The organism is Streptomyces mexicanus (genome assembly GCF_902506575.1).
Lineage (GTDB): Bacteria > Actinomycetota > Actinomycetes > Streptomycetales > Streptomycetaceae > Streptomyces > Streptomyces mexicanus.
Genome location: NZ_LR732544.1, coordinates 2,617,862 through 2,675,532, shown reverse-complemented (window position 1 = coordinate 2,675,532; position 57,671 = coordinate 2,617,862). Strand labels below are relative to the sequence as shown.

The 57,671-nt window shown below is 72.9% G+C and carries 47 protein-coding genes and 3 tRNA genes (1 of these 50 cut by a window edge); 26 read left to right on the top strand and 24 right to left on the bottom strand.

Annotated features, from left to right (window positions below; all coding sequences use genetic code 11):
- Positions 1-594 carry the 5' portion of a helix-turn-helix domain-containing protein gene (locus GV126_RS12020; RefSeq protein ID WP_159665483.1) on the bottom strand. 240 nt of this gene lie to the left of the window's left edge, so only the first 594 of its 834 coding nucleotides appear in the window; the start codon lies at positions 592-594; the stop codon falls past the left edge of the window.
- Between the two features lie 119 nt (positions 595-713).
- On the opposite strand from GV126_RS12020, the gene GV126_RS12015 reads away from it, so the two are divergent.
- From GV126_RS12015 to GV126_RS12000, 4 genes are read left to right on the top strand one after another with little or no spacing between them, the layout of a single operon-like run.
- Positions 714-929, top strand: coding sequence for a hypothetical protein (locus GV126_RS12015; RefSeq protein ID WP_159665481.1), 216 nt, complete (start codon positions 714-716; stop codon positions 927-929).
- Entirely contained in the window at positions 926-1,180 is a 255-nt protein-coding gene (locus GV126_RS12010) for a hypothetical protein (protein WP_159665478.1), read from the top strand. The genes GV126_RS12015 and GV126_RS12010 overlap by 4 nt, the downstream gene beginning before the upstream one ends.
- A 51-nt stretch (positions 1,181-1,231) precedes the next feature.
- On the top strand, positions 1,232-1,978 hold the full coding sequence (recO, locus tag GV126_RS12005) for a DNA repair protein RecO (protein WP_159665476.1): 747 nt from the start codon (positions 1,232-1,234) through the stop codon (positions 1,976-1,978).
- Positions 1,979-2,007: 29 nt separating this feature from the next.
- On the top strand, positions 2,008-2,847 hold the full coding sequence (locus GV126_RS12000) for an isoprenyl transferase (protein WP_159665474.1): 840 nt from the start codon (positions 2,008-2,010) through the stop codon (positions 2,845-2,847).
- 70 nt (positions 2,848-2,917) lie between these two features.
- On the opposite strand, the gene GV126_RS11995 is transcribed toward GV126_RS12000, so the two are convergent.
- The 4 genes from GV126_RS11995 to GV126_RS11980 form a co-directional block, all read right to left on the bottom strand.
- A complete protein-coding gene (locus tag GV126_RS11995) occupies positions 2,918-3,340 on the bottom strand; it encodes a Fur family transcriptional regulator (RefSeq protein WP_159665472.1) in 423 nt (140 codons plus the stop codon).
- Positions 3,341-3,441: 101 nt separating this feature from the next.
- Entirely contained in the window at positions 3,442-4,344 is a 903-nt protein-coding gene (locus GV126_RS11990; RefSeq protein WP_159665470.1) for a metal ABC transporter permease, read from the bottom strand.
- Positions 4,344-5,120, bottom strand: a complete 777-nt coding sequence (locus GV126_RS11985) for a metal ABC transporter ATP-binding protein (protein WP_201299931.1) — start codon at positions 5,118-5,120, stop codon at positions 4,344-4,346. The genes GV126_RS11990 and GV126_RS11985 overlap by 1 nt, the downstream gene beginning before the upstream one ends.
- Before the next feature lie 41 nt (positions 5,121-5,161).
- Entirely contained in the window at positions 5,162-6,121 is a 960-nt protein-coding gene (locus tag GV126_RS11980; protein WP_159665468.1) for a metal ABC transporter substrate-binding protein, read from the bottom strand.
- 194 nt (positions 6,122-6,315) lie between these two features.
- On the opposite strand from GV126_RS11980, the gene GV126_RS11975 reads away from it, so the two are divergent.
- The 3 genes from GV126_RS11975 to GV126_RS11965 all read left to right on the top strand — a co-directional run bounded on the left by GV126_RS11975 (position 6,316) and on the right by GV126_RS11965 (position 9,515).
- Positions 6,316-7,698 (top strand): glycine--tRNA ligase, encoded by a 1,383-nt coding sequence (locus GV126_RS11975; RefSeq protein ID WP_028422211.1) that lies wholly within the window; start codon positions 6,316-6,318, stop codon positions 7,696-7,698.
- A gap of 166 nt (positions 7,699-7,864) precedes the next feature.
- Positions 7,865-8,875, top strand: a complete 1,011-nt coding sequence (locus tag GV126_RS11970) for an aldo/keto reductase (RefSeq protein WP_159665466.1) — start codon at positions 7,865-7,867, stop codon at positions 8,873-8,875.
- A gap of 37 nt (positions 8,876-8,912) precedes the next feature.
- Positions 8,913-9,515: a TetR/AcrR family transcriptional regulator gene (locus tag GV126_RS11965; protein WP_159665464.1), complete on the top strand. Its 603-nt coding sequence runs from the start codon at positions 8,913-8,915 to the stop codon at positions 9,513-9,515.
- 5 nt (positions 9,516-9,520) lie between these two features.
- Here GV126_RS11965 and GV126_RS11960 read toward each other — a convergent pair whose 3' ends face one another.
- Positions 9,521-9,946, bottom strand: coding sequence for a hypothetical protein (locus GV126_RS11960; RefSeq protein ID WP_159665462.1), 426 nt, complete (start codon positions 9,944-9,946; stop codon positions 9,521-9,523).
- 375 nt (positions 9,947-10,321) lie between these two features.
- On the bottom strand, positions 10,322-11,770 hold the full coding sequence (locus tag GV126_RS11955) for an MFS transporter (protein ID WP_159665460.1): 1,449 nt from the start codon (positions 11,768-11,770) through the stop codon (positions 10,322-10,324).
- Between the two features lie 81 nt (positions 11,771-11,851).
- Here GV126_RS11955 and dusB point away from each other — a divergent pair, with 81 nt between their 5' ends.
- Positions 11,852-12,991 carry a tRNA dihydrouridine synthase DusB gene (dusB, locus tag GV126_RS11950; RefSeq protein WP_159665458.1) on the top strand — a complete coding sequence of 380 codons (1,140 nt, stop codon included), beginning with the start codon at positions 11,852-11,854 and terminating at the stop codon, positions 12,989-12,991.
- A 120-nt stretch (positions 12,992-13,111) separates the two neighbouring features.
- On the opposite strand, the gene GV126_RS11945 is transcribed toward dusB, so the two are convergent.
- Positions 13,112-14,884, bottom strand: a complete 1,773-nt coding sequence (locus tag GV126_RS11945) for an alkaline phosphatase family protein (protein ID WP_419796067.1) — start codon at positions 14,882-14,884, stop codon at positions 13,112-13,114.
- 663 nt (positions 14,885-15,547) lie between these two features.
- Between GV126_RS11945 and ppdK the strand changes: the two genes are divergently transcribed.
- From ppdK to GV126_RS11925, 4 genes are all read left to right on the top strand, one after another.
- On the top strand, positions 15,548-18,295 hold the full coding sequence (gene ppdK / locus GV126_RS11940; protein WP_438947838.1) for a pyruvate, phosphate dikinase: 2,748 nt from the start codon (positions 15,548-15,550) through the stop codon (positions 18,293-18,295).
- Positions 18,296-18,669: 374 nt separating this feature from the next.
- A complete protein-coding gene (locus tag GV126_RS11935) occupies positions 18,670-19,929 on the top strand; it encodes an ABC transporter substrate-binding protein (RefSeq protein WP_185947948.1) in 1,260 nt (419 codons plus the stop codon).
- A 77-nt stretch (positions 19,930-20,006) separates the two neighbouring features.
- The gene (locus GV126_RS11930) at positions 20,007-20,909 is read left to right on the top strand and encodes a carbohydrate ABC transporter permease (RefSeq protein ID WP_159673579.1); all 903 of its coding nucleotides are present in this window, start codon (positions 20,007-20,009) and stop codon (positions 20,907-20,909) included.
- On the top strand, positions 20,902-21,735 hold the full coding sequence (locus GV126_RS11925; RefSeq protein ID WP_159665455.1) for a carbohydrate ABC transporter permease: 834 nt from the start codon (positions 20,902-20,904) through the stop codon (positions 21,733-21,735). Before GV126_RS11930 ends, GV126_RS11925 begins: the two co-directional genes overlap by 8 nt.
- Positions 21,736-21,834: 99 nt before the next feature.
- On the opposite strand, the gene nirD is transcribed toward GV126_RS11925, so the two are convergent.
- The 4 genes from nirD to GV126_RS11905 form a co-directional block, all read right to left on the bottom strand.
- Entirely contained in the window at positions 21,835-22,185 is a 351-nt protein-coding gene (gene nirD, locus GV126_RS11920) for a nitrite reductase small subunit NirD (protein ID WP_159665453.1), read from the bottom strand.
- Positions 22,182-24,839, bottom strand: coding sequence for a nitrite reductase large subunit NirB (nirB, locus tag GV126_RS11915; RefSeq protein ID WP_159665451.1), 2,658 nt, complete (start codon positions 24,837-24,839; stop codon positions 22,182-22,184). Before nirB ends, nirD begins: the two co-directional genes overlap by 4 nt.
- Complete coding sequence (locus GV126_RS11910) at positions 24,839-26,059, bottom strand: NAD(P)/FAD-dependent oxidoreductase (RefSeq protein WP_159665448.1); 1,221 nt, start codon at positions 26,057-26,059, stop codon at positions 24,839-24,841. Before GV126_RS11910 ends, nirB begins: the two co-directional genes overlap by 1 nt.
- A 532-nt stretch (positions 26,060-26,591) precedes the next feature.
- Complete coding sequence (locus GV126_RS11905) at positions 26,592-27,176, bottom strand: GVDTG sorting domain-containing protein (RefSeq protein WP_159665445.1); 585 nt, start codon at positions 27,174-27,176, stop codon at positions 26,592-26,594.
- 348 nt (positions 27,177-27,524) lie between these two features.
- Here GV126_RS11905 and GV126_RS11900 point away from each other — a divergent pair, with 348 nt between their 5' ends.
- Entirely contained in the window at positions 27,525-28,148 is a 624-nt protein-coding gene (locus tag GV126_RS11900; protein ID WP_159665442.1) for an NADPH-dependent FMN reductase, read from the top strand.
- Here GV126_RS11900 and GV126_RS11895 read toward each other — a convergent pair.
- Positions 28,145-28,606: an ATP-binding protein gene (locus GV126_RS11895; RefSeq protein WP_159665439.1), complete on the bottom strand. Its 462-nt coding sequence runs from the start codon at positions 28,604-28,606 to the stop codon at positions 28,145-28,147. The genes GV126_RS11900 and GV126_RS11895 overlap by 4 nt on opposite strands.
- A gap of 83 nt (positions 28,607-28,689) precedes the next feature.
- On the opposite strand from GV126_RS11895, the gene GV126_RS11890 reads away from it, so the two are divergent.
- Both GV126_RS11890 and GV126_RS11885 read left to right on the top strand, forming a co-directional pair.
- Positions 28,690-29,538 carry a helix-turn-helix domain-containing protein gene (locus tag GV126_RS11890; RefSeq protein ID WP_159665436.1) on the top strand — a complete coding sequence of 283 codons (849 nt, stop codon included), beginning with the start codon at positions 28,690-28,692 and terminating at the stop codon, positions 29,536-29,538.
- Positions 29,498-29,695, top strand: a complete 198-nt coding sequence (locus GV126_RS11885) for a DUF397 domain-containing protein (protein WP_159665433.1) — start codon at positions 29,498-29,500, stop codon at positions 29,693-29,695. Before GV126_RS11890 ends, GV126_RS11885 begins: the two co-directional genes overlap by 41 nt.
- Before the next feature lie 23 nt (positions 29,696-29,718).
- Here the strand turns inward: GV126_RS11885 and GV126_RS11880 are convergent, their stop codons facing one another.
- Positions 29,719-31,368: a M4 family metallopeptidase gene (locus GV126_RS11880; RefSeq protein ID WP_159665430.1), complete on the bottom strand. Its 1,650-nt coding sequence runs from the start codon at positions 31,366-31,368 to the stop codon at positions 29,719-29,721.
- Between the two features lie 152 nt (positions 31,369-31,520).
- On the opposite strand from GV126_RS11880, the gene GV126_RS11875 reads away from it, so the two are divergent.
- Entirely contained in the window at positions 31,521-31,964 is a 444-nt protein-coding gene (locus GV126_RS11875; RefSeq protein ID WP_236569964.1) for a gamma-glutamylcyclotransferase family protein, read from the top strand.
- Between the two features lie 90 nt (positions 31,965-32,054).
- Here the strand turns inward: GV126_RS11875 and GV126_RS11870 are convergent, their stop codons facing one another.
- Positions 32,055-34,247 (bottom strand): molybdopterin oxidoreductase family protein, encoded by a 2,193-nt coding sequence (locus tag GV126_RS11870; protein ID WP_159665424.1) that lies wholly within the window; start codon positions 34,245-34,247, stop codon positions 32,055-32,057.
- Between the two features lie 113 nt (positions 34,248-34,360).
- Positions 34,361-35,047 (bottom strand): SanA/YdcF family protein, encoded by a 687-nt coding sequence (locus GV126_RS11865; RefSeq protein ID WP_159665421.1) that lies wholly within the window; start codon positions 35,045-35,047, stop codon positions 34,361-34,363.
- A gap of 162 nt (positions 35,048-35,209) precedes the next feature.
- Here GV126_RS11865 and GV126_RS11860 point away from each other — a divergent pair, with 162 nt between their 5' ends.
- The 5 genes from GV126_RS11860 to GV126_RS11840 all read left to right on the top strand — a co-directional run bounded on the left by GV126_RS11860 (position 35,210) and on the right by GV126_RS11840 (position 42,582).
- A complete protein-coding gene (locus tag GV126_RS11860) occupies positions 35,210-36,124 on the top strand; it encodes a sirohydrochlorin chelatase (protein ID WP_159665418.1) in 915 nt (304 codons plus the stop codon).
- Positions 36,125-36,211: 87 nt separating this feature from the next.
- Positions 36,212-37,555 (top strand): deoxyguanosinetriphosphate triphosphohydrolase, encoded by a 1,344-nt coding sequence (locus GV126_RS11855; RefSeq protein WP_159665415.1) that lies wholly within the window; start codon positions 36,212-36,214, stop codon positions 37,553-37,555.
- Positions 37,556-37,772: 217 nt separating this feature from the next.
- Positions 37,773-39,038 (top strand): NAD(P)/FAD-dependent oxidoreductase, encoded by a 1,266-nt coding sequence (locus GV126_RS11850; protein WP_159665412.1) that lies wholly within the window; start codon positions 37,773-37,775, stop codon positions 39,036-39,038.
- A gap of 203 nt (positions 39,039-39,241) precedes the next feature.
- Positions 39,242-41,152 (top strand): DNA primase, encoded by a 1,911-nt coding sequence (gene dnaG / locus GV126_RS11845; protein ID WP_159665409.1) that lies wholly within the window; start codon positions 39,242-39,244, stop codon positions 41,150-41,152.
- 113 nt (positions 41,153-41,265) lie between these two features.
- A complete protein-coding gene (locus GV126_RS11840; protein ID WP_159665406.1) occupies positions 41,266-42,582 on the top strand; it encodes an RNA polymerase sigma factor in 1,317 nt (438 codons plus the stop codon).
- A 40-nt stretch (positions 42,583-42,622) separates the two neighbouring features.
- Here GV126_RS11840 and GV126_RS11835 read toward each other — a convergent pair whose 3' ends face one another.
- The 4 genes from GV126_RS11835 to GV126_RS11820 form a co-directional block, all read right to left on the bottom strand.
- Positions 42,623-44,551 (bottom strand): ABC transporter ATP-binding protein, encoded by a 1,929-nt coding sequence (locus GV126_RS11835; RefSeq protein WP_159665400.1) that lies wholly within the window; start codon positions 44,549-44,551, stop codon positions 42,623-42,625.
- Complete coding sequence (locus tag GV126_RS11830) at positions 44,551-46,284, bottom strand: ABC transporter ATP-binding protein (protein WP_159665397.1); 1,734 nt, start codon at positions 46,282-46,284, stop codon at positions 44,551-44,553. Before GV126_RS11830 ends, GV126_RS11835 begins: the two co-directional genes overlap by 1 nt.
- 171 nt (positions 46,285-46,455) lie before the next feature.
- A complete protein-coding gene (locus tag GV126_RS11825; RefSeq protein ID WP_159665394.1) occupies positions 46,456-47,910 on the bottom strand; it encodes a xylulokinase in 1,455 nt (484 codons plus the stop codon).
- Positions 47,911-48,009: 99 nt separating this feature from the next.
- Positions 48,010-48,309, bottom strand: a complete 300-nt coding sequence (locus GV126_RS11820; RefSeq protein WP_159665391.1) for a YtxH domain-containing protein — start codon at positions 48,307-48,309, stop codon at positions 48,010-48,012.
- 146 nt (positions 48,310-48,455) lie between these two features.
- Between GV126_RS11820 and GV126_RS11815 the strand changes: the two genes are divergently transcribed.
- The 3 genes from GV126_RS11815 (at position 48,456) to GV126_RS11805 (ending at position 48,992) form a co-directional block, all read left to right on the top strand.
- A tRNA-Asn gene (locus tag GV126_RS11815) sits at positions 48,456-48,528 on the top strand.
- Positions 48,529-48,534: 6 nt separating this feature from the next.
- A tRNA-Asn gene (locus GV126_RS11810) sits at positions 48,535-48,607 on the top strand.
- A gap of 311 nt (positions 48,608-48,918) precedes the next feature.
- A tRNA-Ile gene (locus GV126_RS11805) sits at positions 48,919-48,992 on the top strand.
- 97 nt (positions 48,993-49,089) lie between these two features.
- Here the strand turns inward: GV126_RS11805 and GV126_RS11800 are convergent.
- Together GV126_RS11800 and GV126_RS11795 are read right to left on the bottom strand one after the other, a co-directional pair.
- Positions 49,090-49,272 (bottom strand): hypothetical protein, encoded by a 183-nt coding sequence (locus tag GV126_RS11800; RefSeq protein WP_159665388.1) that lies wholly within the window; start codon positions 49,270-49,272, stop codon positions 49,090-49,092.
- 120 nt (positions 49,273-49,392) lie between these two features.
- Positions 49,393-50,187, bottom strand: a complete 795-nt coding sequence (locus GV126_RS11795; RefSeq protein WP_159665385.1) for an ANTAR domain-containing protein — start codon at positions 50,185-50,187, stop codon at positions 49,393-49,395.
- 294 nt (positions 50,188-50,481) lie between these two features.
- Here GV126_RS11795 and GV126_RS11790 point away from each other — a divergent pair, with 294 nt between their 5' ends.
- Both GV126_RS11790 and GV126_RS11785 read left to right on the top strand, forming a co-directional pair.
- Entirely contained in the window at positions 50,482-50,853 is a 372-nt protein-coding gene (locus GV126_RS11790; RefSeq protein WP_328707336.1) for an STAS domain-containing protein, read from the top strand.
- Positions 50,850-51,785 (top strand): anti-sigma factor RsbA family regulatory protein, encoded by a 936-nt coding sequence (locus GV126_RS11785; RefSeq protein ID WP_159665382.1) that lies wholly within the window; start codon positions 50,850-50,852, stop codon positions 51,783-51,785. Before GV126_RS11790 ends, GV126_RS11785 begins: the two co-directional genes overlap by 4 nt.
- A 45-nt stretch (positions 51,786-51,830) precedes the next feature.
- On the opposite strand, the gene GV126_RS11780 is transcribed toward GV126_RS11785, so the two are convergent.
- Both GV126_RS11780 and GV126_RS11775 read right to left on the bottom strand, forming a co-directional pair.
- Entirely contained in the window at positions 51,831-52,871 is a 1,041-nt protein-coding gene (locus GV126_RS11780) for a rod shape-determining protein (protein WP_159665379.1), read from the bottom strand.
- Positions 52,872-53,303: 432 nt separating this feature from the next.
- Complete coding sequence (locus GV126_RS11775; RefSeq protein WP_159665376.1) at positions 53,304-57,548, bottom strand: SAV_2336 N-terminal domain-related protein; 4,245 nt, start codon at positions 57,546-57,548, stop codon at positions 53,304-53,306.
- Positions 57,549-57,671 lie beyond the last annotated feature (123 nt).

Genomic DNA, 57,671 nt, shown 5'->3' with positions numbered 1-57,671 from the left:
GTACGGCAACACCTGGAGCAGGATCGTCCGCGCCCGTGCCAGCCGCAGGATGTGCCCCAACTGCTCGGCCATCACCCTGGGACCACCGACCGGGACACGAAGCACGTTCTCGTGCAGGACCACCCAATACACCGGGCGTGTTGCGTCTTCCAGGATGCGCTGGCGCTCCAGACGCCCAGACACCTTGTCCTCGATGTATTCGTCAGATGCGAACGGGTTCATCGCGATGGTGACGGCGCGTACGTACCCAGCCGTCTGCAACAAGCCCGGCACCGCGGTCGGCGCGAACTCGCAGATCTTCGTGGCCAGTCGCTCCAGCTCCACCACGTGGGCGAAGTAATCCGCATACCGCGGATCATCGATCAGCTTCCTGCACAGCCGCTCGAAAATACCGTCGGTTTGCAGCACCTCGTCGATCCGCTGGGCCACGTCCAACTGCGGCTTTCTGATGGCCTGTTCGAACTGGCCGATATAGCCGCCCGAGACGAAGACCCGCGCCCCCAGCTCCACCTGGGTGAGCCCGGCCTCCTCGCGGCGGCGTTTGAGTTCCGCGCCGAAGAACTCCCACACCGCCTGGCGTGAACCGTTGGCCATGACCGACCCCCTCGCACTGCGCGCCCGTTGTAGGGCTCGAACCGCTTCCGACCTTAGTCGCGCAGCGTCACCTTGGGTATGCAAGCAGTGAAGTGAGGCGCGAGGGAGAAGGGGTGCACGTGGCAGCACAGAAGTCGGCTCATGCGGCGTTCTGCGTGAAGGAGGCGGAGGAAACGCTCGCGGCATTGCGGGCCGCGCTGGAGAAGGCGGGGATCACTCTGCCCTCGCTGGGGCTGGATCCCGTCGGGCTGGCCCGGGAGGCGCCGTGTCCGCTGATCGAGCTGGGACGCTGCTCGGTGGAGACGGCCGCGCGGCTGGCCGCGGTGCTGCGGTGAGCGGGGCGGGGCACCAGGCCGTCCCGCCGGTCCCGGCCGTCCCGCCGGTCGGGTCGTACGCGCTGGACGTGCACACGGGGCGGGTCGGCGTGGTGATGGGCCGCGAGGGGCCGTACGTGCAGCTGCGGCCGCTGGGCGGCGGCCGGGAGTGGGACTGCGCGCCGGAGCAGGTGCGGGCCGCGACCCCGGCCGAGCGGCTCCGCGCGGCGACGGCGTACGCGAACGCGCGCAGCCGGGGAGAGGTGCCGTGAGCCGGTGGACCCGCGCCCGGCGGGGGGCGGCCGTGGGGGAGAATGGAGCCCATGAGTCTGTTCCGCGACGACGGCATCGTGCTGCGCACCCAGAAGCTGGGTGAGGCGGACCGGATCATCACGCTGCTGACCCGGGGGCACGGGCGGGTGCGGGCCGTGGCGCGGGGCGTGCGGCGGACCAAGTCGAAGTTCGGGGCGCGCCTGGAGCCCTTCTCGCACGTGGACGTGCAGTTCTTCGCGCGGGGCAGTGAGCTGGTGGGCCGGGGTCTGCCGCTGTGCACGCAGAGCGAGACCATCGCGCCGTACGGCGGCGGGATCGTGACGGACTACGCCCGCTACACCGCCGGGACGGCCATGCTGGAGACGGCCGAGCGGTTCACCGACCACGAGGGCGAGCCGGCCGTCCAGCAGTACCTGCTGCTGGTGGGGGGCCTGCGGACGCTGGCCCGGGGCGAGCACGCGCCGCATCTGGTGCTCGACGCGTTCCTGCTGCGCTCGCTGGCCGTCAACGGCTACGCGCCCAGCTTCGGCGACTGCGCCCGGTGCGGCCTGCCCGGCCCGAACCGGTTCTTTTCGGTCGCCTCGGGCGGTTCCGTCTGCGCCGACTGCCGGGTGCCCGGCAGTGTCGTACCCTCGCCGCAGGCGCTCACGCTCCTCGGCGCGCTGCTCACGGGGGACTGGGCGACCGCGGACGCGTGCGAGCCGCGGTACGTGCGGGAGGGCAGCGGGCTGGTGTCCGCGTATCTGCACTGGCACCTGGAGCGCGGACTGCGCTCACTGAGGTACGTCGAGAAGTAACACCGCCACAGCGAGGGAGACGAGAGCACATGGCCGTACGCGGGATCCTGGGGAGCCGGCGGCGCGAGTACCAGGCACCTCAGCCGCACCCGTCGGGCGCCCGCGCGCCGAAGCTCCCGGGCGAGCTGGTCCCGGAGCACGTGGCGATCGTCATGGACGGCAACGGCCGGTGGGCCAAGCAGCGCGGGCTGCCGCGCACCGAGGGGCACAAGGTCGGCGCCGAGCGGGTGCTGGACGTGCTGCAGGGCGCCATCGAGATCGGCGTCGGCAACATCTCCCTGTACGCCTTCTCCACGGAGAACTGGAAGCGCTCGCCGGAGGAGGTGCGCTTCCTGATGAACTTCAACCGGGACTTCATCCGCAAGTCCCGGGACCAGCTGGACGCGCTCGGGGTCCGGGTGCGCTGGGTGGGCCGGATGCCCCGGCTGTGGAAGTCGGTCGCCAAGGAGCTGCAGATCGCGCAGGAGCAGACGAAGGACAACGACCTGCTCACGCTGTACTTCTGCATGAACTACGGCGGCCGGGCGGAGCTGACGGACGCCGCGAAGGCGATGGCGGAGGACGTGAAGGCGGGCCGGCTGGACCCGTCCAAGATCACCGAGAAGACCGTCCAGAAGTACCTGTACTACCCGGACATGCCGGACGTGGACCTGTTCCTGCGGCCCAGCGGCGAGCAGCGCACCTCGAACTACCTGCTGTGGCAGAGCGCGTACGCCGAGATGGTCTTCCAGGACGTGCTGTGGCCCGACTTCGACCGCCGGGACCTGTGGCGGGCCTGCCTGGAGTTCGCCTCCCGCGACCGCCGCTTCGGCGGGGCGGTGCCCAACGAGGTGCTGCTGGCCATGGAGGGCCGGAGCGAGGGCGGCTGACCGGCCGGGGCGGCCCGCGCCCCTTCGGGGGCGCGGCGCGCCACGGGTCCGCTGTCGGGGGCGCGGGGTCTCAGGTGTCCGCGCGGGCCGCGGAGCACTCCGCGCAGGTGCCGAAGATCTCCACCGTGTGGGCGACGTTGACGAAGCCGTGCTCCGCCGCGATCGTCTCCGCCCACTGCTCGACGGCCGGGCCCTCGACCTCGACGGCCTTGCCGCACACGCGGCAGACCAGGTGGTGGTGGTGTTCGCCGGTGGAGCAGCGGCGGTAGACGGACTCGCCGTCGGAGGTGCGCAGGACGTCCACCTCGCCGGCGTCGGCGAGGGACTGCAGGGTGCGGTAGACCGTGGTCAGGCCGACCGAGTCGCCCTTGTGCTTGAGCATGTCGTGGAGTTCCTGCGCGCTGCGGAACTCGTCGACCTCGTCGAGGGCCGCCGCGACAGCGGCGCGCTGCCGGGTGGCGCGGCCCTTCACGGGCGGTCCTGCGGTCGTCACCGGTTGCCTCCTGAAACGTCCTGGGTCCGAGACGTCCTGAAACGTCTCGCGCAACGTCTCGCGTCTGCCCGGGCCATTGTGCCAGCCCGGGCACCTCGCGGTCAGACGCCGACCTCGTCGGCGGAGGCCCGACTGGCCGGAATGGCGCACTCGGCGGGGTCCGCGGCGGGCCGTGCCGCGGCCAGCGCCCGGGCGCGGCGCCGGGCCAGCGGGGTGGCCAGGGCGGTCAGGACGATGAACGCGGCGATGGTCAGCAGCACGATCGTCGCGCCGGGCGGCACGTCCTGGTAGTAGGACGTGACGGTGCCGCCGAGGGTGACGCTCACACCGATGGCCACGGCGATCGCGAAGGTCGCCGCGAAGCTGCGGGTCAGCTGCTGGGCGGCGGCCACCGGGACCACCATCAGCGCGCTGACCAGCAGCAGGCCGACCACGCGCATCGCGACGGTCACGGTCACCGCGGCCGTCACGGCCGTCAGCAGGTTCAGGGCGCGCACCGGCAGGCCCGTCACCCGGGCGAACTCCTCGTCCTGGCTGACCGCGAACAGCTGCCGGCGCAGCCCCAGGGTGACCAGCACGACGAAGGCGGCCAGCAGGCAGATCGCCAGCACGTCCGACTGCGACACCGTCGACAGCGAGCCGAACAGGTACGAGGTCAGGTTGGCGTTGGAGCCGCCGGGGGCGAGGTTGATGAACATGACGCCGCCGGCCATGCCGCCGTAGAACAGCATCGCCAGGGCGATGTCGCCGCGGGTGCGGCCGTACCAGCGGATCAGCTCCATCAGGATCGCGCCGAGGACGGAGACGGCCGTGGCCATCCACACCGGCGAGGCGGACAGCAGGAAGCCGAGGCCGACGCCGGTCATGGCGACGTGGCCGATGCCGTCGCCCATCAGGGCCTGGCGGCGCTGGACCAGGTAGATGCCGACGGCGGGCGCGGTGATGCCGACCAGGACGGAGGCGAGCAGCGCCCGCTGCATGAAGGCGTAGTTCAGGAAGTCCATCACAGTGGCAGTCCCGTGCGGATCGGATCGGCGCCGGCGGCGTCGTGCGGGGCGTGGGGGTGGACGTGGTCGTGGCCGGGCCGGGCGTGGTGGCCCACGGCCTTCGGGGGCGGGCCGTCGTGCACGACGCGGCCGTCGCTCAGGACGACCGCCCGGTCGATCAGCGGCTCCAGGGGGCCGAGTTCGTGCAGCACCAGCAGCACCGTCGTACCGGCCGCGACCTGCTCCTTCAGCGTGCGCGCCAGGACCTCCTGGCTGGCCAGGTCCACCCCCGCCATCGGCTCGTCCATGATCAGCAGCTCGGGGCGGGCGACCAGCGCGCGGGCGATCAGCACCCGCTGGTGCTGGCCGCCGGACAGGGCGCCGACCGCGTCCTTCGCCCGGTCCGCCATGCCGACCAGCTCCAGGGCCTCGCGCACGGCCTCCCGGTCGGCCCGGCGGAAGACGCCGAAGCGGGTCCGGGACAGGCGGCCCGCGGAGACGATCTCGGTGACCGTCGCCGGGACACCGCCCGCGGCCGGGGTGCGCTGCGGCACGTAGCCGACGCGCGCCCAGTCGCGGAAGGCGCGGCGCGGGGTGCCGAACAGCTCGATCTCGCCGGAGACGACCGGCACCTGGCCGATGACGGCACGCACGGTGGTGGACTTGCCGGAGCCGTTGGCGCCGAGCAGCGCGACCACCTCGCCGCGGTGCACGGTCAGGTCGATGCCGCGCAGCACGGGGCGCGCGCCCAGCTCGGCGCTCACCCGGCGCAGGGATATGACGGGTTCGCCCATGATCGCCTCCTTGGCGTCGGCGGTGGCTTCGGTGGTGTCGGTCACCGGGCGCCCAGGGCCTGCCGGAGGGCCTTGAGGTTGGCCCGCTGGACGGAGAAGTAGTCGGTGCCCCGGGAGTTCTTCGTGATCCCTTCGAGCGGGTCGAGGACGTCCGTGGTCAGGTGCGCGTCGCGCGCGACGGTCTTCGCGGTCTTGTCGCTGACCAGGGTCTCGTAGAACACGGTGGTCACCCCGTCGGCCCGCGCCGTCTTCTCCAGGTCCTTGACCCGGGCGGCGCTGGGCTCGGACTCCGGGTCCAGGCCGTTGATGGCCTCCTCGGTCAGGCCGTAGCGCTCGGCGAGGTAGCCGAAGGCGGCGTGCGTGGTGAGGAAGACCTTGGTCCTGGTATGCGCGAGGCCCTGCCGGAACTCGGTGTTCAGCCCGTCGAGCTGCTCGACCAGGGCGGCGGTGTTCTTGCGGTAGTCCGCCGCGTGGTCCGGGTCGCCCTTCTCGAACGCCGTGCCGACGCCCTGGGCGATCTGCGCGTAGCGCACCGGGTCGAGCCAGACGTGCGGGTCCTTGCCGCCGGACTCCTCGCCCTGGTGGGTGTCGTGGGCGGCGGCGTGCCCGCCGACCTCGTTGCCGTGCTCCTCCAGGGTGGTCAGGGAGGCGGCGTCGATCTTCGTCTTCACCTCCGACTGGGCGACGGCGTCGTCCACGGAGGGCTGCAGGCCCTTGAGGTAGAGGACCGCGTCGGACTCCTGCAGCTGCGCGGTCTGCTGGGCGCTGATCTCCAGGTCGTGCGGCTCCTGGCCGGGCTGCGTGAGACTGGTGACGTGGACGTGGTCGCCGCCGATCCGCTCGGCGAGGAAGGCCATCGGATAGAACGACGCGACGACGTCGAACTTGTCCGTGCTGCCCGCCGCCTCGCTGGAGGAGCAGGCGGAGAGGGCTCCCAGGGCGAGGACGGCGGCCGTCGCTGCCGCGAGGCCGGATATGAGGGGACGTCGTCGAGCGTTCATGACAGTCATTTTCATCAAAAATGGAAACCGTTGTCAACAAGCGCTCCGGACGCCTCCGCGCGGGGTCGTCCGGGGTCGAGCGGGGTCCTTGTCCGGCACCGATTTGATTGAGGGGCAGGCCCCGCCGGTACGCTGAAGCATTCGCTGTGAAGCGTCCTCGCTTCGTCGCCCGTCGTCGTAATGAAGAGAGCACCGTGGCCGCCGACAAGATCGACACCATCGTCAGCCTGAGCAAGCGCCGTGGCTTCGTTTTCCCCTGCAGTGAGATCTACGGCGGTCAGCGCGCCGCCTGGGACTACGGTCCCCTGGGTGTCGAGCTGAAGGAGAACCTCAAGCGCCAGTGGTGGCGCTACATGGTGACGTCGCGCGAGGACGTCGTCGGTATCGACTCGTCCGTGATCCTCGCCCCCGAGGTCTGGGTCGCCTCCGGCCACGTCGCCACCTTCACCGACCCGCTCACCGAGTGCACCTCCTGCCACAAGCGGTTCCGCGCGGACCACCTGGAGGAGGCCTACGAGGAGAAGAAGGGCCGCGCCCCCGAGAACGGCCTGGCGGACATCAACTGCCCCAACTGCGGCACCAAGGGCCAGTTCACCGAGCCCAAGCAGTTCTCCGGCCTGCTGTCCACCCACCTCGGCCCCACCCAGGACTCCGGCTCCATCGCCTACCTGCGGCCCGAGACCGCCCAGGGCATCTTCACCAACTTCGCCCTGGTGCAGACCACCTCCCGCCGCAAGCCGCCATTCGGCATCGCCCAGATGGGCAAGTCGTTCCGCAACGAGATCACGCCGGGCAACTTCATCTTCCGCACCCGCGAGTTCGAGCAGATGGAGATGGAGTTCTTCGTCAAGCCGGGCGAGGACGAGAAGTGGCACGAGTACTGGATGGAGCAGCGCTGGAACTGGTACACCGGCCTGGGTCTCCGTGAGGAGAACATGCGCTGGTACGAGCACCCCAAGGAGAAGCTCTCCCACTACTCCAAGCGCACCGCCGACATCGAGTACCGCTTCCAGTTCGGCGGCAGCGAGTGGGGCGAGCTGGAGGGCGTGGCCAACCGCACCGACTACGACCTCTCCTCCCACGCCAAGGCCTCCGGCCAGGACCTGGCGTACTTCGACCAGGAGGCCGGCGAGCGCTGGACGCCGTACGTCATCGAGCCCGCGGCCGGTGTCGGCCGGGCGATGCTCGCCTTCCTGCTCGACGCCTACGTCGAGGACGAGGCGCCCAACGCCAAGGGCAAGATGGAGAAGCGCACCGTGCTGCGCCTGGACCACCGCCTGGCCCCGGTGAAGGTCGCGGTGCTGCCGCTGTCCCGCAACGCGGAGCTGTCCCCGAAGGCCAAGGGCCTGGCCCAGACCCTGCGCCAGCACTGGAACATCGAGTTCGACGACGCGGGCGCCATCGGCCGCCGCTACCGCCGCCAGGACGAGATCGGCACGCCGTACTGCGTGACCGTCGACTTCGACACCCTGGAGGACAACGCGGTCACCGTCCGCGAGCGCGACTCGATGAAGCAGGAGCGCGTGTCCCTGGACCAGATCGAGGGCTACCTGGCCGCCCGCCTGCTGGGCTGCTGACCCACCCGCGGGACCCCACCGAACGCCGTACGGCCGCCGGATCACCCGGCGGCCGTACGGCTTTTCTGCGTCCCGCGCCCCCCCGCCCCGCCTCTCCCGTACCACCCCGACGAAATGACAGCTGACAGATATTGAAATCTGTCAGCTGTCATGTGATGCTGGGGGCATGACGATGAACACCCGATCCCTCGGAACCACCGGCCCCCAGGTCTCCGCCCTCGGCCTCGGCTGCATGGGCATGTCCGCGCTGTACGGCGAGGCGGACCGGGCCGAGTCCATTGCCACGATCCACGCCGCCCTGGAGGCGGGCGTGACCCTGCTGGACACCGGCGACTTCTACGCCATGGGCCACAACGAGATGCTGATCGGCGAGGCCCTGCGCGCCGCCCCCGCCGCCCGCCGCGGGCAGGCGCTGCTCAGCGTGAAGTTCGGCGCCCTGCGCGACGCCGACGGCAACTGGAACGGCTACGACGGCCGCCCCGCCGCCGTGAAGAACTTCGCCGCGTACTCCCTGCAGCGCCTCGGCGTGGACCACATCGACGTCTACCGGATCGCCCGCGTCGACCCCGACGTGCCCATCGAGGAGACGGTCGGCGCGATCGCCGAGCTGGTCGAGAAGGGGTACGTGCGGCACATCGGCCTCAGCGAGGCCGGCGCCGACACCATCCGCCGGGCCGCCGCCACCGCGCCCATCTCCGACCTGCAGATCGAGTACTCGCTCATCTCCCGCGGCATCGAGGAGCGGATCCTGCCCACCACCCGGGAGCTGGGCATCGCCGTCACGGCGTACGGGGTCCTCTCGCGCGGCCTGATCTCCGGGCACTTCCGCGCCGACCGGCAGCTTTCCCCCACCGACTTCCGCGCCCACTCGCCCCGCTTCCAGGGCGAGAACCTCCAGCACAACCTGGCCCTGGTCGAGGCGCTGCGGAAGATCGCCGAGGGCAAGGGCGTGAGCGTCGCGCAGATCGCGATCGCCTGGGTGCTCTCGCGCGGCGAGGACATCGTGCCGCTGATCGGCGCCCGCACCCGGGAGCGGCTGGCGGAGGCGCTGGGCGCGCTGGAGGTGACGCTGGATCCGGCCGACCTCGCCGCGATCGAGGAGGCCGTCCCGGCCGACGCGGCCGCCGGTGAGCGCTACCCCGAGGCGCAGATGGCACACCTCGACAGCGAACGCTGAGGACGGCGCCGCGAGAGCGCCGGGTACGGTCTATGACATGTCACCCACCACCGAGACCCTGACGGCCGAGCGCATCCTGGAGGCGACCGAGGAGGTGCTGCGCCGCCACGGGCCGGCGAAGGCCACGGTGGTGGACGTGGCCCGCGCGCTCGGCGTCAGCCACGGCAGTGTCTACCGGCACTTCCGCACCAAGGCGGCGCTGCGCGGGGCGGTGACCAAGCGGTGGCTGGACCGGACCTCCGACGCCCTCGCCGGCATCGCGGGCGCCGAGGACCGCGACCCGCGGCAGCGGCTGCGCGACTGGTTCCAGGGGCTGTTCGACGCCAAGCGCCGCAAGGCGGGCGACGACCCCGAGCTGTTCGCCACGTACTCCGTCCTCACCGAAGAGAACGGCGAGGTGGTCGGCGAGCACATAGCCGAGCTGACCGCCCAGCTGACCCGGATCGTCGAAGCGGGCGTGGCGAGCGGCGCCTTCACGGCCGGCGACCCGAAGGCCGTGGCCCGCGCCCTGTTCCACGCCACCGGCCGCTTCCACGACCCGTGCCATGCGCGGGAGTGGAAGCGGCCGGACGTCCAGGACGAGTTCGACGCGGTCCTGGATCTGCTGTTGCGGGGCCTGGAGGCCCAGCGCCCGTCGTAGGGGCGTCAGGCGACCTTGACCGTCACCGTGGAGGAGTGGGCCTTGCCGTCGGACGTGGCCACGCGCAGGTGCTCGGTGCCCTTGGCGGTGAAGGTGTGCGGCAGGGAGTAGCTGCCGTTCTTCTTGACCATGGTGCTGGAGCGCAGCGTGGTCCACTTGCCGTTGTGCAGGTGCTGCAGGACCAGCTTGGTGCCCGTCTTGACGCCCTTGACGTGCCCGGTCAGGGTCACGGCGTGCCCGGTCTTGACCGACATGCGGTCGGCCTTGGCGGTGACCGACATCTTCGTCATGGGCATCGTGCTGTGCGTGGGGCTCGGCTTCGGCGCGGTGTCCGCGGCGAAGGCTCCGGTGCCTCCGGCCGACACCAGCGCGGCGGACAGGGCGCCGGCGGCGAGGGCGCGGGCACAGCGGCGGCGAGCGGTGGCATGCATGGTGGTCTCCCGTTCGGTCGACGGATCCCCCTGCGGCCGATGTCCCCCGTCCGGGGGTGGTCGGCGCCTCTCCAGGTTTGCCCGAGAGTCACCGTTCGGCCACTCGGCGTAGTGCGAAAGACCCTGTGAACCCTCTCCGGATCGATAAGAAACCGCAGGTCACAAGGGGTGGCCCGGTTTACTTCTTTCTTACCTTCGCGCGCGCTGCGTCACCCCCTGTGTGCGGCGTCACCGCGTCCGCGGGGCGGTGTCACTCTTCGCGCCCGCAGGCGCCCTGCCCGCTCGCACCCTGCCGGTCCGCCCTCGCCCTGCCGGTCCGCCCGCCTGCCCGTCAGGGCGCCCCGTCCGGCCGGCCGCCCGGTCCGTCCGCACGGTTCAGGCGCCGACGCCGGCGGCCTCGCGCACCTCGTTCTCCTGCAGGCGGTCCGCCGTGGCCCGGGCCGTCCGCCTGGCCCAGCGGCCGGAGGTGACCGCGCCCAGCACCAGCACCAGCGCGCCGCAGGCCACCAGCACCCACCAGCCCGGCCGCGCGGCCGCCAGGAACGTGTCCTTGGTGTACCCGGACGAGCCGACCCCGGAGGCCAGGACGGCGCCGACCACCGCGACGCCCAGCGTCTGGCCGAGCTGCCGGCTGGTGGAGGCGACGGCCGCGGCGACCCCGGCCTGGGCGCGCGGCATGCCGGAGACGGCGGTGTTGGTGATGGGGGCGTTGACGAAGCCGAAGCCGATGCCGAACAGCACGTACCCGACGGTGAGCGTGGCGTTCGACGTCTCGGCCTCGAAGGCGGCGAACAGCACCGCGCTGAGCGTGATCGCGCATCCGGCGATCAGCAGCGGAAGCCGCGGCCCCCGGCTGCCCACCAGCCGCCCGGACAGCGGCGCGCACAGGATGGTCGGCGCGGCCATCGGCAGCATCCACAGGCCGGCGTGCAGGGCGTCCAGGCCGCGCACGTTCTGCAGGTAGAGCGTGGACAGGAACAGGAAGCCGCCCAGGGCGGCGAAGCCGCACACCGCGATCACGGTGGCGCCGCTGAACGGGGCGGAGCGGAAGAACCGCAGGTCGATCAGCGGCTCGGCGCGGCGCGGCTCGTACCAGGCCAGGCCCAGCAGGGCGGCGAGCGCGACGGCGGCGAACGGCAGGACCTCGCCGAGGCTCGCGTCCGGCGCCTCGATGATCGCGTAGGTCAGGGCGCCGAACAGGGCGATGACCAGCACCTGGCCGACCGGGTCGGGGCGGCGGGCCCGGGGCGCACGGGACTCCGGGACGAAGCGGAGGGTGAGCAGGACCGCGGCGAGGGCGACGGGCAGGTTGATCCAGAAGATCGAGCGCCAGCCGACCGACTCCACCAGCACCCCGCCGACCAGCGGGCCGGCGGCCATCGATATGCCGACCACGGCGCCCCACACGCCGATCGCGCGGGCGCGCTCGCGCGGGTCGGTGAAGGTGTTGGTGATGATGGACATGGCGACCGGGTTGAGCATCGAGCCGCCGACGGCCTGCACCATGCGGAAGACGACCAGCAGCTCCAGGCTGGGCGCCAGCGAGCACAGCAGCGAGCCGAGGCCGAAGACCACCAGGCCCGTCATGAAGACCCGCTTGCGGCCGATCCGGTCGGCCGTGGAGCCGGAGAGCATCAGCAGCGCCGCCAGCACCAGCGTGTAGGCGTCGATGGTCCACTGCAGACCGGACGTGCTCGCGTGCAGGTCGCGCTGGAGGGAGGGCAGGGCGACGTTCAGAACGGTGTTGTCCAGACTCACGATCAGCAGGCTCATGCAGCAGATCGCGAGCACCAGCAGACGCCGTCGGTGGCTCAGCTCGGGCATGCGTTCCAGCGTAGCCGATTTCGATAGTGCGGTTAACTAATGACTGTTACAGCAGCCGTGCGCGTGCGCGACAATGGGGGAATGCCCATGCCCGAGTCACCCCTGCAGATCGGTCCGCACACCGTCCAGCCGCCCGTCGTCCTGGCGCCCATGGCCGGGATCACGAACGCGCCCTTCCGCACGCTGTGCCGGGAGTTCACCGGCGGCAAGGGGCTGTTCGTCAGCGAGATGATCACCACCCGGGCCCTGGTCGAGCGCAACGACAAGACCATGCAGCTGATCACGTTCGACCCGAGCGAGAAGCCGCGCTCGATCCAGCTGTACGGCGTCGACCCGGCGACCGTCGGCAAGGCCGTCCGCATGATCGCGGAGGAGGACCTGGCCGACCACATCGACCTGAACTTCGGCTGCCCGGTGCCCAAGGTGACCCGCAAGGGCGGCGGCTCCGCCCTGCCCTACAAGCGGAACCTGCTGCGCGCCATCCTGCGCGAGGCGGTCGCCGGCGCGGGCGACCTGCCGGTGACGATGAAGATGCGCAAGGGCATCGACGACGACCACCTCACCTACCTCGACGCCGGCCGGATCGCCGTCGAGGAGGGCGTGACGGCCATCGCGCTGCACGGCCGCACCACCGCCCAGCACTACGGCGGCACCGCCGACTGGGACGCCATCGCCCGCCTGAAGGAGCACGTCCCGGAGATCCCGGTGCTCGGCAACGGCGACATCTGGTCCGCCGAGGACGCGCTGCGCATGGTGCGCGAGACCGGCTGCGACGGCGTGGTCGTCGGCCGCGGCTGCCTGGGCCGGCCGTGGCTGTTCGCCGACCTGGTGGCCGCCTTCGAGGGCCGCGAGGACCGGGTGCGGCCCACCCTGCGGGAGGTCGCCGACGTCATGGTCCGGCACGCCACGCTGCTCGGCGAGTGGATCGGCGACGAGACCCGCGGCGTCGTCGACTTCCGCAAGCACGTCGCCTGGTACCTGAAGGGCTTCGCGGTCGGCTCCGAGATGCGCAAGCGGCTCGCGGTCACCTCCTCGCTGGAGGAGCTGCGCGCCGGCCTGGACGAGCTGGACCTCGACCAGCCCTGGCCGGCCGGCGCCGACGGCCCCCGCGGCCGCACCTCCGGCAACAACCGCGTGGTCCTGCCGGACGGCTGGCTGAAGGACCCCTACGACTGCGCGGGCATCGGCGAGGACGCCGAACTGGACACCTCCGGCGGCTGACCCGGCCCGGCCCGCCCGGCCGACCCGCCTTTCGTGCCTCGGCCCCGCCCGGCCCGCGTGGGCGTGGGCGGAGAGGACCGGCGGAGGGAAGGGTCGGCGGTCCCTGCGCGCTCGGGGCGATCAGCCCTTCGTCGGGTGGGGGACGGAGCCGTAGGCCGTCAGGAAGCGGTCGCGGAAGGCGCTCATCGGCCACACCGGGGCGTCGTGGGCGGGGCGCAGCCCGGCCGTCCAGCCCCAGCCGGAGATCCGTTCCAGCACCTTCGGGTCCTTGGCGACGATCGAGACCGGCACGTCCCGGCTCGCGTGGTCGCCGCTGACCCGGGCGATGGGCTGGTGGTCGCCGAGGAGGACCAGCACGGTGTCGTCGGTGCCGTAGCGCTCGAGCCACTGGGTCAGGGCGGTCACCGAGTACTGGATCGACCGGCCGTACTCCTGCCGCGAGCGGGTGGCGTTCGCGATGACCTCCTGGGGCGGGGTGCCCGCCGCCTCGATGCCGCGGAACACCGAGCCGTCGCCCAGCTCGTCCCAGGGGACGAGCTTCGGGATCGGCGCCCAGGGCTGGTGGCTGGAGGTCAGGATGACGAACGACGCCAGCGGCTTGGCGTGCTTCCCGCCGTGCGCGAGGCGCTGGAACGCCTGGAGCGCGTACTGGTCCGGCATGGTCGACCAGCTGAACTTCGGGCCCCGGTACCCCAGCCGGAGGGCGTCGTAGACCTTCTCCAGGCCGTACCACTTCGCCTCCGGCCAGCCCTTCTGCACGCCCGGCATGATCCCGACCGTGTCCCAGGCGCCGGTCCTGCGGAACGCCTCGGTCAGGGTGAGGCGGTCGCCGGAGGTCACCGTGCGGTAGCGGTTCTGGTTGTCGATCCACAGGCCCGACATGAACGTGGAGTGGCCCAGCCAGCTGCCGCCGCCGTACGTCGCCGACGTCAGCCAGCCGCTTGCGGCGTGGAAGCCGGCCCGGGCCAGGGCCCGGGTGCTCGCATCCAGGGTGCGGTCGACGCCGGGCGCCTCGACCGGGTCCTCGATCGCGCTGCGGCCGTAGCTCTCGACGAAGGTGAAGACCATGTCCTTGCCGCGCAGGTCCGGCAGGAGCTGATCGCCGGGCGTGCCGCCGAACGCGTCGGCCCGCGCGGTCCGCGCGAACGCCCGCTCGTCCCGCAGCGTCGAGCGCAGCGCCTGCGCGTGGTAGCGGAGCATGGTCACCGTGTGGCCGGAGGCCACGGGGATGCCGTCCAGGCGCACGTTCAGGCTCGAGCACGTCATCCACACCGCGCAGGCCAGCAGCAGCCCCTGGGTGGCGCGGGTCCTGTGCCGGCCGAGGATGGTGCCCACGCGGACCGCGGCCAGCGCCGGCACCGCGAGCAGCGCGAGCACGAGCAGCACGGCGGCGACCGCGGCGAGCAGCGCCACCGTGCCGCCGAGGGTGTCCGCCAGATACGAGCGGGCGTCGCCGAGCAGCGGCCAGTCCAGGACCACGTCGAAACTGCGGCCGAGGTACTGGTTGAACTCGATGTCCGCGAGGTTCAGCACCGTCAGCGCGCCCAGCGCCGTCCCGGCGAGCGCCGCGACCACCGTGCGCGGCCCGCGCGGCAGGGCGACCAGCACGACCGCCCCGAGCAGCGCCTCCACGGGGATCCGCAGGAACGCCGCCGCGTGGAACTGCTCGCGCTTGTTCGGCAGCAGCAGCGCGAGGACCACCAGGGCCACGGCGAGGACGGTGACGGCACCGGACAGGCCGCGCGCGGCCTGCGGGTGCGCGGCCAGCCGGCGGTGCCAGGCCCGGCGCAGCCGGCGCGCCGTACGCGGGTGGAGGAAGCGCGGAAGGCGCAGGGCGCGGCGGGGCGTCCCGGCCGGGTCCGGTGACCGGCGTGTGCTCGTCTGCTGGGACACCCGGGGGGTCCTTCCTGCGCGGCTCGGCTCAAGGGGGCGGGCCCGGGGAGGGAGGGGCCCGCCGCCCTCCCGTACGACGCCTCGGCCGCTCGCGTTCACCGTCCTCGTCCAAGACTCGGCAAACGGGCGCGGAGCCGTCCGGCCGACGTCCCGGCAGCGTGCGCGATGCCGGTCCGCGAGCCGTCCGGGAGGCGTGCGAGGAGGGCGGTCCGGGAGGAGTCCGGAGCCGTCCGGGAGGCGTCCGGCAGCCGTCAGGGAATCGCCCGGGAGTCGTCCGGGACCCGTCCGCATGGTGAAATCCGGCGGGCTGTGGCAGCGTGATTCTCGCCACCCCTGATAAGGGATGCGCTCAGATGAGCGGATCATGAGCGGATGCACTTCTCCAAAGGGTGGCACTGAGTGCCATGCCTTGATCGTTCATCGATCGAAATCAATCGTGCCGGAAGGTGCTCATGTGAGCGCGCGAGTCGGTCTACGGGAGTTGATGCGTTCAAGAAGTGAAAACATCACGCCTCGACGGCTTGCCAAGCCTTGACTTTCGATCCGCTGGCGGACGGGTGGTTACGGGCGCATGACGCGCCCGTGGACCTCCCCAGATGCCTTCGATCTGGGTATGTTCCTCGCCGTCAGGGCAGCCACCGCGTCCTCGAGGAGTCGAGACCCGTGTCGGAAAACAAAGATCTCCACCCCACCACCTCGGGCCAGAGCGTTGAGGACGTGAAGTTCGTCTACGACTTCACGGAGGGCAACAAGGACCTCAAGGACCTCCTCGGCGGCAAGGGCGCGAACCTCGCCGAGATGACGAACCTGGGCCTTCCGGTCCCGCCCGGCTTCACCATCACCACCGAGGCCTGCAAGGTCTACCTGGCCAGCGGCGAGGAGCCGCCGGCACTGCGTGACGAGGTGAGTGCGCACCTCGCCGCCCTGGAACAGAAGATGGGCAAGAAGCTCGGCCAGCCCGACAACCCCCTCCTCGTGTCGGTGCGGTCCGGGGCGAAGTTCTCCATGCCGGGCATGATGGACACCGTCCTGAACATCGGCCTGTCCGACGAGTCCGTGCAGGGCCTGGCCCAGCAGGCCGGCGACGAGCGGTTCGCCTGGGACTCCTACCGCCGCCTGATCCAGATGTTCGGCAAGACCGTCCTCGGCGTCGACGGCGACCTCTTCGAGGAGGCCCTCGACAAGGCGAAGGCCGCCAAGAAGGTCACGGTCGACACCGACCTGGAGGCCGCGGACCTGAAGAAGCTGGTCACCACCTTCAAGAAGATCGTCAAGAAGGAGGCCGGCCGGGAGTTCCCGCAGGACCCGCGCGAGCAGATGGACCTCGCCATCAAGGCGGTCTTCGACTCCTGGAACGGCGAGCGCGCCAAGCTCTACCGCCGCCAGGAGCGCATCCCGCACGACCTGGGCACCGCCGTCAACGTCTGCTCGATGGTCTTCGGCAACCTCGGCCCCGACTCCGGCACCGGCGTCGCCTTCACCCGCGACCCCGCCTCCGGCCACCAGGGCGTCTACGGCGACTACCTGCAGAACGCGCAGGGCGAGGACGTCGTCGCCGGCATCCGCAACACCGTGCCGCTCGCCGAGCTGGAGAAGATCGACAAGAAGTCGTACGACCAGCTCATGCAGATCATGGAGACCCTGGAGAACCACTACAAGGATCTCTGCGACATCGAGTTCACCATCGAGCGCGGCCAGCTGTGGATGCTGCAGACCCGCGTCGGCAAGCGCACCGCCGGTGCCGCCTTCCGCATCGCCACCCAGCTGGTCGACCAGGGCCTGATCGACGAGACCGAGGCACTGCAGCGCGTCACCGGCGCCCAGCTCGCGCAGCTGATGTTCCCGCGCTTCGATGAGCAGGCCAAGGTCGAGCAGGTCGCCCGCGGCATCGCGGCCTCGCCGGGCGCGGCGGTCGGCAAGGCCGTCTTCGACTCCTACACGGCCGTCAAGTGGTCCCGCTCCGGCGAGAAGGTCATCCTGGTGCGCCGCGAGACCAACCCCGACGACCTGGACGGCATGATCGCCGCCGAGGGCATCCTGACCTCCCGCGGCGGCAAGACCTCCCACGCGGCCGTCGTCGCCCGCGGCATGGGCAAGACCTGTGTCTGCGGCGCCGAGGAGCTGGAGGTCGACACCAAGCGCCGCCGCATGACGGTCCCCGGCGGGCACGTCGTCGAGGAAGGCGACGTCATCTCCATCGACGGCTCCACCGGCAAGGTCTACCTGGGCGAGGTCCCGGTCGTGCCCTCCCCGGTCGTGGAGTACTTCGAGGGCCGGATGCACCCGGGCGCCGACGACGCCGACGAGCTGGTCGAGGCCGTGCACCGCATGATGGCCTTCGCCGACCGCAAGCGCCGGCTGCGGGTGCGGGCCAACGCCGACAACGCCGAGGACGCGCTGCGCGCCCGCCGCTTCGGCGCCCAGGGCATCGGCCTGTGCCGCACCGAGCACATGTTCCTCGGCGACCGGCGCGAGCTGGTGGAACGACTCATCCTGGCCGACACCGAGGAGGAGCGGGAGGCCTCCCTGAAGGCCCTGCTCCCGCTGCAGAAGCAGGACTTCGTCGAACTCTTCGAGGCGATGGACGGCCTGCCGGTGACGATCCGTCTGCCCGCCCCGCCGTTGCACGAGTTCCTGCCCGACATCACCGAGCTGTCGGTCCGCGTGGCGCTCGCCGAGGCCCGGCAGGAGCCGCACGAGAACGAGCTGCGCCTGCTGCAGGCCGTGCACCGCCTGCACGAGCAGAACCCGATGCTCGGCCTGCGCGGCGTACGCCTCGGCCTGGTCGTACCCGGCCTGTTCACCATGCAGGTCCGCGCCATCGCCGAGGCCGCCGCCGAACGCAAGGCCGCCAAGGGCGACCCGCGCGCGGAGATCATGATCCCGCTGGTGGGCACCGTCCAGGAGCTGGAGATCGTCCGCGAGGAGGCCGATCAGGTCATCGCCGAGGTCCAGGCCGCCACCGGCACGCAGCTGAAGCTGGCGATCGGCACCATGATCGAGCTGCCGCGCGCCGCGCTCACCGCCGGCCAGATCGCCGAGGCCGCGGAGTTCTTCTCCTTCGGCACCAACGACCTGACCCAGACGGTGTGGGGCTTCAGCCGCGACGACGTGGAGGCGAGCTTCTTCACCGCCTACCTGGAGAAGGGCATCTTCGGCGTCTCCCCGTTCGAGACCATCGACAAGGACGGCGTCGGCTCCCTGGTGAAGGCCGCCGCGCAGGCAGGCCGGGCCACCCGCCCCGACCTCAAGCTCGGCGTGTGCGGTGAGCACGGCGGCGACCCGGAGTCCGTGCACTTCTTCCACGAGGTGGGCCTGGACTACGTCTCCTGCTCCCCGTTCCGCATCCCCGTCGCCCGCCTGGAGGCCGGCCGCGCGGCCTGCCAGTCGGAGGGCAGCGACCACCGGTAGAAACCGCTGGACGCCGGCAGGCGCCGGCGGACACGGAGGCACCGGTAGGACCCCGGGATCCTCGGCGCAGTCCCCGACCCTCAAGACCGATTGCGTCGGGGATCCCGGCACCACAAGAAGGGGCGGCACCCTGTGCGGGGGTGCCGCCCCTCACCTCTGCCGCCCCTCACCTCGTGCCGCTCCTCACCTCGTGCCACTGCCCTCGCCTCGCGTGCCGCGCCCTGGCCGGAACGGCGCTCTTGACAGCCACACACTGCCGCAACGCTCCTGTCGTAATCGCGGTGCATGGTTGATCGTTGGGCCGTGCACCGCGCGTGCACCACGCACGGCCGCGCGCGTACGCGTGGATCGAGGACGACGTCAGGGGGCGCACCATGACCATCACCCGCAGAGCACTGCTCGCCGCCACCGCGGCCGCGGGCGGCGGACTGCTCGCCGCCTGCGGGAGCAACACCGGACGCGGCGACGGCGGCGGGGGATCGGGCCCGGCGCTGTCGCAGTGGTACCACCAGTACGGCGAGGCGGGCACCGAGCAGGCGGTGAAGCGGTACGCCGCCGCGTACCAGAAGGCGCACGTCACCGTGCAGTGGCGGCCGGGCAACTACGACCAGCAGACCGCCGCCGCCCTGCTCACCGACTCCGGCCCCGACGTCTTCGAGGTCAACGGCCCCACCCTGGACCAGATCCAGGGCGGCCAGGTCGTCGACCTCACCGACCTGCTGGCGGGCGTCAAGGACGACTTCAACCCGGCGGTGCTCACCCCCAAGACGCACGACGGGAAGATCTGGGGCATCCCGCAGGTCATCGACATGCAGATGCTCTACTACCGCAAGAGCCTGCTGAAGGACGCCGGGCTTCAGCCGCCCGCCACCCTCGACGCGCTCGTCGACGCCGCGGGGAAGCTCACCACGAAGAAGGTCAAGGGCCTCTTCCTCGGCAACGACGGCGGCGCGGGCGTCCTCGGCGGAACCCCCCTGTACGCGGCCGGACTCCAGCTCGTCACCGACGACGGCAAGGTCGGCTTCGACGACCCGGCCGCCGCCCGCGCGCTCGGCAAGCTGCACCGGCTGTACGCCGGCAAGTCCCTGCTGCTCGGCGCCCCCGCCGACTGGTCCGACCCGTCCGCCTTCGTCCAGGGCCTGACCGCCATGCAGTGGTCCGGGCTGTGGGCGCTGCCCCAGGTGCAGAAGGAACTCGGCGACGACTTCGGCGTCCTGCCCTTCCCGGCCGACGGCCCCGCGGGCCGGCCCGCCGTGCCCGTCGGCGCCTACGCGGCCGCCGTCAGCGCCCGCAGCCGGCACAAGGAGGCCGCCAAGGAGTACGTGAAGTGGCTGTGGGTGGAGCGCACCGACGACCAGGAGGACTTCGCGCTGTCCTACGGCTTCCACATCCCCGCCCGCCTGTCGCTGGCGAAGAAGGCCGCCAAGCTGCGGACCGGTGCCGCGGCCGACGCCGTGCGCTTCACCACCGACCACGGCTACGCGCAGCCGCTGCTGTGGACCCCGGCCGCCCAGACCGCCTACCAGGACGCGCTGAGCCGGATCATCAAGGACGGTGCGGATCCGGACAGCCAGCTGAAGACGGTCGTGCGGAAGGTGTCGGCCGAACTCGACCGGGTGAAGAAGGCGTCGTGAGCGCTCGGACCGTGGACGCGGACGCACCGGTGGCGCCCGCGCGGGCCGCGGGGGAGGGGACCCCGAGCGCCCGCGCGGTGCGCCGGCGGCGCGCGCTGTGGTTCTGGGTGTTCGTCGGGCCGTTCGCGGCGGGGCTCGCGCTGTTCACCTACGTGCCGCTGCTGTGGAGCGTCGCGCTGAGCTTCTTCGACGCGCACAACACCGTCACGCCCACGCACTTCGTCGGCCTGGACAACTACACGGCGATGCTGTCGGACGACGCCTTCCTCGACAGCCTGCGCGTCTTCCTGCTGTTCACGGCGTTCATCGTCCCGGCCACCTACGTCCTGGCCCTCGCGCTCGCCCTCATGGTCAACCGGGTGCGCCGGGCGCGGGCGTTCTTCCGCTCGGTGTTCTTCCTGCCCGCCGCGTGCAGTTACGTCGTCGCCGCGCTGATCTGGAAGATGTCGATCTTCAACGGGGTCAGGTTCGGCCTGGCCAACACCGTCCTGGGATGGTTCGGCGGCGATCCCGTCGCCTGGCTGTCCACCACCGACCCGCCCTGGTACTGGCTGGTCGTCGTCACCGTGCGGCTGTGGCTCCAGGCGGGCTTCTACATGATCCTGTTCCTGGCCGGGCTGCAGCGGATCGACCCCGTCCTGTACGAGGCCGCCGCGGTGGACGGCGCCCGGCCCGGCTGGACCGTGCTGCGGCACATCACCCTGCCGCAGCTGCGGGCCACCTCGGTGGCGGTGGTGCTGCTGCTCGTCATCAACGCCTTCCAGGCCTTCGACGAGTTCTACAACCTGCTCTCCGACGCGCGCGGCTACCCGCCCTACGCCCGGCCGCCACTGGTCTACCTCTACTACACCGCGCTCGGCCAGGGGCAGAACCTGGGCCTGGGCAGCGCGGGCGCGGTGATCCTCGCGCTGATCATCGCCGTCGTCACGGTCGGCCAGGCCCGCTGGTTCGGGCTGGGACGGAGGGACGCCGATGGATGACGCCCTGGTGCGGGTGGGGCGGGCGCTGCGGCTCGCCCTGCTGATCGCGCTCGCCGTGCTCTTCCTGATCCCCTTCTACCTGCTGCTGCGCAACGGCCTGTCCTCCGAGCGGGACATCACCTCCCCCGAGTGGACCTTCTTCCCCGCCGAACTGCGCTGGGGCAACGTGCGCGAGCTGTTCGACGACACCTCCGTGCCGTTCGCCCGTTCCCTGCTCAACTCGGCGCTGATCGCCGTCGCCACCACCCTCGGCACGGTGCTCCTCGCCTCGCTGGCCGGCTACGGCCTGGCCCGCATCCCCTACCGGCACGCCAACAAGGTGTTCTACGCGGTCCTGGGCACCCTGATGGTCCCGGCCGCCGTCACCTTCGTCCCCAGCTTCGTGCTGGTCTCCACGCTGGGCTGGATCTCCACCCTGCGGGGCCTGATCGTCCCGACGCTGTTCTCGGCGTTCGCCTGCTTCGTCTTCCGCCAGTACTTCCTCGGCTTCCCCCGGGAGCTGGAGGACGCGGCCCAGGTGGACGGACTCGGCCCCTGGCGGACGTACTGGCTGGTCGTCGTGCCCAACGCCCGCCCGGTGTTCGCGGCCGTCGGCACCATCGTGTTCATCGGCGCCTGGAACGCCTTCCTGTGGCCGCTGGTCATCGGCCAGGACCAGAGCGCCTGGACGGTCCAGGTCGCCCTGTCCTCCTTCACCACCGCCCAGGTCGTCCGCCTGCACGAGCTGTTCGTCGCGGCGGCCGTGTCGATCCTGCCGCTGCTGCTGGTGTTCCTGTGCTTCCAGCGGTGGATCGTGGCGGGCGTGGAGCGCTCCGGGATCGACTGAGCGTCCCTCAGGCGGCGGCGCCGCCGTCCACCACCAGGTCGGCGCCGACCACCGAGGCGGCGTCGTCGGTGGGGCCCCCGGGCCGCTCGCGCCGCCCGTTCACGTCGCCCGGACCGGGTACGCCGTCACCCGGACGTTCTCGTCGTCCAGGCACCGTCCCGACTCCAGGTCGAAGCGCTGCTTGAGCAGCGGCGAGGCGACGAACGGGCGGCCCCGGTGGGTGCCGGTCAGGCCGCGGGAGAGGACCGCGGCGCCGGTGAACGGGTCACGGTTGTCGATGGCGTACAGCCGGCCCGCGCGGTCGCGGAAGAGGGCCGCCTGCCGGCGGTCCGGCAGCAGCGCGGCGACGCCGCGGCCGGGCAGCAGGGCGCTCAGGTCGCACACGGTGAACCAGCCGTCGCCGATCCGCAGCTGCACCTTCAGGTCGGTGGTCTCGAGTGCCAGGGTCATCGCTGGGCGCTTCCTTCCAGGTCCAGGACGTCTTCCTCGGTGCGCCGCCTGCCGATGTCCAGCAGCGGCAGGTCGGGCTTGATCTGGTCGCGCTCCGGGACGAAGGCGACCACCGGGTCGGGCGTGTCGGGGGCGTTGACGAAGGACACGAACCGGGCCAGCTTCTCCGGGTCGTTCACGGTCTGCGCCCACTCGTCGCGGTAGTGCGCGACGTGCGCCGCCATCAGGGACTCCAGCTCGTCGCAGATGCCGAGGGAGTCGTGGACCACCACGTCGCGCACGTGGTCCAGGCCGCCGGGGATCCGCTCCAGCCACACGCTGGTGCGCTCCAGCCGGTCGGCGGTGCGGATGTAGAACATCAGGAACCGGTCGATCAAACGGACCAGTTCGGCGTCCGACAGGTCCTGCGCCAGCAGGTCGGCGTGGCGCGGGGTGGCGCCGCCGTTGCCGCCGACGTACAGGTTCCAGCCGTTCGCGGTGGCGATCACGCCGAAGTCCTTCGACTGGGCCTCCGCGCACTCCCGGGCGCACCCGGAGACGGCCGCCTTCAGCTTGTGCGGGGAGCGCAGCCCCCGGTAGCGCAGCTCCAGGTCGATCGCCATGCGCACCGAGTCCTGCACGCCGTAGCGGCACCAGGTCGAGCCCACGCAGGACTTCACCGTGCGCAGCGACTTGCCGTAGGCGTGCCCCGACTCGAAGCCGGCGTCCACCAGCCGCGCCCAGATCAGCGGCAGCTGCTCGACCCGGGCGCCGAACATGTCGATGCGCTGACCGCCGGTGATCTTCGTGTAGAGCCCGAAGTCCCGGGCGATCTCACCGATCACGATCAGTTTCTCGGGCGCGATCTCACCGCCCGGGATGCGCGGCACGACGGAGTACGAGCCGTTCTTCTGCAGGTTGGCCAGGAAGTGGTCGTTGGTGTCCTGCAGCGCGGCCTGCTCGCCGTCCAGGACGTACCCGCTCGCGCCGATCGCCGGGGCGAGCGAGGCGATGATCGAGGCCACGGCCGGTTTGCAGACCTCGCAGCCGTCGCCGCCCCGGGCCTCCTCGCGGCCGTAGCGGTCCAGCAGGTCCTGGTAGGAGGCGATGCGCAGGGCGAGGACGATCTCGTACAGCTCCTCGCGGGTCTGCGCGAAGCAGCCGCACAGGCCCTTGTCCACCTCGACGCCGTTCGCCTCCAGCTCGCCCTCGACGAGCTGGGTGAGCACCTTCACGCAGGAGCCGCAGCCGGTGCCGGCCCGGGTGCACTGCTTCACCTCCGGCACGGTGGTGCAGCGGTGCTCGGTGACCGCGCCGCGGATCGTGCCCTTGGTGACGTTGTGGCAGGAGCAGATCACCGCCTCGTCGGGCAGCGCGGCCGGACCGAGCTGCGCCGGGGCGCCCGCGCCGGCGGGCAGGACCAGCGCCTCGGGGGCGACGGGCGGCACCGAGCCGGTCAGCGCGCGCAGCGTGCCGTACGCCTCCGCGTCCCCGACCAGGATCCCGCCCAGCAGCGTGCCGTCCCGGCCGACGACCAGTTTCTTGTACAGGCCGGACCGCGAGTCGGCGTACACCACGTCCAGGCAGTCCTCGGTGGTGCCGTGCGCGTCGCCGAAGGAGGCCACGTCCACACCGAGCAGCTTCAGCTTGGTGGACAGGTCGGCGCCGGTGAAGGACGCCTCGTCCGCGGCGATGGTGGCCGCGGCCGTCTCCGCCTGTTCGTAGCCGGGCGCCACCAGCCCGTACACCCGCCCGTCCACGGCCTGCGCGCACTCGCCGATCGCGAACACGTGCGGGTCGGTGACCGTACGGCACTGCGCGTCCACCGTGATCCCGCCGCGCTCGCCGACCGCCAGGCCCGCGGCGCGGGCCAGCTGGTCGCGGGGGCGCACACCGGCGGAGAAGATCACCAGGTCGGTGGCGATCTCGGAGCCGTCGGAGAGTTTCATGCCCCGCACCGCGCCGTCGTCGCCGGTGACGATCTCCTGCGTGCCCGTGCCGGTGTGCACGGTCAGCCCCATGCCCTCGATGGTGCGCAGCAGCGCCGCGCCACCGCCCTCGTCCACCTGGACCGGCATCAGCCGCGGCGCGAACTCCACGATGTGCGTGTCGAGGCCGAGGCCCTTGAGCGCGCCGGCGGCCTCCAGGCCGAGCAGCCCGCCGCCCACCACGGCGCCCGTGGTGGCCTTCGTCCGCGCGTACTCCTCGATGGCGAGCAGGTCCTCGATGGTGCGGTAGACGAAGCAGCCGGTGGCGTCCTTGTTGGGCACCGGCGGCACGAAGGGGGAGGAGCCGGTGGCCAGCACCAGGACGTCGTAGCCGAAGACCCGCCCGGAGCGGGCGGTGACCGTGCGCCGCTCCCGGTCGATCGCCTCGGCCGGATCACCGAGGTGCAGCTCGATCCCGTGGTCCGCGATGAACCGCGGGTCCGTCAGCGACAGTTCGTCCGGGGTCCGGCCGGAGAAGTAGGAGGTGAGCTGCACGCGGTCGTAGGCGGGGCGCGGCTCCTCGCACAGCACCACCACGCGGTGCGTCGCGGTCAGGCCGCGCCCGGCGAGCGCTTCGAGGAAGCGCTGGCCGACCATGCCGTGGCCGACGAGCACGATCGTGGGGGTGTCCGTGGGGGTGTCCGGACGGGTGTCCGTGTGGGTCTCCGGGCGGGTGTCCGTGGACATCAGGAGCCTCCGTCGTTGGTGAGCAGGTGGAGCAGGGGGCCGCCGTCCGTCGGGAGCGGCTCTGCTCCCTCCCAGGCGCGGGCGAGCGCGCCGACGGTGCCGAGTTCGCCGACGAGGACCCCGCCGACCAGGCGGTCGTCGCGTACGACGACCTTGCGGTAGGTGCCGCGGGTGGCGTCGGCGAGCTGGACGACGTCGTCACCGGGCAGCGGGACGGTCTCGCCGAACGCGGCGAGGTCCAGGCCGGCGGGCGCCGGACCGGTGAGGGTCAGGCGGGTCAGGGAACGGGTGCCGGTGTAGCGGGCGGTGTCCTTGCCGGCGAGCAGTTCGGCGAGGACGCCGGCCTGTTCCAGGGCGGGGGCGGCCAGGCCGTACACCGTGCCGCCGTGCTGGGCGCAGTCGCCCACGGCGTGGATGTGCGGGTCGGAGGTGCGCAGCTCGTCGTCCACGAGGACGCCCCGGTCGACGGCGAGCCCCGCGTCCTCGGCGAGCCGGGTACGCGGGCGCACCCCGCAGGCCGGCACGACCAGCTCGGCGTCGAGCGCGTACCCGTCCGCCAGCTCCACCGACCTGACCGCGCCGCCCACGCAGCGCACGTCCCGCACCCGGCACTCGGTGTGCACCTCGACGCCCAGCCCGGTCAGATGCCGCTCGACCAGGGCGGACGCGCCCGGGTCGAGCTGGCGCTCCATGAGCCGTTCGGCCTGCTGGGCGAGGACCACCCGGGCGCCGCGCACGGCCAGGGCACGGGCGGCGGACACGCCGAGCAGCCCGCCGCCGACGACGACCGCCTGCACGCCAGGCCGTACGGCCGCGGACAGCCTCCGGCAGTCGTCCCGGGTGCGGAAGGCGTGGACGCCCTCCGGCAGCTCACCGCCGGTGGTGAACAGGCCCCGCAGCGGGGGCAGCACCGGATTGGAGCCGGTGGCCAGCACGAGCGTGCCGTAGCCGATCGACCTGCCGTCCGCGCAGTGCACGGTGCGCCTGGCCCGGTCGATGCCGGTCACCCGGCCCCGGACCAGCCCGGCGGGCTCCGGCAGCGCGATCACGTCCGGCCCGTACCGGCCGGCCAGCACCTCGGCGAGCAGCACCCGGTTGTACGGCCGGTGCTCCTCCTCGCCGACGACCAGCGCGGGCGTGCCCAGCTCACCGAGCCGCCGGGCGAGGGTCACCCCCGCCAGGCCGGCGCCGATCACCACCACACGCGCGTTCGAGGTCATACACGGCCCGGCCCTTATACACATCTGACGCTGCCGACGACTCCTTACGTGTAGATCTCCGTGGATGCCGGATCGTCCAAAAAAAAAAACTAATTAGCTTAATCAAGATGATCCTCGTTATGGTTCCCGTTGCTCCCATCTCAAACACATTTCTACTCCTCCGCCTCCTCCTTACCCTGAGCTTTCTCGCCAACTGACTACTTCTCCCACCCCTATTGACATTATGGCTCTGCAACCTCCTTCTGGGCTGGGGCGGGGCGTGGGTGATGCCGGCGCCGTGCAGCAGCCAGGCACCGGAGCCGAGGGCGACCGTGCTGACGGCCGCTATCGCGAAGTTGTTGACCTTGCGCATACCAACCCCTCTGCACGACCCCCTGCGGGACCCCTCAGCACGTCCCCTCTGCACGACTTCTCGGCAGGTCCCCCCTACGTGACTCCTTGCCGTCCCGTCCCCCCTCCGGGCGGCGAGGGGCGTCGCGCCCGGAGGGGGAAGGGATCCGCGGTACCGGTGACGGGCAGCGGAGGGCGCCCGTCAGATCCCGTCGCCTCTCGCCCGGCGATGCAGGAGCCAGGTACCGCCCGCGGCGGCGACGGCGAGCGCCGCCACACCGGCCGCGGTCCTCACGGGGTCGGTGCCCAGGGCGCCACCGACCCCCGTCTTCACACTTCCGTGGGGCTGCACCTGGTCGTGCTGCGCGGTCAGCGTGACCACCAGGTCGCCCTTGACCTGCCGCCCGCCCTCGGCGCACTCCGCGACGATCTCGTACGTCCCGGGCTGGGCGCTCTCCGGCACCCGGAACTGCCCGATCGCCTCGCCCTCGTGCGCGCTGGGCGCCAGGGGGAACTGCCCGGCGCCGACGGCGCTCGCGTCACCGGCCGCGGTCGCCTTCGCACCGCACGCCTTGGTGTTCACACTGACCTGCCCGCCCGGCACCGCCGAGGACGGGTAGACGTCGAGCGTGCCCGCGGCGGAGGCACCGGCCTCGGCGGTGCGCGGGTGAACGAGCGCGCGACCACCCTCCGCCGCGTGGGCGGGTACGGCGAGGCCGCCGGCGGCGGCGACGGCGAGCGCGGCGCCGGTCACGGCCCCGGCCGTCAGACGGGCGGTACGTCGCATCGCTGCTCCTCGGGTCGGTGCTCCTGCGAGCTGGGCGCGGGGGCACGACCCGCGGCACCCGCTCGCGCCGACGCCGTCGCGTCCCTGCCCTTCCGAGGTAAGTGGCAGGGAGGCGCGCCCGCTTCCTGAGGCCGCGTCAGAAATACGGTGAACGGGTGTCACACGCAGGCCGCGCAGGAGCCTCGCCGCGGACGTTTCGCCAGGTCAGAGCGTATGTAGTGACGACATGTCGGGAACCACCCGGAGGGGGCAGGCCGCAGGGGTGAACGGGCATGGAGGCGCACGGTGGCCACGGTGCGCGGACGGAGGCTTGACCTCAACAAAGCTTGAGGTATCAGGCTGTGGCGCATGGACATCACCTCCGAACCCCTGGCGACCGCCTCACCCACCGCGTCCCCCGCGCCCCTGCGCGTCACCCTCGTCGTCGGCAGCAACCGCCACGGCCGTTTCGGCCCGGTGGTCGCCGACTGGCTCCTCGGCAGGCTCCGCGCCCGCACCGATCTGATCCCGCAGGTGGTGGACGTGGCCGACACGACCGCGCTGCCGACGACCCTGACCCGGGGGCCCGAGGCCACCGCGGCGCTGGCGGAGATCACACCGAAACTGGCGACGGCGGACGCCTTCGTCGTCCTCACCCCCGAGTACAACCACTCCTTCCCCGCCGGTCTGAAGAACCTCATCGACTGGCACTACAGCGAGTGGCAGGCCAAGCCCGTCGCCCTGGTCTCCTACGGCGGCATCTCCGGCGGCCTGCGCGCCGTGGAACACCTGCGCCAGGTCTTCGCCGAACTGCACGCGGTCACCGTCCGCGACACGGTCTCCTTCCACAACGCGGGCGCGTCCTTCGACGACGAGGGCCGCCTGACCGACCCGGGCCCCGCCGAGGCGGCGGCCAAGGCGATGCTGGACCAGCTGGCGTGGTGGGGCGAGGCCCTGCGGGAGGCCAGGCGGCGCCGGCCGTACGGCAGCTAGCCCTGACCCCGCTCACCGACCTGCCCGTCGGGCGTGACGGCTCCTCCCGCCACGCACTCGAACCAGACGGTTTTGCCGCTGCCGCCGGGGTGCGGTGTCACGCCCCAGCGGTCGGTGACCGCCGCCACGAGCAGCAGGCCCCGCCCGCCTTCCGCGAGCGGCTCCCCACCGCCCGGGACCGGGAGCCGCGCGCACCTGTCGGAGACCTCCACCCGCACCGCGCCGGGCAGGAGCAGGAAGTAAATGCCGCAGCGCCGGCCGGGTACGTGCCGGACGACGTTGGTCAGCAGCTCCGACAACGCCAGCTCGGCCGCGTCGGCGACGTCGAGCAGGCCCGAACGCTCCAGGTAGAGACGCAGGATGCGGCGCAGATGCCGCACGGAGTGCCCGCCCAGCGCGAACTCGGCCCGGTAGCCCGGCTGAACGTCCCCCGTCTGTGGACCGGTTACATGATTCATGCCACCACGGTGCGACGCCGCGCATACGCTCGGCTACGCACCGAAACGAACGCCGAGAGGCGTTGCAGGCCGGAGGTACCGCCGTGGCCAACGTCCAGACCCTCGACCCCACCGCTTCCCCGCTCGCCTACTACGGCTTCGAGCTGCGCCGCCACCGCGAGGCCCACGGGCTGAAACAGGGCCAGCTCGGCGAGATCATCTACTGCACGGGCTCCCTGGTCGGCCAGATCGAGACCGCGAGGAAGGTCCCCACCCGCGACTTCTCCGAGCGCGTGGACGCCGCGCTCGGCACGGACGGCCTGTTCTCCCGCCTCGTCGGCCTCGTGCTGCGCAGCCAACTGCCGACCTGGTTCCAGCCGTACGCCGAGATGGAGGCCAAGGCGACGTACATCTCCACGTACCAGGCGCAGGTGGTCTACGGGCTGCTGCAGACGGAGGAGTACGCGCGGGCGGTGCTCGCCACGGGCATGCCGGACGATCTCGACGGTCTGGTCGCGGCCCGTATGGAGCGTCAGCGCATCCTGGAGCGGGAGCAGCCGCCGCTCACCTGGGTGGTCCTGGACGAGGCCGTGCTGCTCCGGCCCATCGGGGGTCGGGACGTCATGCGGCGCCAACTCGGCAACCTGTTGGACTTCACCCGTAACCGCTGGATGCACATCCAGGTGCTGCCGAACGTGGTGGGGGAACACGCCAGCCTCGCCGGTTCGTTCAATGTTCTCCGCTTCGATGACGACCCGGACATCGTCTACACGGAGGACGTGATCGCGGGCCACATGACGGCCAGCCCCGAAACCGTCAGGGAGGCGGCGCTCCGTTACGCTCGCTTGCAGGCCGCGGCCCTCTCTGTGGAGGATTCGGCGGCACTGATTGCCCGCGTGATGGAGGAACGCTATGGAGACCGCTCCCAGTCTGAGGAACGCACAGTGGCGTAAGTCCAGCTACAGCGGCAACACCGGTGGTGACTGCCTCGAAGTCGCCGACAACTACCCCGCCCCCGCCGTCCCCGTCCGCGACAGCAAGAACCCCTGCGGCCCCGTCGTCATCGTCGGCGCGGCCGCCTGGCAGGCGTTCGTCGACGGGCTGCGGTAGTCGCCCGGCGCGCCCCCTGAGGGTCAGTTCACGTTGACCGCGCTCCACGCCGCCGCCACCGCGTTGTACTCGGCGCTGCCGGAGCCGTAGAGGTCCTTGGCGGCGTTCAGGGTCGCGGTCCGGGCGCCCGCGTAGTTCGTGGAGGAGGTCATGTAGACGGTCAGGGCCCGGTACCAGATCTTGCCGACCTTGTCCCGGCCGATGCCGGTCACCGTCGAGCCGTTGTACGTCGGTGAGTCGTAGGCGACCCCGTTGATCGTCTTCGCGCCGCTGCCCTCCGCGAGGAGGTACGCGAAGTGGTTGGCGACGCCGGAGGAGTAGTGGACGTCCAGGTTGCCGACCGAACTGCTCCAGTAGTCCGCCGAGTTGCCGTCCTTGGACGGCTTGTCCATGTAGCGCAGGGCGGTCTTGCCGAAGCCGGAGCGGACGACCTTCTCGCCGATGAGGTAGTCACCGGGGTCGGAGGCGTTGTTCGCGTACCACTCCACCATCGTGCCGAGGATGTCGGAGGTGGCCTCGTTCAGGCCGCCGGACTCGCCCGAGTACGTCAGCCCCGCCGTCGTCGAGGTCACGCCGTGGGTCATCTCGTGGCCGGCCACGTCCAGCGCCACCAGCGGGCCGAACGTCGTCCCGTCGCCGTCGCCGTACGTCATGCAGAAGCAGCTGTCGTCCCAGAAGGCGTTGTTGTAGTTGCTGCCGTAGTGGACGCGGTTGTACGAGCCCTTGCCGTCGCCCGCGATGCCGTTGCGGCCGTGGACGTTTCGGTAGTAGTCCCAGGTCTCGTCCGTGCCGTACTGGGCGTCCACCGCCGCCGAGGAGCGGTCGGCCGTGGTGCCCGAGCCCCAGTGGTTGTCGGCGTCCGTGAACAGGGTCGCGGGCGCCCGCTGGAAGCAGATGGAGAGGAAGCACAGGTCGGTCTTGTTCGCGGCGTCGCCGGTGTAGGTGTTGCCGCGCGTGGGGTCCTTGAGCTGGTACGCCGAGCCGGACGGCGTCGTCTCCAGGGGGACCGTGCCGCTGTAGAGCGACATTCCGTCGCCGGTCGCCGTCTCGATGCTGTCCCAGGCGTCGATCCGCGCCCCGGTGCGGGCGTCGGTGAGCACCGTGCGGGCCACCGGGTTGCCGAGGGAGTCCAGCCCGGCCGCGTTGGTGCGCCAGGCCAGGCGTGGGGCGCCGTGCAGGGCGTCGACCACCAGCTCCGGTCTGGCCTTGACGCTCTTGAGGGTCTTGCCGGGGTTCGCGGCGCGCAGCGCGTCGAGCGCGAGGTCTGCGGCCTTGGGCGCGGAGAGCTTCGGGGTGGTGGTCGGCAGCGAGACCGTGCTCTTCGTCGCCCTGTTCGCGCCGCGGTAGGCGCCGTCCGAGGACAGGTGGACCACGAAGTCGCCGCCCAGCACCGGCAGTCGGTGGTACGTGCGGTCGTAGCGGACGTGCTGGGTGCCGTCCTTGTCGACGATCACGTCCCGGACGCTGGTGCTCTCGTCCGAGGTCAGCCCCAGGGCCGAGGCGTGTTCCAGGAGCGCCGAGGCGGCGTGCTGGAGGGCGGTGACCCGGGGGACCGGCTTGTCCTGGGCGTGGGCGGCGGGGGAGAAGGCGGCGGCCAGCAGGGTGGCGGTGGTGGCGGCTATGCCGGCCGTGGCGAGGCGGCGGGTGCCTCGGGTGTGCCGTGTCCGACTCATCGGTCTCCTCGGGAAGGCGCTGCGGGAAGGCGTGGTGGAGGCGTGGGGGATGGCGGTGACGCCCGTTCAGGTTTAAGCGACCATGACAAGTCATGTCCATAGCGCCGTCATGGAGATGTGTGGGGAGCCGGAGGGGGTACAGAATCGTTTCCGTGATCGTTCCGGCCCCGTCCTCGCCGTCCGAGCCCCTCCCGTTCTTCGTCTACGGCACCCTGCGCCCCGGCGAACCGAACCACGACGTGTTCCTGCGCGGTCGCGTCCGCGAGGTGGAACCGGCGCGGCTGAACGGCGCCGTGCTGTACGAGGGGCCCGGCTTCCCGTACGCCGTCGAGGCACCGGACGGCGTGGTGCGCGGCGAGCTGGTGACGGCCCGGCCGGAGGCGTACGGGGGACTGCTCACTGCCCTGGACCGGCTGGAGGGGCACGGCGCCGGGGACCCGCGCAACCTGTACGAACGCATCGCGCGCGAGGGCGTCCGCGAGGCCGACGCGACGGTGGGGCGGGCGGGGGGCTACGTCGCGGGTCCGGCGGTGACCGCGCGACTGCGGGACGCGGGGCGGGTCATCGAGGGCGGCGTGTGGTCCTCCCGCCGCTGACGGGCCGTCGGGGACGGGCGGCGGTACCGGTGACGGCCGTGCGGGCGGGGGACGTGCCGGCTGCCGCCGTACCGGATATGGCTGTACCGGCTACGGCTGTACCGGCTCCGGCTGTACCGGCTCCGGGTTCACCCGCTCCTGGTTCACCGGCTCCTCCCGCACCCGTTCCAGCCGTACCGCGCACACCTTGAACTCCGGCATCCGCGAGGTCGGGTCCAGCGCCGGGTTGGTCAGGGTGTTCGCCCGGCCTTCGCCGGGCCAGTGGAACGGCATGAACACGGTGTCCGGGCGGATGCCTGCCGTGATGCGCGCGGGCGCCACCGCGCGGCCGCGCCGGGAGACGACGGCCACCGGGTCGCCCTCGGCCGCCCCCAGCCGTGCCGCGAGCCGCGGGTGCAGCTCGACGAACGGGCCGGGCGCGGCGGCGTTCAGTTCCTCCACGCGCCGGGTCTGGGCACCCGACTGGTACTGGGCGACCACCCGCCCGGTGGTCAGCAGCACCGGGTACTCCTCGTCCGGCTCCTCGGCGCTCGGCCGGTGCGTCACGGGGACGAAGCGGGCCCGGCCGTCCTCGGTGGCGAACCGGTCGAGGAACAGGCGCGGGGTGCCCGGGTGGACTTCAAAGCCGGGCTCGGAGCCGGACCCGGAGCCTGACTCGGGGGCGGGGGCGCTGTCGGCCGGGGCCGGGCACGGCCAGAACACCCCGTTCTCCTCCGCCAGCCTGCGATAGGTGATCCCCGAGTAGTCCGCCGGGCCGCCCGCGCTGGCGCGGCGCAACTCCTCGAAGACCTCCTCGGGATCGGTCGGGAAGCCCTTCTCCACGCCCAGCCGGGCGGCCAGGTCGTGCAGCACCTCCAGATCGCTGCGGACCCCGTCCGGCGGGGTGAGCGCGCGCCGCCGCAGCACCACCCTGCCCTCCAGGTTCGTCGTCGTGCCCGTCTCCTCCGCCCACTGCGTGACCGGCAGGACGACGTCCGCCAGGGCCGCCGTCTCCGAGAGCACCACGTCGCACACCGCCAGGAAGTCCAGCGACCTCAGCCGTTCCTCCACGTGCGCGGCGCGCGGCGCCGACACCACCGGATTGGAGCCCATCAGCAGCAGCGTGCGGATGTCGCTGCCGAGGGCGTCCAGCAGTTCGTACGCGCTGCGGCCCGGCCCCGGCAGGCCGTCCGGGTCCACGCCCCACACCTCGGCCACGTGCCGCCGCGCCGCGGGGTCGGTCAGCTTGCGGTAACCGGGCAACTGGTCGGCCTTCTGGCCGTGTTCGCGCCCACCCTGCCCGTTGCCCTGCCCGGTCAGGCAGCCGTACCCGGACAGCGGGCGGCCCGCCCGGCCGGTCGCCAGGCACAGGTTGATCCACGCGCCCACCGTGTCGGTGCCCTTGGCCTGCTGCTCGGGGCCGCGCGCGGTGAGCACCATCGCCGACTCGGGCGCGCAGAACAGCCGTACGGCCTCCCGCAGCCGCGGCACCGGCACCCCGGTGATCCGCTCGACGTACTCCGGCCAGTGCGCCATGGCCGCCGCCCGCGCCTCCTGCCAGCCGGTCGTCCGCTCGCGTATGTACGCCTCGTCGGTGCGGGCCTCGGCGACCACCAGGTGCAGCAGGCCCAGGGCGAGGGCGAGGTCGGTGCCGGGCCGGGGCGCCAGGTGCAGGTCGGCCAGCTCGGCGGTCCTCGTGCGGCGCGGGTCGACGACGATCAGCGTGCCGCCGTTGTCCCGCAGTTCGGTGAAGTACCGCAGCGCCGGCGGCATCGTCTCCGCCGGGTTGGAGCCGACCAGGATCACGCACCCGGTCCGGGGGATGTCCTCCAGCGGGAACGGCAGCCCGCGGTCCAGCCCGAACGCCGCGTTGCCGGCCGCGGCCGCCGACGACATGCAGAAGCGGCCGTTGTAGTCGATCTGCGAGGTGCCCAGCACCACCCGGGCGAACTTCCCCAGCGCGTACGCCTTCTCGTTGGTCAGCCCGCCCCCGCCGAACACCGCGCAGGCGTCCGCGCCGTGCTCCCCGCGCGCGCGTGCCAGCGCCCCGGCGATCCGGTCCAGCGCCTCCTCCCAGCTCGCGGGGGTCAACCGGCCCTGCGAGCGCACCAGCGGCGAGGTCAGCCGCACCCGGGAGGAGAGCAGCGCGGGCGCGGTGCGGCCCTTGCCGCACAGCGCGCCCCGGTTCACCGGGAAGTCCGCGCGCTCGGCCACCCGCACGCCCCCGTCCGGGGCGGGGGTCAGGTTCATCCCGCACTGCAGGGCGCAATACGGGCAGTGCGTGGGCGTCGCGGAGATCTGCATGTCGTTCAGCGTCCGTCGGCCGTGTTACGCGCCCGGGCGGCCGCTGTTACGCCTCCGGCACGGTGACCTCCCCGCAGCCGCCCGGCCGCCGTGAGGCACCGGAGGGATGCACGTCAGTGGGCGGCGGCCAGCGCACGGGCGACGCCGTGCTCCTTCGGCCCCAGGAACTGCGGATCGGGCCGCAGCACCGCGTCCAGCGCCGCCTTGCTCGCCGCCAGCACCTCGCGGGCGCCGCCGTAGTACCAGGTGACGTCGTGCCGGGCGTCCACGCCGACGCCGTAGGAGTCGATGCCCGCCGCGTCGCACAGCGCCACCGCCCGCCGAATGTGGAAGCCCTGGCTGACCAGCACCGCCCGGTCCACCCCGAAGATCTTTTTCGCGCGCACGCAGGAGTCCCAGGTGTCGAAGCCCGCGTAGTCGGTGACGATCCGGGCGGCGGGCACGCCCTGCTTCGTCAGGTAGGCGCGCATGACGTCCGGCTCGTCGTAGTCCTTGCGGCTGTTGTCGCCGGTGACCAGGACCACCTTGATCCGGCCCGCCTGGTACAGCCGCGCCGCCGCGTCCAGCCGGTGCGCCAGGTACGGCGAGGGCTCGCCGTCCCACAGGCCCGCCCCGAAGACGACGGCGACGTCCGTGCGCGGCACGTCCGCGGCCGTGCGCAGCCGGCCGGCCGTGCTCACGTACAGCCACGTGGCCGGGAGCAGCGCCAGCACGCACAGGGCCACCAGCGCCTGCACGGCCCTGCGCTGCCCGGCGCGTGTGCGCGGCAGCCTCGGTCTGCGGATCCTCAACCCCAGCATGTCCACAGGGACGCGGCGGGCGGCGAACCGGTTCGCCAGGGGTGCGGCAGGGGGTCGTGACAGCCGTCTCACACCCCCTGCCGCCACCCCGTGAAGCGGCTGAAAACAAGCCGGTCACCACCGCGCAACGGCAGCGCAACGTCCCTCCGGGAGGATCCCCGTATGACGGCGCCGACCTCTCCCCGCGACGAGCCCCTCCGCAGCCCCGGCACCCCGATCCCCGGCGCCCTCCTGGACAGCGCGTCCCACCTCCTGGGCGCCGATGCCGCCCAGGAGGTGGGACGCGCTGTCCAGGAGGGCGCCGGGGATCGGGGTGCCGGGGCTGCGGAGGCGCCCGCCCTGGTCCTGGTGGCGCACGGCAGCCGCGACCCGCGCGCCCTGGTCGCCGTGCGGGCCCTGAGGGAGCGGGTGCGGGAGCTGCGCCCGGCCGTGCCCGTGCACCTCGGGCACATCGAACTGAACGAGCCCCTGCTCCCCGACACCCTCGCGGGCCTGGCCGGGGCCGACGCGGTCCTCGTGCCGCTGCTGTTCAGCCCCGGCCACCACGTCAAGCGGGACATCCCCCGGATGGCCGCCGCCGCACCGGCACGCGCGCGCGTGGCCGCCCCGCTCGGCCCGCACCCGCTGCTCGTGGAGGCGCTGTACGGCCGGCTCACCGAGGCCGGCTGGCGGCCCGGCCGCGACGAGGCCGCGCGCCGCGCGAGCGCCGTCGTCCTGGCCGCCGCGGGCTCCCGCGACCCGGAGTCGGCGGCCGGCACCCGTCGCACCGCCCGGCTCCTGGCCGACCGCCTCGGCGTGCCCGTCGTCCCCGCCTACGCCTCCGCCGCCGCGCCCACCGTCGCGGCCGCGGTGCGCGCGCTGGCCGCCCGCGGCCGCCACCGCATCGCCGTCGCCTCCTGCTTCACCGCCCCGGGCCGTTTCGCCGGCCAGTGCGCCGCGGTCGCCCCCGGGATCGCCGCCGCCCCGCTCGGGGACCACCCGGCCCTGGCCCGCCTCGTCCTGCACCGCTACGACGAGGCGCTGGCGGCCCCCGAGCCGGCCCGCGCCGCGCCGCGGACACCGCTCGCCGTGCCGTGAGCACATGCCCCGCGGCCCGGCGGCGGTCACCGATCGCGGCCGGACCGTGACACGCCGATTGTCGGTGCCTGCGCTTAGTGTCGAGTCATGGAAGGGATCGCCTCCGCAGCAGCAGCGCCGTACCACCACCTGCCGCCCACCGGCTACGAGGCCGCGGCGGTGGAGCGGTGGGCCGCCGAGCCGGACAAGCGGCCGGGCCGTACGGCCTTCCAGCGCGACCGCGCGCGCGTGCTGCACTCCGCGGCGCTCAGACGCCTGGCGGGCAAGACGCAGGTGGTCACCCCGGGCGAGCGCAGCCAGGCCTGGGACCCGAGCCCGCGCACCCGGCTCACCCACTCGCTGGAGTGCGCCCAGGTCGGCCGCGAGCTGGGCGCGGCCCTCGGCTGCGACCCCGACCTGGTGGAGGCCGCCTGCCTCTCCCACGACCTGGGCCACCCGCCCTTCGGGCACAACGGCGAGCAGGCGCTGAACGAGTTCGCCCGCGACTGCGGCGGCTTCGAGGGCAACGCCCAGTCGCTGCGCCTGCTCACCCGGATCGAACCCAAGCGGTTCGTCACCGACCCCGCGTCCGGCGAGCTGGTCAGCGTCGGGCTCAACCTCACCCGCGCCGCGCTGGACGCCGCGACGAAGTACCCCTGGCCGCGCGGTGCCCACCCCAGTGACCCCGACTCCCCGAAGTTCGGGGTGTACGAGGACGACCGGCCCGTCTTCGACTGGGTGCGCGCCCAGGCGCCCGGCACGCGCACCTGCTTCGAGGCCCAGGTCATGGACTGGTCCGACGACGTGGCGTACTCGGTGCACGACCTGGAGGACGGCCTGCACGCCGGCCACATCGACCCCGCCTGCCTGCAGGCCGACCCCGAACGGCGGGAGATCTTCGCGGGCGCCCCCGCCCGCTACGTCCCGGCCGGCACCGACCCCGAGGAGCTGTCCGAGGCCCTGGACCGGCTCCTCGCCCAGGAGTGGTGGCCGCACGGCTACGACGGCTCGGCGCTCGCCCAGGCCCGCCTGAAGGACGCCACCAGCCAGCTCATCGGCCGCTTCTGCCTGGCCGCCGAGGGCGCCACCCGGCAGCGGTACGGGGGCGGCCGGCTCACCCGGTACGGCGCCGAGCTGGTGGTGCCGCCCAGCACCCGGACGGAGTGCGCCGTCCTCAAGGCCGTCGCCGACCTGTACGTGATGCAGCGCGCTGAGCAGGAGCGGCTGCGCGCGCGGCAGCGGATCGTGGTCCTGGAGCTGGCCGACGCGCTGACCGCGCGCGCCCCCGAGGGACTGGACCCGCAGTTCCGCGCCCTGTTCCACCAGGCCCCCGACGACCGTGCCCGCAAGCGGGTGATCGTCGACCAGATCGCCTCCCTCACCGACGCCTCGGCCCGCTCGCTGCACGCCCGGCTCACCGGGCAGGGCGGCCGGACGGGAAGCCGTGCATGAAACCGCCACCGAAACCGCCCGGGACGCTGACAGCGCGCTTACCCGCAACCGTGATACCCGTGGGAGCGCAGTGAACGATGTGACAGAAGTGCCCCGAGGGCCCCGGAGCCGGGTCCTCCTGTGACCCTCCGTGGCCTGATCGGGCCACTCCCTCTTCCCGCATCACGCTCCGTGCGGGACGCTCGCATGTGGCGGCACCCTGACGAGGAGGCAACAAGTGGTCGACGCGGATCAGACATTCGTCATCGTCGGAGGAGGTCTGGCCGGCGCGAAGGCGGCCGAGACCCTTCGCGCGGAAGGCTTCAGCGGCCGCGTCATCCTCATCTGCGACGAGCGTGACCATCCCTACGAACGCCCGCCGCTGTCCAAGGGGTACCTCCTCGGCAAGGAGCAGCGCGAGTCGGTCTTCGTCCACGAACCGGCCTGGTACGCGCAGAACGACATCGAGCTGCACCTCGGCCAGACCGTCGTCGCCATCGACCGCGCCGCGAAGACCGTCCACTACGGCGACGACGGCACGCACGTGCGCTACGACAAGCTGCTGCTGGCCACCGGCGCCGAGCCGCGCCGCCTGGACATCCCCGGCACCGACCTCGCCGGCGTCCACCACCTGCGCCGCCTCGCCCACGCCGAGCGCCTGAAGAACGTCCTGACCCACCTCGGCCGGGACAACGGCCACCTGGTGGTCGCGGGCGCCGGCTGGATCGGCCTGGAGGTCGCCGCCGCGGCCCGCGAGTACGGCGCCGAGGTCACCGTCGTCGAGCCGTCCCCCACGCCGCTGCACGGCGTGCTCGGCCCCGAGCTGGGCCAGCTCTTCGCCGAACTGCACCGCGAGCACGGCGTCCGGTTCCACTTCGGGGCCCGGCTCACCGAGATCGTCGGCCAGGACGGCATGGTGCTCGCCGCCCGCACCGACGACGGCGAGGAGCACCCCTGCCACGACGTGCTGGCCGCGATCGGCGCCGCGCCGCGCGTCGCGCTCGCCGAGTCGGCCGGACTGGAGCTGGCGGACCGCGCGCTGGGCGGCGGCATCGTCGTGGACGAGCACCTGCGCACCTCCGACCCGGACATCCACGCCGCCGGTGACGTGGCCGCCTTCCCGCACGAACTGTTCGGCACCCGGATGCGCGTGGAGCACTGGGCCAACGCCCTCAACGGCGGTCCGGCCGCGGCCCGCTCGATGCTCGGCCGGGACGTCGTGTACGACCGGGTGCCCTACTTCTTCTCCGACCAGTACGACCTGGGCATGGAGTACAGCGGATGGGCGCCGCCCGGGTCCTACGACCAGGTGGTGATCCGCGGCGACGCCGGGAAGCGGGAGTTCATCGCGTTCTGGGTGAAGGAGGGCCGGGTGCTGGCCGGGATGAACGTCAACGTGTGGGACGTCACGGACCCGATCCAGCGGCTGATCCGCACCCGGGCACAGGTGGACACCGAGGCCCTGGCGGACCCGCACGTACCGCTGGCCGACCTGCTCCCCTGACGCCCGGGAGCTCCTGCGGCGGAGACGCATCACCGCACCACCCCTCGGCCACGTCTTCGGGGGCGGCGCCCGGGCCTCTCGGCTTCCGGGGATGCTCGGGGGCTCCCGGCTCCCCGGCCGGACGCTTCCGGCGGCAGCCCCGGCCCCCGGCCGCGACGGCGGCTCGCGGCGGGGGTGTCGGTCCGCCCCCGTAGAATTCAAGCGTGGCAGGACGGATCAACGACGAGGACGTGAAGGCGGTACGGGACGCGGTCCCGATCGACGCCGTGGTGTCCGAGTACCTCCAGCTGCGCAACGCGGGCGGCGGCAACCTGAAGGGCCTGTGCCCGTTCCACGACGAGAAGTCGCCGTCCTTCCAGGTCAGCCCGAGCAAGGGACTCTTCCACTGCTTCGGCTGCCAGGAGGGCGGCGACACCATCACGTTCGTGATGAAGATCGACCACCTCTCCTTCTCCGAGGCGGTCGAGCGCCTGGCCGCCCAGGCCGGCATCACCCTGCGCTACGAGGAGGGCGGCTACAACCCCGCCCACCAGCGCGGCGAGCGCATCCGCCTGGTCGAGGCGCACAAGCTGGCCGCCGAGTGGTACGCCGAGCAGCTCGCGACCTCCCCGGAGGCCGAGACCGGCCGCGTCTTCCTCGCGGAGCGCGGCTTCGACCAGGCCGCCGCCGTGCACTTCGGCGTCGGCTACAGCCCGCAGGGCTGGGACCACCTCACCCGGTTCCTGCGCGGCAAGGGCTTCAGCGACAAGGAGCTGATCCTCTCCGGCCTGGCCCAGGAGGGCCGCCGCGGCCCCATCGACCGCTTCCGCGGCCGGCTGATGTGGCCGATCCGCGACATCGGCGGCGAGGTCGTCGGCTTCGGCGCGCGCAAGCTGTACGAGGCGGACACCGGCCCCAAGTACCTCAACACCCCCGAGACGCCGCTCTACCGCAAGTCGCAGGTGCTGTACGGCATCGACCTGGCGAAGAAGGAGATCGCCAAGACCAGCCGGGCCGTCGTCGTCGAGGGCTACACCGACGTCATGGCCTGCCACCTGGCCGGGGTGCGCACCGCCATCGCCACCTGCGGCACCGCCTTCGGCGGCGACCACATCAAGATCCTGCGCCGGCTGCTGATGGACAACGGCTCGGCCCGGGTGATCTTCACCTTCGACGGTGACGCGGCCGGGCAGAAGGCGGCCCTGCGCGCCTTCGAGGACGACCAGAAGTTCGCCGCCGAGACCTACATCGCGATCGCCCCGGACGGCATGGACCCCTGCGAGCTGCGCCTGGCCAAGGGGGACGAGGCCGTCGCCGACCTGGTCCAGCCGCGCACCCCGCTGTTCGAGTTCGCACTGCGCCAGATCGTCGCCCGCTACGACCTGGACACCCCGGCCGGCCGGGCCGCCGCCCTGGACGAGGCCGCGCCCATCGTCGCCCGGATCAAGAACAGCGGCGCCCAGCACGAGGTCGCCGTCCAGCTCGCCGGCCTGCTCGGCATCCTCGACACCCAGTTCGTGGTCCGGCGGGTGGCCCAACTGGCCCGCTGGGCCCGCGAGCGCGGCGGCCGCGGCCCCGCGCCGGAGCGCCGGCCCGGCGGCCCGCAGCCGTCGTACCCCGCGCCCGCCCACTCCGCGCCGCGCGGCCCCGCCCTGCACCTGCGCAACCCCGTCCACGCCACCGAGCGCGAACTGCTCAAGCTCGCCCTGCAGCGCCCCGAACTGGTCTCCCCGGCCTTCGACGCCTACGGCGTGGACGAGTTCACCCCCCCGCCGTACGCGGCCGTCCGCCAGGCCATCCTGGACGCGGGCGGTGCGGAGTACGGCACGGCGGACCCGCAGGAGTATCTGCTGCGCGTGCGTGAGGCCGCTCCCGACGACACGGTCCGCGCGATGGTCACGGAGCTGGCGGTGGAAGCGATCATGCGTCGCTCGGTCGACGAGTTGTACGCGGGCGAGGTCCTGGTCCGCGTCCGCCGCCGCGCCGTCGAACGCCGCATCCGCGACCTCACCGGCACCGTCGCCCGCCTGTCCAACGGCGGCGACCCCGCCCAGCTCGCCGCCGTCCAGAACGAGCTGTGGGTGCTGCAGCAGTACGACCAGGCCCTGCGGGAGCGGGGAGCGGCGGCCCTGTAGGGCCGGGAGCCGTCCGGCGGCCGGCGCGTACCACCGCCCGGTGACGGACCGACCGCAAAAAGTCACCGCACGCCCCTCGTGGCGGCGATGTGTCGTACCCCACACTGGGTCCGGTGCCCGAGTCTCCCGAGCGCGGCCGGTCCCTTCCCCACGGGTCCCGCACGACCGCGGCCGCGCCCCTCGCGTCCGGGACGGACGGCGGCGAGGCCGCCGCGGCCGTCCCCCGAGTACCGCTGCCGCACAGGTCGACAGCGATGATCCTGGAGGTCGCCCGCGTGCAGACCCAGACCCTCACCCAGACCGACATCACCCCCGGCGCCGGCGTCGTCATCGCGGCCGTACCGCCCCAGAACCAGATCGCGCACCACCCGGAGACCCGTCCCGGGGTGCACCCTGAGACCCCGGCGCCGGACGAGCCGGAGGACCCTGCCGCGGGGGAGCCGGCGGCCGGCGCACCCGAACCGGCCGAGGAACCCGAGCCGGCCGGGCCGGCCGCCGCGGCCCGCGTCGAGACCGGCGGGCCGTCCGCGGACCTGTTCCGACAGTACCTGCGGGAGATCGGCCGGATACCGCTGCTCACTGCCGCGGAGGAGGTGGAGCTGGCCCGGCGGGTGGAGGCGGGACTGTTCGCCGAGGAGAAGCTGAACAGCACCCCCGACCTGGACAGCCGGCTCGCCGGCGACCTGGACCGGCTGGTGGTCATGGGGCGCGTGGCCAAGCGGCGGCTGATCGAGGCCAACCTGCGGCTGGTGGTGTCGGTCGCCAAGCGGTACGTCGGGCGCGGGCTGACCATGCTCGACCTGGTGCAGGAGGGCAACCTGGGACTGATCCGGGCGGTGGAGAAGTTCGACTACGCCCGCGGCTACAAGTTCTCCACCTACGCCACCTGGTGGATCCGCCAGGCCATGTCCCGGGCGCTGGCCGACCAGGCCCGCACCATCCGCGTGCCCGTGCACGTCGTCGAGCTGATCAACCGGGTGGTGCGGGTGCAGCGGCGGATGCTGCAGGAACGCGGGTACGAGCCGACCGCCGAGGAGGTCGCCGCCCACCTGGAGCTGCCGCCCGAGCGGGTCGACGAGGTGCTGCGGCTGGCCCAGGAACCCATCTCGCTGCACGCCCCGGTCGGCGAGGAGGAGGACGTCGCCCTCGGCGACCTCATCGAGGACGGCGACGCCGCCTCCCCCGTGGAGTCGGCGGCGTTCCTGCTGCTGCGCGAGCACCTGCACGCCGTGCTGTCGACGCTGGGGGAGCGCGAACGCAAGGTCGTCCAGCTGCGCTACGGGCTCGTGGACGGCCGGCCGCGCACCCTGGAGGAGATAGGGCGCCTGTTCGGCGTGACCCGCGAACGCATCCGGCAGATCGAGTCCAAGACCCTCAACAAGCTGCGCGACCACGCCTTCGCCGACCAGCTGCGCGGCTACCTGGACTGAAACGCGGGGGGCCGCCCGCGCGGGCGGCCCCCCGTCCGGCTCAGTCGACCTCCGCGACCGCCTGCGCGAACTGCGCCTTGTACAGCCGCGCGTAGGCCCCGTCGGCCGCCAGCAGCTCGTCGTGCGCGCCCTGTTCGACGATCGAGCCGTTCTCCATGACCAGGATCGTGTCCGCGTCCCGGATCGTGGAGAGCCGGTGGGCGATGACGAACGACGTCCTGCCGTGCTGGAGTTTGGCCATCGCCTTCTGGATGAGCACCTCGGTGCGGGTGTCCACCGAGCTGGTCGCCTCGTCCAGCACCAGGATCACCGGGTCGGACAGGAACGCCCGCGCGATGGTGATGAGCTGCTTCTCACCGGCGCTGACCCCGGAGCCCTCGTCGTCGATGACGGTGTCGTAGCCGTCGGGCAGGGTGCGGATGAACCGGTCGGCGTGCGCCGCCCGCGCCGCCTCCTCGATCTCGCCGCGGGTGACCTCGCGGGAGGCGCCGTAGGCGATGTTCTCCGCGATGGTGCCGCCGAACAGCCAGGTGTCCTGCAGCACCATGCCGATGCCGGAGCGCAGTTCGTCCCGGGACATGCGCGCGATGTCCACGCCGTCCAGCGTGATGCGCCCGCCGGTGACCTCGTAGAACCGCATCAGCAGGTTGACCAGGGTGGTCTTGCCCGCGCCGGTCGGGCCGACGATGGCCACCGTGTGGCCCGGCTCCACCGTGAGGGACAGGTCCTCGATGAGCGGCTTGTCCGGGTCGTAGCGGAAGGAGACGTGCTCCAGCGCGACCCGGCCGCGCAGCTCCTCCGGCCGCACGCCCGGCACCGGGTCCGGCTCCTGCTCCTCGGCGTCGAGGAGTTCGAAGATGCGCTCGGCGGAGGCGACGCCGGACTGCACCAGGTTCGCCATCGAGGCGACCTGGGTCAGCGGCATGGAGAACTGCCGCGAATACTGGATGAACGCCTGCACGTCACCGATGGACAGCGAACCGGAGGCCACGCGCAGGCCGCCGACCACGGCCACCAGCACGTAGTTCAGGTTCGACACGCACATCATCAGCGGCTGCATGATGCCGCTGTTGAACTGCGCCCTGAACCCCGCCTCGTACAACGCCTCGTTCTGCTCGGCGAACTGCTTCGCCGACTCCTCCTGCCGCCCGAACACCTTCACCAGGGTGTGCCCGGTGTACATCTCCTCGATGTGCGCGTTCAGCTTGCCGGTGGTGCGCCACTGCTGCACGAACTGCGGCTGGCTGCGCTTGCCCACCTTGGTGGCCACGAAGAACGACAGCGGCACGGTCACCAGCGCCACCAGCGCCAGGATCCAGGAGACGTAGAACATCATGGCGAGCACGCCGATGATGGTCAGCAGCGAGTTGATGAGCTGACCCATCGACTGGTTCAGCGTCTGCCCGATGTTGTCGATGTCGTTGGTGGCGCGGGAGAGCACCTCGCCGCGCTGGCGCCGGTCGAAGTACGACAGCGGCAGCCGCGACAGCTTCGTCTGCACGTCCTCGCGCAGCCGGAACACGGTCCGGTTCACCGTCCGGTTCACCAGCCGGGTCGCCACCGCCATCAGCAGACCGGCCGCCAGGAACGTGCACAGCGCGAACAGCAGGACCGTGCCGACCGCGTCGAAGTCGATGCCCTTGCCGGGGGTGAAGTCGGTGCTCCCCAGCATGTCGGCGACAGCGCCCTGGCCGTGCTGCCGCATGCCCTCCAGGACCTGCTCCTTGGTCGCCCCGGCCGGCATCTGCCGGCCGATGATCCCGCCGAACACCAGGTCGGTGGCCCGGCCGAGGATCTTCGGCCCGATCACGCTGAGCGCGACGCTCACCACCACGCACAGCACCAGCGTGATGATCGTCACCCGTTCGGGCCGGAACTGGGCGATGAGCCGTCTGCCGGACTTCTTGAAGTCCATCGAGCGGTTGTCGGGGCCGGCTCCGGCCATCATCCGACCCATGGGCCCGGCCATCAGGCAGCCTCCGCTTCCGTCAGCTGGGAGAGGACGATCTCCCGGTAGGTCTCGTTGTCCGCCATCAGCTCGTGGTGGCGGCCGCTGCCGACCACCCGGCCCTCGTCCAGGACGATGATCCGGTCCGCGTCCCGGATGGTCGCCACCCGCTGGGCGACGATGACGACGGTCGCCTCTGCGGTCTCCCGGGCCAGAGCGGCCCGCAGGGCCGCGTCGGTGGCGTAGTCCAGCGCGGAGAAGGAGTCGTCGAACAGGTAGATCTCCGGGCGCTGCACGAGGGTGCGGGCGATGGCCAGGCGCTGGCGCTGACCACCGGAGACGTTCGTGCCGCCCTGCGCGACGGGCGCTTCCAGGCCGCCCTCCAGCTCGGCGACGAAGTCCTTGGCCTGCGCCACCTCCAGCGCGTGCCACAGCTCCTCGTCGGTGGCGTCCGGGTTGCCGTAGCGCAGGTTGGAGGCGACCGTGCCGGCGAACAGGTACGGCTTCTGCGGCACCATCCCGACCGTCTTCGCCAGCAGGGCGGCGTCGATGGTCCGCACGTCCACGCCGCCCACCAGGACCTCGCCCTCGGTGGCGTCGAACAGCCGGGGCACCAGGCCCAGCAGCGTGGACTTGCCGCTGCCGGTGGACCCGATCACGGCCGTCACCTCACCGGGGCGGGCCACCAGGTCCACGCCCTTGAGCACCGCCTCCTCGGCCCCCGGATAGCGGAAGCCGGCCTGACGCAGCTCCAGATGCCCGTGGCGGCGCAGCTCGGCGACCGGCGCGAGCGGCGGCACCACGCTGGACTCGGTGTCCAGCACCTCCTGGATGCGCTCGGCGCACACCTCCGCGCGCGGCACCATCATGAACATGAACGTGGCCATCATGACCGACATCACGATCTGCATCAGATAGGCCAGGAACGCGGTCAGGTCACCGATCTGCATGCCGCCGCTGTCGATGCGGTGCGCGCCGAACCACACGACCGCAATGGACGACAGGTTCACCACCGTCATCACCATCGGGAACATCAGCGCCAGCAGCCGACCGGTGGCCAGCGACATGTCCGTCAGGTCCGCGTTGGCCTTCCGGAAGCGCTCCTTCTCGTACTCGTCGCGGACGAAGGCGCGGATGACGCGGTTGCCGCTGATCTGCTCGCGCAGCACCCGGTTCACCGTGTCCAGGCGCTTTTGCATGGACCGGAACAGCGGGCGCAGCCGGCGCACGATCAGCGTCACGCAGATGCCCAGCACGGGGACCACGGCGACCAGGACACCCGACAGCGGCACGTCCAGCCCGAGGGCCAGGACGATGCCGCCCACACACATGATGGGCGCCGACACCATCAGGGTGAACGTCATCAGGACCAGCGTCTGGACCTGCTGGACGTCGTTCGTCGTACGGGTGATGAGCGAGGGCGCGCCGAAGTGGCCGACCTCACGCGCGGAGAAGGACTGCACCCGGTCGAAGACGGAGGCGCGGACGTCCCGGCCGAGCGCGGAGGCGGTGCGGGCACCGAAGTAGACGGCACCGATGTTGCACACCACCTGCACCAGCGAGATGGCGATCATCACGCCGCCGAAGGCCAGGATGTAGCCGGTGTCGCCCTTGACGACACCGTTGTCGATGATGTGCGCGTTCAGCGTGGGCAGGTAGAGCGTGGCGCAGGTCTGCAGCAGCTGCAGCAGCACCAGCGCGGCGAGGGGTTTCTTGTAGGGCCTGAGACAGGTCCGCAGAAGTCGTATGAGCACTGGGGTCTCTCGGAGTCGGCAGTCAGGGGATCGGTCGGCATCCCCTGGCCCCTATCGTCGGACACTCCACCCGTGTTACCTCAACTGATTAACCCGATCGCGGTCCGTCGAGCGACACGCCGTCAGCCGGCGGACTGCTCCGACCGGGTGAATTCAGGACGTCATGGGTGTTCACGGACGAAACGCCCCCGGGTGGGTCTGCTCGCGCACCGCCACGTACTGCTGACGCACCGCCTGGCCCGCCGCCAGTTCCTCACCGGGCTCCAGGACCTGGGCCGCGGCGCCCTGCCAGGCCGGCGGCGTCCGCGGATCCAGCGTGCCCCGGGAGACGCCGAGCGCCCACGCGGCCTGCCGGGCGGCGCCGATCGCGGCGTAGTCCGCGGGCTGCGGCACCACGACCTGTGCGCCGAACAGGGCGGGCGCCGAGGCCTGCACGGCGGGCAGTTCGGCCGCCGCCCCGAGCAGGAAGACGCGCCGCACCTCCACGCCCCGCCCGCGCAGCACGTCCAGGGCGTCCGCCAGCCCGCACAGCATGCCCTCGAACGCGGCCCGCGCCAGATGCTCCGGCTTCATCGACTCACGCCTCAGGCCCGCCAGCGTGCCGGCGGTGTGCGGCAGGCTCGGGGTCCGCTCGCCCTCCAGATAGGGCAGCAGCACCAGCCCGTGCGCCCCCGGGGTCGACTTCATCGCCAGCTCGGACAGGCTCTGAAGGTCCGGCAGGCCCAGCAGCTCGGCGGTGCCGCGCAGCGCCCGCACCGCGTTCAGCGTGGTGACGACCGGCAGGTGCATGCCGGTGGCGTCGGCGAGCGAGGTGATCATGCCGGACTGGTCGGTCAGCGCCTCGGGATGCACCGCCATCACGGACCCGGAGGCACCCAGCGACACGACCACGTCGCCCAGGCCCAGTCCGAGCCCGAACGCGGCGGCCATGGTCTCCCCGGTACCGGCCGAGATCAGCAGCCCCTCGGGGGTGGTGCCGGCCGCCTCGGCCGGACCGATCACCTCCGGCAGCGCCGCCTGGTGGCCGAGCGCCAGCTCCACCAGGTCCGGCCGCCAGGCGCCGGTGGCCGCCGACCAGTAGCCGGTGCCGGAGGCGCCGCCCCGGTCGGTGGTGCGCCGGACCGGCCGGCCCGGCAGCTGCCACCCCAGCCAGTCGTGGGCCTGGAGCACCAGGGCGGTGCGGGCGGCGGCCCCCGGTTCGTTCTTCGCCAGCCAGCGCAGCTTGGTGACGGGCTGCGCGGCCTGCGGCACACAGCCCACGGCCTGCGCCCACGCCTCCCGTCCGCCGAGCGCGTCGATCAGGTCGGCCGCGGCGACCTGCGCCCGCCGGTCGCCGCCGACCAGCGCCGGCCGCACCATGGCGCCCTGCGCGTCCAGCGGGACCAGCGCGTTCTGCTGGGCGGACACGCCGATGGCCTGCACGCCCTCCAGCAGCCCGCCGCCCGCGGCCTGTCCCAGGGACAGCAGCCACGCCTGCGGATCGACGTCGGCGGGCCTGCCTCCCCCTTCGGGACTCTCCACCGGGTGTGGCGCGTAACCCTGCCTGAGCACGGCCCCGGTGTCCGTGTCACAGACCACGATGCGAGTGAAATCAGGTGAGCTGTCCAACCCGGCGACTATCCCCATGGCGAAAATTCTGCCGCACCGTGCGGGGTGGCCGTGCCGGACGCGCTCCGGCGCGCCCGCCGCACTCGCATCGATCCCGCGCCGCTCGCGGGGATCGTCCTAGGCGTTCCCGGTGCCCCAGTCGTCGCCCCCGCCCGCGCCGCGCCCGCTCAGGGAGCGCATGCGCCGGGCCACCGGCTCGGGCATCCGGTCCCCGACCTTCTCGCTCACCACGTGACACGCCCGGCCCGCGACCCGGCGGCCCTGCTGCGCCGCCGTCTCCGCGGTGCTGCGCACGGCCGGGTTCTGCGCGACCCGGCGGGCGGACTTCGTCAGCTGTTCGTAACGCTCACGTCCCGCCTTCGTCCCCAGTACGTACCCCACAGCCAGCCCTGCCATGAACACGAGCCGGTAGCGCATGGTGGCCACCCTTCCTTGCCTCGACGTCGACAGCCGGGGAGAACCGATTGGCGGAGCACCCCCCTGCTTGCGCTAATGTATGTGTCGCAGCGAGCGCGCGCCCACTGGCGAATACCCAGGCAGGTGCGTTCGATGCAACGAGGCATTCCTCCGTAGCTCAATTGGCAGAGCAGCCGGCTGTTAACCGGCAGGTTACTGGTTCGAGTCCAGTCGGGGGAGCTTCGGTCCTCCGTAGCTCAATTGGCAGAGCAGCCGGCTGTTAACCGGCAGGTTACTGGTTCGAGTCCAGTCGGGGGAGCATGCTGAACGAGGGCCCTTCGGGGTCCTTTTTCATGCCCGGGTTTCATGCCCGGGCGCGGTCGCGTGCGGTCCGGGCGCGGTCGTGTCCGGTCGCGGTCGTGGGCGTGTCGGGTCCGGTCGTGTCCGTGGCCGACCGCGGTCGTCCGCATCGGTCCGGTCGCGCGCGGAACCGCCGGGGCCGCGGCGCAGTCCTCAAGGTCATGGAGGGTCGCGGCAGGCCGCTGGAAGCCGACCATGGCGAAGCAGGAGATCGTATGAGCGGCTATGCTGCGGCAGACGGCGCGTACAAGTGTGCGCGACACGCCGTACGGGGCGGTAGCTCAGCCGGTTAGAGCAGCGGACTCATAATCCGTCGGCCGTGGGTTCGAGTCCCACCCGCCCCACCTTCGCGGTTCGGTGCAGGATCGTTTTCACCTGGACCGACTGTGCACCCCCCGGCCGGTTGTCGCGGGGAGCGACACGCCGGGGACCGCCCGGCCCTCAGTGCCGGGCGGTGCGGTCCGGGTCCGTGTCGGCGGCGTCGGACGTGTCCGGAAGATCGTCACGGTCGCCCTCGGCCTGGGACGGGGTCGGATAGGGGGTGTCGGCGTGTTCGGCGGCGCGGCGGGTCTCGTTGTTGTCGTCGCGCTCGCCCTCGGCCTGGGACGGGGTGCGCTCTCGCATGGTGGTGGCTCCTGGCGGACGGGGGACGGTCGTCACTCGCCTGCCGGGTACCCCCGAACGCCGCGCGAAGCACGTCGTCGCCTCGTCGTGCCCCGACTTATCGGGCCGACGCGCCCGGGCTCACGGTGCCGGGGGCGCGGTGGTGCCGGAGGTGGTGAGGGCGACCGCCGTGCGCAGGGCCGTACGGATCTCCTCCGGTGGCGGCGTACCGCCCGGCCGGGCACCCTCGGTGACAGCGGCGGCCACCGTGCGCAGCTTGGTGTTGGAGCGCTGGGACGCCACCCGGAGGATGTCCCAGGCCTGCTGCGCGGTGCAGACGTGGGCGGCCATCAGGATGCCGCGCGCCTGGTCGATCACCGGGCGGGAGGCGATCGCCCTGCGGAGCTGTTCGACCTCCTGCTGCAGCTGCGTCAGCCGTTCGGCCCGCTCCGCGGCCACCGCGGAGAAGGCGGCGGGCGCGGGGTCGGTGAGGCCCGGGTCCGGCCCGCCGGGAGATCCGTCGACGGGGCCGTCGGGAGGTCCGTCCACGGGGCCGTCGGCCGGTTCGCCGGTCGCCGGGTTCAGGGGGTCGGTGGTGTCCAGGCCGGCGAGTTCCAGGATCCGCAGCGGCTGGCCCGTCCAGCCCGTCGCCGTCACCGGGACCAGATGGCGCCTGCCGTGCTCGTGGAGGGCGGCCAGGAACTCCAGTCCCGCGGTGTCCATGAACCTCACCTCCGCCATCCGGAGGTCGATCCGGCGCACCCCGGGCGGCAGTTGGGCCAGCGTCTTGGCCAAGGTGTCCGTGCAGCCGTGCACCAGCTCCCCGCGCACGGTGAGCACGGCCCGGCCGTCCGGGTGCGTGGTGACGTCGACGACCAGGGCGTCGGCAAGCGTGTGCAACCGTCGTGCCACGGGTGGAAGTGCCCCCAAGATCATGTTCCCGCCTCGTTCGTCCCCGGCAGTGTCCGCGCGTCCGACGACGCCGCGTTCCCCGTCGCCGCCGGGCTGCGGTCGGCCCGGGCCGTGGACGGTGCGGAATCCCGCGGCCCCGGCGGTCCCGGCGGTGCTCTCCTGCGCCTGCCCCGCCGTCCAGGGAGTACACCTGGCGGCCTTCTTCCGACGACTGGACCCGAGGGTTTCGGGAAACCGGACGGGTCGGCGGGGCGTACTGTGCTCCTCGTCCGGAAAGGACCGTCCGGGAAGGGCGACGACACAGCACAGGGAGACGGTGTGGGCGAATCCGACCGCAGGGGCTCGGCTCCGCGCGTCGCCGCCGTGCCGGAGGCAACGCCGGCGCGGCTGACGGTGTCGCCGCTGCCGCGGCGGGCCGGTCTGCGCGCGGCGGGCGAGGTGGACCTGGTCACGCGCGCGACCTGGACCCGGGCCCTGGAGCACGCGGTGGACGAGGGTGAGGACGTGTTCCACCTGGAACTCGCCGCCCTGACCTTCGTCGACGTCGCCGGTGCCGGTGTCCTCGCGGAAACGGTCCGGCGGTTGCCGCCGGGCCGCCGGATCGTGCTCCACCAGCCGCCGTCCGCCCTGTCCCGGATACTGCAGATGTTCTGGCCCGGGCTGCCCGGGATCGAGGTGTCGCCATCATGACCGCCACCGCGGAGCCCTTCGTCCATCCCGCCCTGTTCTACCGGGGCGAGCAGGAGTACCTCGCGGGCACCGTGCCCTTCGTGCGTGCCGGGCTGGAGTCCGGCGAGCCGGTGGCGGTGGCCGTCCCCGGTGAGAACCTGCGGCTGATCCGGGACGCGCTCGGCGCGGACGCCGACGCCGTCCGCCTGCTCGACATGCGCGAGGCCGGACGCACCCCCGGCCGGATCATCCCCGGGGTGCTGCGCGCCTTCGCCGACGCCCAGCCGGCCGGCCGCCGGGTGCGGATCATCGGCGAGCCGGTCTGGGCCGGGCGCACGCCCGCCGAGTACCCGGCCTGCGCCCAGCACGAGGCGCTGATCAACGCCGCCTTCCAGGGCCGTGAGGTGACCATCCTGTGCCCGTACGACGCCGTGCGGCTGGACGAGCGGGCCCTGGCGGACGCCCACGCCACCCACCCCGTCGTCATCCCCTCCGGCACGGCCGGGCAGCACCGCAGCGCGGCCTACGCCCCCGAGCACGTCGTCGCCCGCTACAACGAGCCGCTGTCGCCCGCGGCACCGGACGCGCTGACGTTCTCCTTCGCCGCCCCCACCCTGTCGCAGGCGCGGCACGTGGCCACCGCCGAGGGGGAGCGGCTGGGGCTGAGCGGCAGGCCGCTGGAGGACCTGGCCCTGGCCACGGCCGAGCTGACCACCAACAGCGTGGTGCACGGCGGCGGTTCGGGCGAGCTGCGGGTGTGGGCCGAGGACGGGCACGTGGTGTGCGAGGTGCGCGACGGCGGCCGGCTGGACGATCCGCTGGCCGGGCGCCGGCCCGTCCCCCGCGACCAGCGCGGCGGCCGCGGCCTGCTGCTGGTGAACCTCGTCGCCGACCTCGTCCGCATCCACACCGGACAGGACGGCACCACGGTGCGCGCCTGGTTCCCTCGCTGAGGAGCCGCCGGCCGGCGGTTCGCCGCCGCGTGCGCGGCAAGGGCCTCACGCCCCGAGCGGATCCAGCACCAGCGGCTCGACGCGGCCCTCCAGCATCTCGCCCAGCCCCTGCACCGCGCACACGTCGGGCCGTTCGGCGATGTGCACCGGCATGCCGGTCGCCTCGCGCAGCATCTGGTCCAGGCCCGGCAGCAGCGCGGAGCCGCCGACCATCATGATCCCGCGGTCGGCGAGGTCGGCCACCAGGTCCGGCGGGCACTCCCGCAGCACCTTGTAGATGCCGTCCAGCACGGCGGTCAGCGGCGTCTGGATGGCCTCCCGCACCGCCGCGGTGTCGATCACCACCGACCGGGCCAGACCCGTGGCCACGTCCCGGCCGTGGATCTCGGTGGCCGACGGGCCGTGCGCGGTGAGCCCGGTGCCGTGCAGGGCCACCTGCAGCGGCCGTACCGACTGGCTGGGGAGCACCAGCGCGCGCTCGCGGCGCAGGTGCTGCACGATCGCCCGGTCCACGGCCTCCCCGCCGACGGGCATGCGTTCGGCGGTGACGATCGAGCCCAGCGACAACACGGCCACCTGGGTCGCCGCTGCCCCGCACACCATGATCATGGTGGCCTCGGGGCGTTCCACGGGCAGCCCGCAGCCGACGGCCGCCGCGATCAGCGTGTCGACCAGTTCCACCCGGCGGGCCCCGAGACCCACCGGCGTCTCGATCGTCGCCCGCTGGGCCAGCGGGTCGGCGTCGTGCGGGGTGCAGGCCGCCGCCCGCAGCCGGGGCGCCTTGCGGCGCAGTGAACGGCGCATCCGGTCCCCGATCAGGTGCCGCAGCATGCGCTGGGCCATCTCGATGTCGATGACCGTGCCGCCGGAGACCGGGCGGACCACGCGGATGTAGTCCGGGGTGCGGCCCGTCATCCGCTCCGCCAGCTCGCCGACGGCGATCAGCGCGCCGGTGCGGGTGTTCACGGCGGCGACCGAGGGCTGGTCGACGACGAGCCCCTCGCCCTTGACGTACACACGGGTCCGGGCCGCCCCCAGGTCGACGGCGACATGGCAGCGGCGCAACTGCTCCAGACTGGCGGTCATGGCAGATCCTCCCGAGAGCACGGACCGGGACGGCCGCCGAACGGCGGCCTCTTTGGCATCCTGCGGGGGCCGTGCGGGTGGCGCCCGCTGAGAGGGGCCGGCCGGGGTGCGGCCGAACGGGCGTATTCGCCGTCGTCCGGCGTGTCGCTGCACGGCCGTGCGGCGGGTGAGGTGCAGCGACACATCCGTGCGGGCCGGTCGTGTGCGGCGCGCGGCCGTGCGGCCGGTCAGGTGCGGCACACTGCCGTGCCGGTCGGTCACGTGCGGTGCGGCTGTGGCTTCCGGTCTCGTGTGGCGCGCGGTCGTGCCGGTCGGTCACGTGCGGTGCGGCTGTGCCTGCCGGTCGCGTGTGGCACGCGGCCGTCCACCGGTTCGCGTGTCACCGGGCAGCCGTCCAGCGGATGGCGTGTCACCGCGCGGTCGTGCGGTGGCTCACAGGGAACGGGCGGCGTGCAGCAGCGGCTCGTAGAAGAAGACGGTGGCGTCGCAGCCCGCCGCGAGCAGCTGCTCCTCGGCGGCGTGCCGGGACACGTAACCGACGCAGGGCAGGCCCAGGCGGCGGGCGGCGGTCAGCTCGGCCGGTGACGACGACACCAGCAGGGCCGCGTCCGGCGGCGCCGGCGGCACGGCCGCGTCCAGGGCGTGCCGCAGGCGGTCCGGCTCCGGCATGAGCCGGGTCAGGTCCGGGCCGCGGCCGTGCACCCCCGCCAGCGGCAGCCCGTGCCGGTCCAGGACGCGGTGGACGGCCCGCTCGCTGACGTCCGTGACCACCGACACCCGGCGGCCGGCGGCGTCCAGGGCGCGCACGAGGGACAACGCCTGCGCGCTGAGCGGGCTGTTCGCCGCGGCGTCCAGCTCGATCCGGTCCAGGCGCTCGCGCAGGGCGGGCGCCACACCCTGGTCCGCGAAGGCGCGCAGTACCTGCAGCGGATGGACGAAGGAGCCCGGCGCCACGGAGGAGCGGCCCTTGTCCCGCAGCAGCGGCCGTCCGCTCAGCGCCTGCTGCGGATCGCGGTGCTCCGCGACCAGCCGCAGCAGCTCCAGCGCGGCCTGACGGGCGGCCGGGGCCGAGAACAGCGTCGTCACCGGGCCGTCGAAGCCGATCAGCACGGTCCGGGCGTTGTCCAGCAGGGCGGGCAGCGACGGCTCGCCGCGCCCCGCCCGGCGTCCGGTGCGGCCGGAGGGCCGTGCGGGCGCCAGCTGCACCGAGTGCGTCACCGCCAGGCCCGGCACCGGCCACTCCCGCAGCGCCGCGTCCACCGCCTGCGCCGCCGCGCGGGCCCGGTAGGGCAGGTGGCGGCGCGTCACCGCGGCGGCCTCCTTGGCGAAGTGGTCGAAGAGCACGCCGGCGACGTCGGAGATCCGCCCGCGCACGAAGGCCACCGGGTCCTCGACGTGCCAGGACAGTTCCACCGTGGCCGTGAACCGGTTCCCGCCGGAGGCGGGCAGCGTCAGCAGGTCACCGGCCCGGTGCACGGTCAGGTCCACCTCGTAGTACGTCGCCGGGCGCCCGTGGCGCGCGCCCCGCACCGCGGCGGGGTCGAGGACGGCGGCCGACCCGTCGGGCAGCGTGTGCACGATCGCCGTACGGCCGGGCTCGCCCGGGCCGAGCGCGGTCAGGTCGGCGGTGGTGAACGGGCCGCGCACCAGGTCCCGTTCGGTGGCGTCCGCGGTACGGGGCAGCCGGCAGTACCAGGCGAGCGGATCCGTGCCCGGCGCGGTGCGCAGCGGCTGGAACCGTTCCGGGCCGAGCGCCGCCGAACTGCGCGTGTACTGCTCGTACAGCGTCGGGGAGACCACGACCACCAGGTCCGCGGCGGCCCGGTCCAGGACGTGCCGCACCCGCTCGGGCACGTCGGCCCCCGCCTCCTGCGCGGACCGGGGCTCGTGCCAGAACGTCACGCGCAGCCGGGACACCTCCGCCAGGTCCGCCACCGCCTCCGGCAGCCCGCGCACCACGGCGACCAGGACCGGCAGCACATAGGCGCCGGGCTCGGTGAGGACGACGCACCCGTCGGCGCGCGGCAGCACCTCGTACGCCTCGGGCGCCAGGTTCCCCCGGGACATCAGCCGGGTCACCACGTGGGTGAGGTCGTCGTGCCGGTCGCCGAGGCCGTCGGCTTCGAAGACGACGACGGGCCGGGCGGGACGCGGGCCGTCCACCGCGGCGCCGGGGGCGCCGAGTTCGGCCAGGGCGCCGGCGATCCGGGTGCGCAGGGCACGCAGCCGGGCGCGCTCGCGCGCGGCGAACGGGCCGGGGATCTCCTCCAGGGGGTCGCCTCGGAACAGGTCCAGGGCTTCTCGCAGCATCAGGCGCCGGGCCTCGGGATCCTGGTTCGGTGTGCGGGCGCTGAGGACCTCGCACCCCTCCGTGTCGATGTCGGCGCCGGGTACGTGCAGCGCGTAACCGTCGGAGAGCGCGGCCACCGTGCCGGGGCCGAGCAGGCGGCGCACTTCGCGGCTCAGGCGCAGCAGGTGGCCGGCGGCCGCGTCCTCGGGCGGGGGCTGCTCCCACAGGCCCTCGGCCAGCTCGCGGTGGGTGACCCGCCGTCCGGCCCGGTGCAGCAGCAGGCACAGCAGAGCCTTGGCCTCCGGCGACAGCCGCCCCGGCACCTCCCGCCCTCCCAGGGTGACCCGCAGGGGGCCGAGCAGGGCGAACCCCCACCGGGTGCGCTCCCGCAGCTCCGGGCTGCGGGCGTAGCCGGCCGCCTCGGCCAGGTCGCCGGCGTCGATCAGGTCGAGCAGCCGTCGGTGCTCCGGGGGGACGTCCACCTCGGAGGCGAGCCGGCGCATCTCCTGGCCGAAGTGGAACAGGTCCCACGCGGCGTCCTTGTCCAGCGACTCCTCACCCAGCGCGAACCGGCTGAGGACGACGGTGCCGTCCGGACGCAGCAGCAGCCCCTCCGGCCCCCGCTGACCGCGCACCAGTCCCTGCGCGTGCAGCGCCCGCAGCCCGGCCTCGCCGTCGGACACCACCCGCGCGAACACCGCGCAGGACACCCCCGCCCCGCTGGTGGCCAGCAGCTCGGTGAGGGTGACCCCGTCGGTGAACTCCACCACCAGATACGGGGTTTGCGCGTCGGTGCCGAAGTCCAGCACCGACGCCACCTGCGGGCTGCGCACCCCGGCCAGCACCTCGGCCTCCCGCAGGAACCGCGCCGGGGAGCCTTCCTGCGGCGGATACAGGTGCACCACGCCCCGCCGGCCCGCCTCCTGTTCGTCCACCGCCTCCCAGACGCGCCGTCCCAGCCCCCGCTGCCGCACCAGCCGGTACCGTCCCCCGATCAGCTCGCGCGGCGCGCGCCCGCCGAGCCGGCGCACGCTGTCCCGGCCCACCTCGGCGATCGGTTCCCCGGCGGCGTGGGTGTCGCCGGCCTCGTCCGGGGCGACCACGCGGAAGTCGCCGGCCGTGACCCCCGCCCGGGCGTCGATCACCTGACCGGCCCGGGCGAGCAGTCCGGCCGTGCGGGAGCGGGCCGTGTGCGGCAGGGTGCGCAGCAGGACCTCGCGCACACCGGGCCGGAAGGCGTACGAGCCGGGCGGGCCCGCGGTGGTGGTCAGCACCCCGCTGAGGATGACCTCGGCCGGGTGCTGCGGGCGCGGATCGGGTTCGACGGCCGCCTGCACCAGCCGCATGACCGGCAACTGCGGCTGCCCGACGGCCAGATGACCGGCCAGGCGGAAGGCCTCCGGGGAGGCGATGGAACGGAACCGCAGGCCCAGCTCCTCCGCGTCGAGCCGGTCCACGTCGCCGCGCCCCTCCGCGTCCAGCGCGGCGTGCGGCGGCTCGGGGGCGAGCAGGCCCACCGATCCGGTCAGCCCCATCCGCGCCGGGGACGCCACCAGCCGTGCCCAGGTCGCCAGCCAGGGAGAGGTGGCCTCCAGGACCGGCAGCGGCAGCGTGCCGGACGCGGGCTCGTGCGCGGGGTCCGCGGTGCTGAACTCCACGGTGTAGGCGGCGTTGGGGGCCGCGCGGCCCGGTGCGGACAGCCGGGCGGTGGCGGCCGGCAGCGCCGTGGTGCGCCACAGGCGCTCCGGCAGCGGCTGTATCACGGCCACCGGCATCGTCCGGGCCCAGCGGCGCAGGGTGCGGTACCAGCGGGTGCCCGCCGGGCCGGCCCGCCACTGCGGGCCCATGCAGTCGCTGATCAGCAGGGTGACGCTGCGGCCGTCGCCGTGCGGTGCGGCCGGTCCGCCCGGCCCCGTCGTGCCGTCGGCGGCCAGCCGGTGCACCTCCACGGTGCGGAACACCCCGGACTGGGCCAGCGCCGTGCGCAGTTCACGGATCAGCGGACGCCACACCGGCATGGTCGGGCCGGCGTCGTGCACCAGGTGCAGGGCGAGCCAGCGTTCGGCGGCGGGCCGCAGCACGGGCAGCCACCAGCGCGGGTCGGCGCCGAACCGGGCGATGCGGTGGGCGGTGGCCTCCTCGTCCAGTTCGTGGCCCACCGGCGCGGGAACGCGGCGCTTGAGCGGGCGCAGCGCGCGTTGCAGGGCCAGCGGGTGGGACAGCATCGGGGGAGCGGGGGCGAGGAGGGCGCGGTACGCGCCGTCCCCGCCGGAGCGCGGGCCGGGCAGGCGCAGCGGGACCCGGGCGGCACCGGGCTCCTTCGGCGAGGTGCCCGAGGGCGCGGCGGGGGTGGCGGCGGGGGGGGCGGGCGGCTGTCTCGTATACACACCTCACGCCGCCCGCCACCCCCTTCGGGGGTGGATAGGCGGCAGTTGTTGCCGCATTATAAAAATGACTTCCACTCCTGCCCACATCTCCCCGTAGGTTTCCTCACTCTGTTGTCCTACGTT

Bases quoted from the DNA above. Each gene is read 5' to 3' on its own strand.
- recO (WP_159665476.1), top strand. From the start codon at position 1,232: ATGAGTCTGTTCCGCGACGACGGCATCGTGCTGCGCACCCAGAAGCTG.
- GV126_RS12000 (WP_159665474.1), top strand. From the start codon at position 2,008: ATGGCCGTACGCGGGATCCTGGGGAGCCGGCGGCGCGAGTACCAGGCA.
- GV126_RS11990 (WP_159665470.1), bottom strand. From the start codon at position 4,344: ATGGACTTCCTGAACTACGCCTTCATGCAGCGGGCGCTGCTCGCCTCC.
- GV126_RS11985 (WP_201299931.1), bottom strand. From the start codon at position 5,120: ATGGGCGAACCCGTCATATCCCTGCGCCGGGTGAGCGCCGAGCTGGGC.
- GV126_RS11980 (WP_159665468.1), bottom strand. From the start codon at position 6,121: ATGAACGCTCGACGACGTCCCCTCATATCCGGCCTCGCGGCAGCGACG.
- GV126_RS11970 (WP_159665466.1), top strand. From the start codon at position 7,865: ATGACGATGAACACCCGATCCCTCGGAACCACCGGCCCCCAGGTCTCC.
- GV126_RS11965 (WP_159665464.1), top strand. From the start codon at position 8,913: ATGTCACCCACCACCGAGACCCTGACGGCCGAGCGCATCCTGGAGGCG.
- GV126_RS11960 (WP_159665462.1), bottom strand. From the start codon at position 9,946: ATGCATGCCACCGCTCGCCGCCGCTGTGCCCGCGCCCTCGCCGCCGGC.
- GV126_RS11955 (WP_159665460.1), bottom strand. From the start codon at position 11,770: ATGCCCGAGCTGAGCCACCGACGGCGTCTGCTGGTGCTCGCGATCTGC.
- dusB (WP_159665458.1), top strand. From the start codon at position 11,852: ATGCCCATGCCCGAGTCACCCCTGCAGATCGGTCCGCACACCGTCCAG.
- GV126_RS11935 (WP_185947948.1), top strand. From the start codon at position 18,670: ATGACCATCACCCGCAGAGCACTGCTCGCCGCCACCGCGGCCGCGGGC.
- GV126_RS11925 (WP_159665455.1), top strand. From the start codon at position 20,902: ATGGATGACGCCCTGGTGCGGGTGGGGCGGGCGCTGCGGCTCGCCCTG.
- nirD (WP_159665453.1), bottom strand. From the start codon at position 22,185: ATGACCCTGGCACTCGAGACCACCGACCTGAAGGTGCAGCTGCGGATC.
- nirB (WP_159665451.1), bottom strand. From the start codon at position 24,839: ATGTCCACGGACACCCGCCCGGAGACCCACACGGACACCCGTCCGGAC.
- GV126_RS11910 (WP_159665448.1), bottom strand. From the start codon at position 26,059: ATGACCTCGAACGCGCGTGTGGTGGTGATCGGCGCCGGCCTGGCGGGG.
- GV126_RS11905 (WP_159665445.1), bottom strand. From the start codon at position 27,176: ATGCGACGTACCGCCCGTCTGACGGCCGGGGCCGTGACCGGCGCCGCG.
- GV126_RS11900 (WP_159665442.1), top strand. From the start codon at position 27,525: ATGGACATCACCTCCGAACCCCTGGCGACCGCCTCACCCACCGCGTCC.
- GV126_RS11895 (WP_159665439.1), bottom strand. From the start codon at position 28,606: ATGAATCATGTAACCGGTCCACAGACGGGGGACGTTCAGCCGGGCTAC.
- GV126_RS11885 (WP_159665433.1), top strand. From the start codon at position 29,498: ATGGAGACCGCTCCCAGTCTGAGGAACGCACAGTGGCGTAAGTCCAGC.
- GV126_RS11880 (WP_159665430.1), bottom strand. From the start codon at position 31,368: ATGAGTCGGACACGGCACACCCGAGGCACCCGCCGCCTCGCCACGGCC.
- GV126_RS11870 (WP_159665424.1), bottom strand. From the start codon at position 34,247: ATGCAGATCTCCGCGACGCCCACGCACTGCCCGTATTGCGCCCTGCAG.
- GV126_RS11865 (WP_159665421.1), bottom strand. From the start codon at position 35,047: ATGCTGGGGTTGAGGATCCGCAGACCGAGGCTGCCGCGCACACGCGCC.
- GV126_RS11860 (WP_159665418.1), top strand. From the start codon at position 35,210: ATGACGGCGCCGACCTCTCCCCGCGACGAGCCCCTCCGCAGCCCCGGC.
- GV126_RS11855 (WP_159665415.1), top strand. From the start codon at position 36,212: ATGGAAGGGATCGCCTCCGCAGCAGCAGCGCCGTACCACCACCTGCCG.
- GV126_RS11835 (WP_159665400.1), bottom strand. From the start codon at position 44,551: ATGGCCGGGCCCATGGGTCGGATGATGGCCGGAGCCGGCCCCGACAAC.
- GV126_RS11825 (WP_159665394.1), bottom strand. From the start codon at position 47,910: ATGGGGATAGTCGCCGGGTTGGACAGCTCACCTGATTTCACTCGCATC.
- GV126_RS11820 (WP_159665391.1), bottom strand. From the start codon at position 48,309: ATGCGCTACCGGCTCGTGTTCATGGCAGGGCTGGCTGTGGGGTACGTA.
- GV126_RS11800 (WP_159665388.1), bottom strand. From the start codon at position 49,272: ATGCGAGAGCGCACCCCGTCCCAGGCCGAGGGCGAGCGCGACGACAAC.
- GV126_RS11795 (WP_159665385.1), bottom strand. From the start codon at position 50,187: ATGATCTTGGGGGCACTTCCACCCGTGGCACGACGGTTGCACACGCTT.
- GV126_RS11785 (WP_159665382.1), top strand. From the start codon at position 50,850: ATGACCGCCACCGCGGAGCCCTTCGTCCATCCCGCCCTGTTCTACCGG.
- GV126_RS11780 (WP_159665379.1), bottom strand. From the start codon at position 52,871: ATGACCGCCAGTCTGGAGCAGTTGCGCCGCTGCCATGTCGCCGTCGAC.